The 57,671-nt window shown below is 67.7% G+C and carries 44 protein-coding genes and 1 pseudogene (1 of these 45 running past the window's edge); 22 read left to right on the forward strand and 23 right to left on the reverse strand.

What is annotated here, in order from left to right:
• The 3 genes from WT53_RS10735 to WT53_RS10745 form a co-directional block, all read left to right on the forward strand.
• Window positions 1–3,624 (forward strand): YadA family autotransporter adhesin (locus WT53_RS10735; protein ID WP_179949008.1); only part of this gene is annotated, 3,624 nt, incomplete at its 5' end.
• A gap of 108 nt (window positions 3,625–3,732) precedes the next feature.
• Complete coding sequence (locus WT53_RS10740; RefSeq protein WP_059831312.1) at window positions 3,733–4,455, forward strand: OmpA family protein; 723 nt, start codon at window positions 3,733–3,735, stop codon at window positions 4,453–4,455.
• A 316-nt stretch (window positions 4,456–4,771) separates the two neighbouring features.
• On the forward strand, window positions 4,772–5,515 hold the full coding sequence (locus WT53_RS10745) for a response regulator transcription factor (RefSeq protein WP_060259661.1): 744 nt from the start codon (window positions 4,772–4,774) through the stop codon (window positions 5,513–5,515).
• A gap of 103 nt (window positions 5,516–5,618) precedes the next feature.
• Here WT53_RS10745 and WT53_RS10750 read toward each other — a convergent pair whose 3' ends face one another.
• From WT53_RS10750 to WT53_RS10765, 4 genes are all read right to left on the reverse strand, one after another.
• Window positions 5,619–6,305, reverse strand: a complete 687-nt coding sequence (locus WT53_RS10750) for a response regulator (RefSeq protein ID WP_060259746.1) — start codon at window positions 6,303–6,305, stop codon at window positions 5,619–5,621.
• A gap of 254 nt (window positions 6,306–6,559) precedes the next feature.
• Window positions 6,560–10,042: a YadA family autotransporter adhesin gene (locus WT53_RS10755; RefSeq protein WP_060259664.1), complete on the reverse strand. Its 3,483-nt coding sequence runs from the start codon at window positions 10,040–10,042 to the stop codon at window positions 6,560–6,562.
• Window positions 10,043–10,935: 893 nt separating this feature from the next.
• Entirely contained in the window at window positions 10,936–13,842 is a 2,907-nt protein-coding gene (locus WT53_RS10760; protein WP_257127829.1) for an ATP-binding protein, read from the reverse strand.
• A gap of 198 nt (window positions 13,843–14,040) precedes the next feature.
• Window positions 14,041–14,820, reverse strand: a complete 780-nt coding sequence (locus WT53_RS10765) for a response regulator transcription factor (RefSeq protein WP_060259672.1) — start codon at window positions 14,818–14,820, stop codon at window positions 14,041–14,043.
• Window positions 14,821–15,481: 661 nt separating this feature from the next.
• Between WT53_RS10765 and WT53_RS10770 the strand changes: the two genes are divergently transcribed.
• The 3 genes from WT53_RS10770 (at window position 15,482) to WT53_RS10785 (ending at window position 18,932) form a co-directional block, all read left to right on the forward strand.
• Complete coding sequence (locus tag WT53_RS10770) at window positions 15,482–16,261, forward strand: carbonic anhydrase (protein ID WP_059823673.1); 780 nt, start codon at window positions 15,482–15,484, stop codon at window positions 16,259–16,261.
• Between the two features lie 147 nt (window positions 16,262–16,408).
• Window positions 16,409–17,236, forward strand: a complete 828-nt coding sequence (locus WT53_RS10775; RefSeq protein WP_257127830.1) for a hypothetical protein — start codon at window positions 16,409–16,411, stop codon at window positions 17,234–17,236.
• 394 nt (window positions 17,237–17,630) lie between these two features.
• Window positions 17,631–18,932 carry an MFS transporter gene (locus WT53_RS10785; protein WP_060259749.1) on the forward strand — a complete coding sequence of 434 codons (1,302 nt, stop codon included), beginning with the start codon at window positions 17,631–17,633 and terminating at the stop codon, window positions 18,930–18,932.
• Window positions 18,933–19,347: 415 nt separating this feature from the next.
• On the opposite strand, the gene WT53_RS10790 is transcribed toward WT53_RS10785, so the two are convergent.
• From WT53_RS10790 to WT53_RS10805, 4 genes are all read right to left on the reverse strand, one after another.
• Window positions 19,348–20,058, reverse strand: coding sequence for an outer membrane protein (locus tag WT53_RS10790; protein WP_034205658.1), 711 nt, complete (start codon window positions 20,056–20,058; stop codon window positions 19,348–19,350).
• Window positions 20,059–20,156: 98 nt separating this feature from the next.
• The gene (locus tag WT53_RS10795; protein ID WP_060259682.1) at window positions 20,157–20,780 is read right to left on the reverse strand and encodes a response regulator transcription factor; all 624 of its coding nucleotides are present in this window, start codon (window positions 20,778–20,780) and stop codon (window positions 20,157–20,159) included.
• The gene (locus WT53_RS10800) at window positions 20,777–22,210 is read right to left on the reverse strand and encodes a sensor histidine kinase (protein ID WP_060259686.1); all 1,434 of its coding nucleotides are present in this window, start codon (window positions 22,208–22,210) and stop codon (window positions 20,777–20,779) included. Before WT53_RS10800 ends, WT53_RS10795 begins: the two co-directional genes overlap by 4 nt.
• Window positions 22,211–22,222: 12 nt before the next feature.
• A complete protein-coding gene (locus WT53_RS10805) occupies window positions 22,223–23,077 on the reverse strand; it encodes an ion transporter (protein WP_060259689.1) in 855 nt (284 codons plus the stop codon).
• Window positions 23,078–23,267: 190 nt separating this feature from the next.
• On the opposite strand from WT53_RS10805, the gene WT53_RS10810 reads away from it, so the two are divergent.
• Together WT53_RS10810 and WT53_RS10815 are read left to right on the forward strand one after the other, a co-directional pair.
• Window positions 23,268–27,527, forward strand: a complete 4,260-nt coding sequence (locus tag WT53_RS10810) for an ESPR-type extended signal peptide-containing protein (protein ID WP_060259692.1) — start codon at window positions 23,268–23,270, stop codon at window positions 27,525–27,527.
• Between the two features lie 715 nt (window positions 27,528–28,242).
• Window positions 28,243–29,253 (forward strand): hypothetical protein, encoded by a 1,011-nt coding sequence (locus WT53_RS10815; protein ID WP_156447872.1) that lies wholly within the window; start codon window positions 28,243–28,245, stop codon window positions 29,251–29,253.
• Between the two features lie 265 nt (window positions 29,254–29,518).
• On the opposite strand, the gene WT53_RS10820 is transcribed toward WT53_RS10815, so the two are convergent.
• Both WT53_RS10820 and WT53_RS10825 read right to left on the reverse strand, forming a co-directional pair.
• Window positions 29,519–30,328 carry a TlpA disulfide reductase family protein gene (locus tag WT53_RS10820; protein WP_060259697.1) on the reverse strand — a complete coding sequence of 270 codons (810 nt, stop codon included), beginning with the start codon at window positions 30,326–30,328 and terminating at the stop codon, window positions 29,519–29,521.
• 605 nt (window positions 30,329–30,933) lie between these two features.
• Window positions 30,934–31,938: a hypothetical protein gene (locus WT53_RS10825; RefSeq protein WP_060259701.1), complete on the reverse strand. Its 1,005-nt coding sequence runs from the start codon at window positions 31,936–31,938 to the stop codon at window positions 30,934–30,936.
• A gap of 194 nt (window positions 31,939–32,132) precedes the next feature.
• Between WT53_RS10825 and WT53_RS10830 the strand changes: the two genes are divergently transcribed.
• Together WT53_RS10830 and WT53_RS10835 are read left to right on the forward strand one after the other, a co-directional pair.
• On the forward strand, window positions 32,133–32,858 hold the full coding sequence (locus WT53_RS10830; protein WP_060259705.1) for a bifunctional 2-polyprenyl-6-hydroxyphenol methylase/3-demethylubiquinol 3-O-methyltransferase UbiG: 726 nt from the start codon (window positions 32,133–32,135) through the stop codon (window positions 32,856–32,858).
• 149 nt (window positions 32,859–33,007) lie between these two features.
• On the forward strand, window positions 33,008–34,729 hold the full coding sequence (locus WT53_RS10835) for an ABC transporter ATP-binding protein (RefSeq protein WP_060259708.1): 1,722 nt from the start codon (window positions 33,008–33,010) through the stop codon (window positions 34,727–34,729).
• Here the strand turns inward: WT53_RS10835 and WT53_RS10840 are convergent.
• Window positions 34,707–35,744, reverse strand: a complete 1,038-nt coding sequence (locus WT53_RS10840) for an aldo/keto reductase (RefSeq protein WP_060259711.1) — start codon at window positions 35,742–35,744, stop codon at window positions 34,707–34,709. The genes WT53_RS10835 and WT53_RS10840 overlap by 23 nt on opposite strands.
• A 127-nt stretch (window positions 35,745–35,871) precedes the next feature.
• Here WT53_RS10840 and WT53_RS10845 point away from each other — a divergent pair, with 127 nt between their 5' ends.
• From WT53_RS10845 to WT53_RS10870, 6 genes are all read left to right on the forward strand, one after another.
• Entirely contained in the window at window positions 35,872–36,753 is an 882-nt protein-coding gene (locus WT53_RS10845; protein WP_060259714.1) for a LysR family transcriptional regulator, read from the forward strand.
• 177 nt (window positions 36,754–36,930) lie between these two features.
• Window positions 36,931–37,230 (forward strand): helix-turn-helix transcriptional regulator, encoded by a 300-nt coding sequence (locus WT53_RS10850; protein ID WP_034205648.1) that lies wholly within the window; start codon window positions 36,931–36,933, stop codon window positions 37,228–37,230.
• A 20-nt stretch (window positions 37,231–37,250) separates the two neighbouring features.
• Window positions 37,251–38,603, forward strand: coding sequence for an aminotransferase class V-fold PLP-dependent enzyme (locus WT53_RS10855; protein WP_060259717.1), 1,353 nt, complete (start codon window positions 37,251–37,253; stop codon window positions 38,601–38,603).
• A gap of 187 nt (window positions 38,604–38,790) precedes the next feature.
• The gene (locus WT53_RS10860) at window positions 38,791–39,258 is read left to right on the forward strand and encodes a cupin domain-containing protein (RefSeq protein WP_034205646.1); all 468 of its coding nucleotides are present in this window, start codon (window positions 38,791–38,793) and stop codon (window positions 39,256–39,258) included.
• Window positions 39,255–39,683, forward strand: a complete 429-nt coding sequence (locus WT53_RS10865; protein WP_230624838.1) for a hypothetical protein — start codon at window positions 39,255–39,257, stop codon at window positions 39,681–39,683. The genes WT53_RS10860 and WT53_RS10865 overlap by 4 nt, the downstream gene beginning before the upstream one ends.
• 74 nt (window positions 39,684–39,757) lie before the next feature.
• Window positions 39,758–40,579: an SDR family NAD(P)-dependent oxidoreductase gene (locus WT53_RS10870; protein ID WP_060259720.1), complete on the forward strand. Its 822-nt coding sequence runs from the start codon at window positions 39,758–39,760 to the stop codon at window positions 40,577–40,579.
• Window positions 40,580–40,647: 68 nt separating this feature from the next.
• Here WT53_RS10870 and surE read toward each other — a convergent pair whose 3' ends face one another.
• The 3 genes from surE to WT53_RS10885 form a co-directional block, all read right to left on the reverse strand.
• Window positions 40,648–41,427, reverse strand: coding sequence for a 5'/3'-nucleotidase SurE (surE, locus tag WT53_RS10875; RefSeq protein ID WP_060259724.1), 780 nt, complete (start codon window positions 41,425–41,427; stop codon window positions 40,648–40,650).
• A 187-nt stretch (window positions 41,428–41,614) separates the two neighbouring features.
• Window positions 41,615–41,923, reverse strand: a complete 309-nt coding sequence (locus tag WT53_RS10880; RefSeq protein ID WP_060259727.1) for an AzlD family protein — start codon at window positions 41,921–41,923, stop codon at window positions 41,615–41,617.
• Window positions 41,916–42,650, reverse strand: a complete 735-nt coding sequence (locus tag WT53_RS10885) for an AzlC family ABC transporter permease (protein ID WP_060259730.1) — start codon at window positions 42,648–42,650, stop codon at window positions 41,916–41,918. The genes WT53_RS10880 and WT53_RS10885 overlap by 8 nt, the downstream gene beginning before the upstream one ends.
• Window positions 42,651–42,775: 125 nt before the next feature.
• On the opposite strand from WT53_RS10885, the gene WT53_RS10890 reads away from it, so the two are divergent.
• The gene (locus tag WT53_RS10890; protein ID WP_006486309.1) at window positions 42,776–43,234 is read left to right on the forward strand and encodes an Lrp/AsnC family transcriptional regulator; all 459 of its coding nucleotides are present in this window, start codon (window positions 42,776–42,778) and stop codon (window positions 43,232–43,234) included.
• A 218-nt stretch (window positions 43,235–43,452) separates the two neighbouring features.
• Window positions 43,453–44,022 (forward strand): hypothetical protein, encoded by a 570-nt coding sequence (locus WT53_RS10895; RefSeq protein WP_034205640.1) that lies wholly within the window; start codon window positions 43,453–43,455, stop codon window positions 44,020–44,022.
• Window positions 44,023–44,068: 46 nt separating this feature from the next.
• Here the strand turns inward: WT53_RS10895 and WT53_RS10900 are convergent, their stop codons facing one another.
• From WT53_RS10900 to WT53_RS10915, 5 genes and pseudogenes are all read right to left on the reverse strand, one after another.
• On the reverse strand, window positions 44,069–44,356 hold the full coding sequence (locus WT53_RS10900) for a helix-turn-helix domain-containing protein (protein ID WP_034205639.1): 288 nt from the start codon (window positions 44,354–44,356) through the stop codon (window positions 44,069–44,071).
• Entirely contained in the window at window positions 44,343–44,621 is a 279-nt protein-coding gene (locus tag WT53_RS10905; protein WP_306453927.1) for a type II toxin-antitoxin system RelE/ParE family toxin, read from the reverse strand. The genes WT53_RS10900 and WT53_RS10905 overlap by 14 nt, the downstream gene beginning before the upstream one ends.
• Window positions 44,622–44,896: 275 nt before the next feature.
• The gene (locus tag WT53_RS10910; RefSeq protein WP_060259734.1) at window positions 44,897–45,529 is read right to left on the reverse strand and encodes a LysE family translocator; all 633 of its coding nucleotides are present in this window, start codon (window positions 45,527–45,529) and stop codon (window positions 44,897–44,899) included.
• 109 nt (window positions 45,530–45,638) lie between these two features.
• Window positions 45,639–45,794: pseudogene (locus tag WT53_RS34300) on the reverse strand (bacterioferritin-associated ferredoxin); the annotation flags it as partial.
• Window positions 45,795–45,833: 39 nt separating this feature from the next.
• Window positions 45,834–46,166, reverse strand: coding sequence for a DUF2322 family protein (locus WT53_RS10915; RefSeq protein WP_060259737.1), 333 nt, complete (start codon window positions 46,164–46,166; stop codon window positions 45,834–45,836).
• A gap of 363 nt (window positions 46,167–46,529) precedes the next feature.
• Here WT53_RS10915 and WT53_RS10920 point away from each other — a divergent pair, with 363 nt between their 5' ends.
• From WT53_RS10920 to WT53_RS10935, 4 genes are all read left to right on the forward strand, one after another.
• Complete coding sequence (locus tag WT53_RS10920; protein WP_060259740.1) at window positions 46,530–49,607, forward strand: ATP-binding protein; 3,078 nt, start codon at window positions 46,530–46,532, stop codon at window positions 49,605–49,607.
• Window positions 49,608–49,726: 119 nt separating this feature from the next.
• Window positions 49,727–49,915, forward strand: coding sequence for a hypothetical protein (locus WT53_RS10925; RefSeq protein WP_179949009.1), 189 nt, complete (start codon window positions 49,727–49,729; stop codon window positions 49,913–49,915).
• Window positions 49,916–50,274: 359 nt separating this feature from the next.
• On the forward strand, window positions 50,275–50,919 hold the full coding sequence (locus tag WT53_RS10930; protein ID WP_034205633.1) for a response regulator: 645 nt from the start codon (window positions 50,275–50,277) through the stop codon (window positions 50,917–50,919).
• A gap of 99 nt (window positions 50,920–51,018) precedes the next feature.
• On the forward strand, window positions 51,019–54,075 hold the full coding sequence (locus WT53_RS10935; protein WP_060259743.1) for a hybrid sensor histidine kinase/response regulator: 3,057 nt from the start codon (window positions 51,019–51,021) through the stop codon (window positions 54,073–54,075).
• Between the two features lie 73 nt (window positions 54,076–54,148).
• Here the strand turns inward: WT53_RS10935 and WT53_RS10940 are convergent, their stop codons facing one another.
• The 4 genes in view from WT53_RS10940 to WT53_RS10955 are tightly spaced (at most 16 nt apart) and all read right to left on the reverse strand, a layout consistent with a single transcriptional unit that may run on beyond the window.
• Window positions 54,149–55,159 carry an acyltransferase gene (locus tag WT53_RS10940; RefSeq protein ID WP_052100154.1) on the reverse strand — a complete coding sequence of 337 codons (1,011 nt, stop codon included), beginning with the start codon at window positions 55,157–55,159 and terminating at the stop codon, window positions 54,149–54,151.
• Window positions 55,156–56,310, reverse strand: a complete 1,155-nt coding sequence (locus WT53_RS10945; RefSeq protein WP_230624837.1) for a hypothetical protein — start codon at window positions 56,308–56,310, stop codon at window positions 55,156–55,158. Before WT53_RS10945 ends, WT53_RS10940 begins: the two co-directional genes overlap by 4 nt.
• Window positions 56,300–57,577, reverse strand: coding sequence for a polysaccharide biosynthesis protein (locus WT53_RS10950; RefSeq protein ID WP_034206268.1), 1,278 nt, complete (start codon window positions 57,575–57,577; stop codon window positions 56,300–56,302). Before WT53_RS10950 ends, WT53_RS10945 begins: the two co-directional genes overlap by 11 nt.
• Before the next feature lie 16 nt (window positions 57,578–57,593).
• Window positions 57,594–57,671, reverse strand: partial view of a polysaccharide pyruvyl transferase family protein gene (locus WT53_RS10955; protein ID WP_034205631.1) — the 3' end only. It continues 1,080 nt past the right edge of the window; the window shows 78 of its 1,158 coding nt (coding positions 1,081–1,158); the start codon falls outside the window, past its right edge; it ends in the stop codon at window positions 57,594–57,596.

Below are 57,671 nucleotides of genomic sequence, written 5' to 3' on the forward strand. Positions count from 1 at the left end.
CTGTTCGCGACGAACCAGAGCATCGGCGACCTGAGCGACTCGCTGAAGAACGGCGGCGTGATCGACCCGACGACGGGTCAATCGCTGGCGGTCGTGTACGACAGCGCGGCGAAGGACACGGTGACGCTGGGCGGCGCGGGCGCAACGACGCCGGTTCAGGTGAAGAACGTGGCGGCCGGTACGGACGACACGGACGCCGTGAACGTGGCGCAGTTGAAGGACGCGGGCCTGGTTGCGCCGATCGATCCGACGAACCCGGGTTCCGGCCTGGCTTCGCTGGCGGTGACGTACGACAAGAACGCCGACGGTTCGGCGAACTTCGACCAGATCGCGCTGAAGGGTGGCGCGAACGGCACGAAGATCACGAACGTGGCGGCGGGTGATCTGTCGGCGACGAGCACGGACGCGGTCAACGGTTCGCAGCTGTACGCGACGAACACGCGTGTCGGCTCGCTGGAAGACTCGCTGAACAACAGCGGCCTGATCGATCCGGTCACGGGTCAATCGCTGGCAGTCGTGTACGACAGCGCGGCGAAGGATCGTGTGACGCTGGGCAACGCCGGCACGCCGGTGGTGCTGTCGAACGTGGCGGCCGGTGTGGTCGACACGGACGCAGTGAACGTGGGCCAGCTGAAGGACACGGGTCTGGTCGGCGAAGACGGTCAGGGCAACCTGACGTCGCTGGCGGTGACGTACGACGACGCGACGAAGGCTGGTATCACGCTGGGCAACGCCGGTACGCCGGTGGCGATCCACAACGTGGCGGCGGGCGACCTGTCGGCGACGAGCACGGATGCGGTCAACGGTTCGCAGCTGTTCGCGACGAACCAGAGCATCGGCGACCTGAGCGACTCGCTGAAGAACGGCGGCGTGATCGACCCGACGACGGGTCAATCGCTGGCGGTCGTGTACGACAGCGCGGCGAAGGACACGGTGACGCTGGGCGGCGCGGGCGCAACGACGCCGGTTCAACTGAAGAACGTGGCGGCCGGTACGGACGACACGGATGCGGTGAACGTGGCGCAGTTGAAGGACACGGGTCTGGTCGGTGAAGACGGTCAGGGCAACCTGACGTCGCTGGCGGTGACGTACGACGACGCGACGAAGGCCGGTATCACGCTGGGCAACGCCGGTACGCCGGTGGCGATCCACAACGTGGCTGAAGGCAACCTGTCGGCGACGAGCACGGACGCGGTGAACGGTTCGCAGCTGTACGCGACGAACACGCGTGTCGGTTCGCTGGAAGACTCGCTGAACAACAGCGGCCTGATCGATCCGGTCACGGGTCAATCGCTGGCGGTGACGTATGACAGCGCAGCGAAGGACACCGTGACGCTGGGCGGCGCGGGCGCAACGACGCCGGTTCAGGTGAAGAACGTGGCGGCCGGTACGGACGACACGGACGCAGTGAACGTGGCGCAGTTGAAGGACGCGGGCCTGGTCGCACCGATCGATCCGACGAACCCGGGTTCCGGCCTGGCTTCGCTGGCGGTGACGTACGACAAGAACGCCGACGGTTCGGCGAACTTCGACCAGATCGCGCTGAAGGGTGGCGCGAACGGCACGAAGATCACGAACGTGGCGGCGGGCGCGGTGAGCGCGACGAGCACGGACGCGATCAACGGTTCGCAACTGCACGGCACGGCACAGAGCGTGGCCGATTCGCTGGGCGGCGGCTCGACCGTCGGCGCGGACGGCACCGTGACGAGCCCGACGTACTCGCTGGCCGATCCGGCGGACGCCTCGCAGAAGCAGGACTACCACAACGTGGGCGACGCGCTGGCGAACCTCGATGGCCGAGTCGTGGACAACACGACGAACATCACGGTCATCAAGAACCAGCTGGCCGACTCGGGGCTGGTGGATCCGGTGACGGGGCAGTCGATCGCCGCGGTGACGTACGACCGTAACGCAGACGGTACGCCGAACTACGGTTCGGTGACGCTGGGTAACGGAAACGGTCCGGTGCGCGTGTCGAACGTCGCGGACGGTGTGGCGCGTAACGACGCGGTGAACCTCGGCCAGTTGCAGGACGCAGGTCTTGTCGCGCCGGTCGATCCGACCAACCCGGGTACGGGTCTGGCGTCGCTCGCCGTGACGTACGACAAGCACGCGGACGGTTCTGCCAACTTCGACCGCATCACGCTCGCCGGCGCGAACGGCACGACCATCACGAACGTGAAGGCCGGCGCGGTGAACGCCACCAGCACGGACGCGGTGAACGGTGCGCAGTTGCACGGCGTGGCGCAAAGTGTGGCCGACTCGCTCGGCGGCGGTTCGACCGTCGATCCGGACGGCAAGGTGACGAGCCCGACGTACGTGGTCAACAACCAGACGTTCAACAACGTCGGCGACGCGATCACGAACATCTCGAACAGTCTGGCGGACGGCTCGATCGGCCTGGTCCAGCAGGACGAGACGTCGCGCGACATCACGGTCGCGAAGGACACGGACGGCACGGTCGTGGACTTCGCGGGCACGGCGGGCGACCGCGTGCTGACCGGCGTGGCCGCGGGCGCGGTGAACGCGACGAGCAAGGACGCGATCAACGGTTCGCAGCTGTACGGCACGGCGCAGAGCGTCGCTGACGTGATCGGCGGCGGTACCACGGTCGATCCGGACGGCACGCTCGCGAACACCGCGATCGAGGTGAACGGCAATAAGTACAAGACCGTTGCCGAGGCAGTGCAGGCAGCGGCCGCGTACGGCGCGACCGATTCGCTCGCGGTGCGTTACGACCTGAACGCGGACGGCACGCCGAACTACGGTTCGGTGACGCTGGGCGGGACGGGCGCGGCGCCGGTGGTGCTGACCAACGTTGCCGACGGCGTGAACAAGTACGACGCGGTGAACTACGGCCAGTTGAGCGACCTGCGCGACCAGTTCAGCGGTCTCGACGATCGTGTCGGCGCCCTCGAGCAGAATCCGGGCAACGGCGGCGGTGGTGGCGGCGGTGGCGGTTCGGGCGACAACCCGTACTTCGCCGGCACCGGCGACGCAAGCTCGGCCGCGGCCAATGCCGGCACCGGCACGGGCAACACGGCGGCCGGTTCGGGTTCGACGATCGGTTCGGGCGCGAACAACGGCACCGTGATCGGTTCGGGTTCGAACGTGTCGAAGGACAACGGCACGGCGATCGGCTCGGGTGCGTCGAGCACCGGCGAAGGCGCGACCGCGATCGGCTCCGGCGCGAACGCGTCGGGCAACCAGTCGGTCGCGATCGGCCAGGGCTCGGTGGCGAACGAAGCCAACACGGTCTCGTTCGGCAACGGCACCGACGACGGCAACCGCCGGATCGTCAACATCGCGGACGGTATCAACGCGAACGACGCGACGACGAAGGGCCAGCTCGACCGCGCGGTCGGCGGTCTGCAAGGGCAGATCAACGACGTGTCGAGGAACGCGTACTCGGGTATCGCGGCAGCCACGGCGCTGACGATGATTCCGGGCGTGGATCCGGGCAAGACGTTGTCGTTCGGCGTCGGCGGCGCGACCTACAAGGGCTATCAGGCAGTGGCGTTCGGCGGCGAAGCCCGCATCACGCAGAACCTGAAGATGAAGGCCGGCGTGGGTCTGTCGAGCGGCGGCAATACCGTCGGCGTGGGTGCGTCGTACCAGTGGTAATCGCATGAGGCGGGGCGGCTCGCGCCGCTTCGCCCGTGCGCTACCGCGTCACGCATTCCGTTCATTCCAATTCAAATCGGGCGTCCGCCTTCGGGCGGACGTTTCATCATGACCATGAAAACTCTGTTGTTGCGCGCCGCGTCGGTCGGCGCGATCGCGATGGCGCTCGGCGCCTGTACGACCCAATCGGGACTGACTTACGACATCCGCGCCGTATCGGTGCCGGGCCAGCCGGACCGCGCGTTCCGCGTGAGCTGCGACGGGCTGCTCGGCAGCGCCAATTCGTGCGCCCGCGCGGCGGAAGAATTCTGCCAGGGCAAGGGCTTCACGCCGCTCGAGATGATCGACCGCGTATACAGCCGCGCGCCGATGAAGGATCCGCGCGAGATCACGTTCATGTGCGGCAAGCCGCAACCGGTCGCGCAGCCCGCGCCGCAGGCTCAGCCGCAACCGCAACCGCAACCCGCGCCGCAGCCGGTGCAGCAGCGCCAGGTGCTGCTGCAGGGCGACGCGAACTTCGCGACCGACAGCGCGGTGCTGACGTCGCGGGCCCGCAGCGATCTCGACCGCTTCCTCGCGGTCAATCGCGGCGTGACGTTCGCGCGCGTCGCCGTGACCGGTTTCACCGATTCGACGGGTAGCGCGGCGCACAACCGCACGCTGTCGGAAGCGCGTGCGCGCACCGTGGTGAACTACCTGCGCGCGAACGGGCTGCAGGCACGCTCGTTCGTGGCCGAAGGTCTCGGCGCGTCGGACCCGGTCGCGTCGAACGCGACCGAAGAAGGCCGCGCGCAGAACCGTCGCGTCGAGATTCGCCTCGACGTGCAGTAACGCATCGCGGGGCGCCGGCTATCCGGCGCCCGTCATGCCGGCGCCGGCCACGAACCGGCGCACGAGCGGCACGCGACCGGACCGTCGCGTGCAGGCTTCCTCCGGCAGGCTTCAGGCCGCCCGCTCCACGAGAGCCGGCGGCCTGTTTCTTTTGGGGGACACGGCGGGCGGCGGTGGGCCGCCCGCGATCCGTGGATCACGCCCCGGTTTCGTGCGAAGATAGCGCCGAATCAGGATCCGGCCACGCGCAGTCGCGCCGGCGCCGGCAACCGGGCGGCCGTTCGCCGCCTCGACAGCGGTGATCCCCGGAACGACTATGGGAAGCTATCAGATACGCGTGGTACTGGCCGACGACCACCCGGCAATGCTCGTCGGCGTCGAGCACGGCCTGTCGTCGGTGCCGACGATCCGTCTCGCGGGCAAGGCAGGCAATTCGACCGAGCTGATCCGCCTGCTCGACGATGGCGCGTGCGACGTGCTCGTGTCCGATTACGCGATGCCCGCGAACGAGCACGGCGACGGCACGACGCTCTTTTCCTACCTTCAGCGCCGCTATCCGGACGTCAAGCTGGTCGTGCTGACGATGCTCGACAACGCGGCCGTCGTCGGCGCGCTGGTGCGGCTCGGCATCGGCTGCATCGTCAGCAAATCCGATACGGTCGATCACCTGATTCCCGCGATTCACGCAGCCGCGACGGGCGGCACCTACTATTCGCCGTCGGTCGAAAAGGTCGTGCGCACGCTGTCCGCACATTCGAGCGCGCGCTTCGTCGATCAGGCGCCCGCGCTGAGCACGCGCGAGATCGAGGTCGTGCGGCTGTATGCGTCGGGGATGACGATCAACGAGATCGCGGACAAGCTCAGCCGCAGCAAGAAGACGATCAGCACGCAGAAGTCGCGCGCGATGCAGAAGCTCGGGATCGACAAGGACATGGACCTGCTGCGCTACGCGATCGAGAACGGCATCGTGGCCGCGTCGGGTAGCGAAGGGAAAGGCGGGGAAGGCGGGGAACAGGCGGACGGAGAAGCCACCGGCGGGAATCCGGGCGCGGGCGCGTGAGCGCCCGCCGGTGCCGGCATGCGGCCGCGCGACCTGCCGCCGCCGCTGTCGGCGCAGTGGCCGGGGGAGCGGCAGCGGGAGGGCGGTGAAGGATGCAGCGCCGTCAGGACGTCGTGTCGACCGGCGTCGCCGCGCTGCCCGGATCGGCCACCAGGCCGCAGGCGATCGCATAGCGGACCACGTCGACGTCGCGCTCGAGGCCGAGCTTCTGCATCGCCGAGCTTTTCTGCGTGCTGATCGTTTTCTTGCTGCGGTTCAGCTTGTCCGCGATCTCGTTCACCGACAGCCCCGATGCAAACAGCCGCACGACTTCCGCCTCGCGCACCGACAGCGTGGGCGTCTTGCCGCCGCCTGCGCCGAGCTGGCGCAGCGCGCGATCCATCGACGGCGACAGATACCGGCCGTTCGTATAAGCCGCGTGAATCGCCATCGTCAGATGATTGGTCATGTCCGACTTGCTGACGAGGCAATGGATCCCGAGATCGATGAGCGCGCGCAGCGCGACCGCGTTCTCCAGCATCGTCATCACGACGATCTTCAGGTTCGGGTAGCGCTTCAGGATCGCGCTGAACAGCGTGATTCCGTCGCCGTATTCGTTGCCGGGCATCGCGTAGTCCGATACGAGCACGTCGCACGGATGGGCGGCGAGCGCTTCCATCAGCGCCGTCGAGTCGTGCGCGGTCGTGACGACCGACACGGTGCTCGACGTCGACAGTTCGTACTGGGAGCCGATGACGACGGCCGGATGGTCGTCGGCAATGATCACGCGTATGGGGAAGCTCTTCATCATGTTGGTCTCGATGGTCGCGCCGCACCATGCGGGGCGCGTTTCGTCGTTCTGCACAAATGCCTGCCGAGCGCCGGCGCGAGGGCGCGATCGCAGCCGGCCCTGCGGCCGCGCAATGACGCCCTCGCGCCGACGGCCGATGGCGGCTCGCAAGGAACCGCCATCGGCCGTCGGGCGAAAAGGCGGAGGGATCGCTCCCCCCGCTTGCCGCTCCGTTGCTCCGCGAATCGAATCGGTCGACCCGCGGAGCCGGTCGGTCAGAACTCGTAGCCGACCTGGGCGCGCACGCCTGCATCGCCCGTCGACGTGACGGACAGCGCGCCGTTCATCAGCCACTTGCCGTCGCGCGTCCGGTAGGTCGCGCCCGCCGCGACCGCCGAGCCGCTCTTGTAGTTCGCGGCGCCGACTGCGACGACGGTCTTGCCCGGCTGCGACGGCGTCAGGTTCGGCATCGCCATGGCCGCGGCCACACCGGCGTACGCGTTCTTCGCGACGTCGTTGATCATGCGGTTGGTTTCGCCGAAGCGCTGGTCCACCGATTCCATCGCGCGGTCGAGCTGGCCCTTCGTCGCCGCGTCCGTCTGATTGACGCCGTCCGCGATGTTGACGAGCCGGCGGTTGCCTTCGTCGGTGCCGTCGCCGAACGAAACGGTCATCGCTTCGTCCGCCTTCGAGCCCGCGCCGATCGCGACCGAACCGTTGCCGTTCGCGCTCGAACCTTGGCCGATGGCCGTGCCGTTTTCACCCGCGCTCGAACCCTGACCGATGGCCGTGCCGTTTTCGCCCGCGCTCGAACCCTGGCCGATGGCCGTGCCGTTGTTGCCCGACGCAACCGAGCCCTGGCCGACGGCCGTACCGTTGTCGCCCGTGGCGACCGAGCCCTGGCCGATGGCCGAACTGTTCTCGCCGGACGCGTTCGAGCCGTCGCCGACCACGAGCGAGCCGTCGCCGCCGGTGCCCGTGCCCGGGCCCATGCCGCCACCCGACCCACCGCCCGAGCCGCCACCCGTTTCAAGGTCGCCGACGCGGTTCGACAGGTCGCCGATCTGGCCGCTCAGTTGGCCGTACTGCAGCGCGAAGTCCTGCTGCATCGCATACAGCTGGCCGCCGTTCACCGCGTCCATGCTGCCCGACGCGATCAAGCCGGGCGCCACGTTGTGCAACGCCGTACCGCCCACGCCGCCGAACGTCACGCTGGCGAGATCGATGCCGTCGTACACCACGGCGCCGAGCTCCTTGCCCGTGTAGTCGATCAGGCCGGTCGCCTTCAGCTGCGCGATCGTGACCGCGTCGTCGTCGTTCACGCCGTTGCCGACGCCGCTCAGCGTGCGCGGGCCCGCCGTGCCGGCGAAGTTCACCGACGTGCCGCCCGTGTTCGCGCCGACCGTGATCGCGCCCGTCGTCGCATCCTGCCGGACGAGGCCGATTTCGCCTGCCGCGAGCTGGTTGTTGATCGTCGTGATCGCACCTTCGTTGTTCGTCACGCGGCCGTCGATGTTCGTCACGACGTCGCCGATGTTGTGAACGACGGTCGTGCCGCCGTTGCCGTCGCCGACGGTGAAGCTCGGCGCGGTGATCGAACCGTCCGGGTTCACCGTCGAGCCGCCGCCGATCGCCGACGCGACGCTGTCCGCCACGCCGTGCAGCTGCGAGCCGTTGACGGCTTCGTTGCTCGTCGCCGAGACTTCGCCCGCCGCCACGCCGGCCAGCTTGCGCTCGCCCGTGGTGCCGGTGAAGTCCACGACCGTGCCGTCGGTGTCCTTCGCGACCGTGATGTTGCGCGTGGTCGCATCCTGCTGGACGAGGCCGACGGTGCCGCTGCCGATCTGGTCGGCGAGCTTCGCGATGTCGCCTTCGTTCGTCGTGACGCGGCCGTCGAGGTTGGTCACGACGTCGCCGACGTTGTGAACGATGGTCGTGCCGCCGTTGCCGTCGCCGACGGTGAAGCTCGGTGCCGTGATCGAGCCATCCGGGTTCACCGTCGAGCCGCCGCCGATCGCCGATGCGACGCTGTCCGCCACGCCGTGCAGCTGCGAGCCGTTGACGGCTTCGTTGCTCGTTGCCGACACTTCGCCTGCCGCCACGCCGGTCAGCTTGCGGTCGCCCGCGGTGCCCGTGAAGTTCACGGCCGCGCCGTCGTTGTTTGCGCCGACCGTGATGTCCGCGCCCGCGCTCGCCTGCTGCACGATGCCGATCGTGCCGCTCGTCAGATCGCCGAGCTGGTTGTTGATGTTCGTGATGTCGGTCGCGTTCTTCGTGATGTCGCCCTTGGCCGTCGTCAGTTCGCCGTCGAGTGCGCCGAGCGCGTCGCCGACGGTGTGCTGCGTGCCGCCGTTTGCGAGCGTGTACGTCGGGCCCGTCACGGCGCCCGTCGTCGGATCGATCGACGCGCCGCCGCCGAGTGCGGTCACGACGGGTTCGAGCTGCGACACGTTCACGGCGTCGGTGGCTTGCGTGCCGGCGGCCATGTTGACGATCTGGCGTTGCTGCGTGGCATTACCGACCGCAACGCTGTTGTCGCGATCGGCACGCGAGTTGACGCCGAGCGCAACCGACTCCGAACCCGATGCGATCGAGCCTACGCCGAGGGCGGTCGAGTGATAGCCGGCGGCCGACGCATACGCGCCGACTGCGGTGGCCGCACCCGTGGTGGTGCCGGTGCCGCCGATCGCCTCCGCGCCGAAACCGAACGCTGAGCTGTTCCGGCTGTTCGCGACCGTGTTGTTGCCGACGGCCGTCGCGGCCACGCCGGTGCCTTGCGCATTCGCGCCGACGGCGAGTGCGCTGCCGGCTGCCTGTGCGGCGGCGGCACCCGACGAAGGGTCGACCTTGAAGTAATCGTCGGTCACGGCCGTGGCGAGCTTGTTGTTGATGGTCGTGATGTTGCCGTCGAGCGCGCCGAGTGCACCGCCGATGGTGGTCTGCGTGCCGCCGTTCGCGAGGGTGTACGTCGGGCCCGTCACGGCGCCGGTCGTTGCGTCGATCGAGGCGCCACCGCCGAGGGCGGTCACGACAGGCGAGAGCTGCGACACGTTCACGGCGTCAGTGGACTTCGTGCCGGCGGCCATGTAGGTGATTTGGCGTTGCAATGTCGCGCTGCCGACCGATACGCTATTGTCGCGGTCCGCGCGCGAGCCTGCACCGAGCGCAAGCGATTGTACGTTGAGTGCTTTGGCTCCGTAACCGACGGCGGTCGCACTGTCTTCCGATGCGCTGGCCAGGTAACCAACCGAGGTCGCGCCGTTGACTTCCGCATGGGCGTTACCGCCAATCGCGACCGCACGGCTTACTGCCTTTGCGCTGGCCCCTACCGCGAGGCTATTGCCTGTCGCGGATGCATTCGCACCGACTGCAACTGCTTGATATGTGGCCCCACTGGCGTCGGCGGTTGCATTGCTGCCGATTGCAATGGCCCCGCCTGCGGTGGCCGTGGCGGCCGTACCACCGTTCACCTTGATGTATGCATCATCGAGGGCCGCGTTGGTACCAATGGAGCGCGAGCTCATCGTGCTGCCGACCTTGCACACGCCAGCTTGATCGAGTGCACCATTCTCGCCGTCCGCCGTCGTGCACGCATCGGCGGCGAACGCGCCACCGATACCCGCGCCGCTCAGCGCGAGCGCGACCACGGCGCTGCGCGCGACGCGCGCCGAGCCCTTCGAATGCGATTTCGCCGTTTCGGCGACAGCCGTCCACGTGCCCGTCGCGGCGTTCCAGATATTGCGGTACGTCTTGTTCATGTCCCTACTCCTTTCAGTGTGTTGGGTAACTGAAAGCATGGTAGGGATCGGGCGCGTCCGAATCTGTCGTCCGGGGCTGAATCGCTGCGTGATCGCCGTGGGGCCAGTCCTACACGCGGGCGGCCGCTTTACATGGCATGTGCCTGAACGGCGCTCGAGGGGCGGGCGTGAGCACGGGCAGGCATTGGGATCGAGCCGGTACGCGGCCTTGCCGCAAACCGTTGCGCCTGCCGGCAGGTAACACGGCGTCGAAGCGCACGCATCGCGGGTCTGCTGGAAGAAAGAAACACGTACGCGGCTCGCATGCAGCGATACCGGAGACCATCGTGGGGACGGAGGTCGCAAGGCCGCGATCCGATGGAAATTCGCGCCGCTGCGGCTCGAGGATGCACTGCATGCGCAGTTGCGTGACGCGGTCGCGACGCCGAGCATGCCGCCTCCGCGGCAACGGGAACGACGGACTGAGGGGCGAGCGTTCAGTGTTCGCATCTGGCAGCGTGTAAGTTTCAACACCATCACCCATCTCTGTCGTGGCCGCGCCCACCGGCCACCACCAAACGCCCGCGCCTCAGCCGGCTCCCGGCCGGAACGCAACGACCGTCGCCGGCATCATGTCAGGACAGCTTACCTTCACCGTCCGTGTCGTCCAATCGGACCAGGCTGAAAGTGATCGGAATCCATGTGTGGCGAGGGCCGACGCGGCAAGGCGCTGGCGCGCGAATGGTCACTGCCTTCTCGGCCATGCGTACCGTGAGTCATGGAAACCGTGCGCGGTTCGGTGCCATACCGACGGCGCATTGCCATCCTAGCGGCAGAAAGTGCGTGTGACGATCAGCCCAGTCCGATTCCGGCCGCAAGAGTGAGCGACGGAGAGCGTGAAAGATGCGCGCCGGTCAGGCCGTCGGCGCGGGCGCCGCACGCCGTCGCAGCGCTTCGCGCGCCAGGCGCTCGGTGTCGGCGAACAACGCGGCGAGCGACGCGGTATTGCCGGCGCGCACGGCATCCTGCATGTCGCGCACGGCGTCCGCCACCGCATGTTCGTGAATCGTCGCGAATGCGCCGCGCAGCGCATGCAGCTCGTCGCGCAACGCACGATGGTCGTCGTGCGCGAGCGCCGTGCGGATCGCCGCGAGCGAGCGCTCGACGCTGTCGGTCAGCAGCACCTGCACGTCCGGCGGCAACGGGCCTTCCGCGAGTTCGACGAGCGCCGACGCACGCGGGCCCGTGATGGCGACGTTCGCGAAACGCCGCACCGTACGGTCGATCGTATCCAGCAGCACGGGCTTCACGAGCACCGCGACGATGCCGGCTTCCGCACAGCGCGCACGCTCGTCGGCGCTCGCATGCGCGGTGCTCGCGACCACGGGCAGGTCGGGATACTGCGCGCGCAGCACGCGCGCGAGCGTATAGCCGTCCATGCCCGGCATGTTGAGATCGGTCAGTACGAGGTCGTAGCGCGTGTCCGCGCAGCGGCGCAGCGCGGCCGCGCCGCCGTCGGCCGCGTCGGCCGCGTAGCCGAGCGCGACGAGCTGGCTCTGCTGCAGCGTGCGGTTCACCGGATGATCGTCGACCACGAGCACGCGCGCGGCGAGCGCGGGCAGCGCCGCCGCATCGTCGGCCTCGTCTTTGGGCGCGGCATCTGCATGGGTCGACCCGCGCAGCGGCAACGTGACGACGAAGGTGCTGCCGAGGCCGGCTTCGCTCTTGACGTCGATCGTGCCGTTCATCAGCGTCGCGAGCCGCTTCGTCAGCGCAAGCCCGAGCCCCGTGCCGCCGAAGCGGCGCGAGATCGACGTATCGGCCTGCGTGAACGGCTTGAACAGCGACGCGCGCTGCGCATCGGTCATCCCGATGCCCGTGTCGCTGACGCCGATCGCGACGGGCGACGCGGGATCGGTGTCGTCGCGCAGATAGACTTCGAGCGTGACCTCGCCGTGGCTCGTGAACTTGATCGCATTGCCCACGAGGTTCGCGGCGATCTGCCGGATGCGGGTCGGGTCGCCGACGTAGCGCGGCGCGAGCGCGTCGTCGACGACGATGTCGAACTGCAGGCCCTTGGCCGCCGCGAGCGGCTCGAACATCGCGCCGGTCTGGCGGATCGTCTCCGCGAGATCGAATGGAATCGCCTCGATCGTCATCTGGCCGGCTTCGATCTTCGACAGATCGAGGATGTCGTTGATCAGGTCGAGCAGCGTCGACGATGCGCCTTCGACCGTATGCAGGCGCTCGCTTTGCGTGTCGCTCAGCGGCTCGCGGCCGATCAGCTCGAGGTTGCCGAGGATTGCGTTCAGCGGCGTGCGGATCTCGTGGCTCATCGTCGCGAGGAACGCGGACTTCGCATCGTTCGCCGCGTCGGCCGCGCGCCGCGCGTCGTCGAGGTGGCGCTCGATGGCTTTCTGCGACGTGATGTCGGACACGTTGCAGAGCAGCACGTCCGCGTCGCGAAAGCGCGTGCGCACGAGCGTCGCGAGCAGGTCGACCGTGTCGCCCTGCGTGGTCGGCAGCGGCACGTGCAGATCGGGCTGCCACGCGTTCGCGTCGGGCGATCGGTCGACGCGCGCGAACAGGCGCGCGGCGAGCGAGGTATCGCCTGCCGCGCGCGCGTCGTACGCGCGCATCGTGTCGTTCTGCATCAGCACGGCGCCGTCGTCGAGCGACAGCAACGCGATGCCCGAAGGCGCAGCTTCGACGATGGTCCGGTTCAGGTTCTCGCTTTCGACGATGCGCCGCGTGCGCGCGTCGTCGGGTTTCAGAACCTTGCGGTCGAACAGCACGAGCATCGCCCATGCGAAGCCGAGCGCGATCGTCATCAGCACCGCATACCAGCCGATGCGTCGCGCGAGCGCGCTCAGTACCGAGCGCATCGAGAACGACTGGACGAGCGTCCAGTCGGTGCCGCCGATACGCTGGCTCAACGTGAAGTCGCCCGCCCGATGTGCGGGCTGCGGGCCGTCGGCGCGCACTGCGCGCGCGGCGGCGATCAGCCGCTCGACGACAGCCTCGGCCGCATCGCCGTATTCCGCGGCGCCGACGCGCAGCACGGGGCGCCCGGCCGAGTCGACGATGATCGCGGCATCGCCGTCGTCCCGCCCTGCGAGCCGTTCGCGCAGCAGGCCGGTCGGGAGTGTCGACACGAACACCATGCGCGGCTGGCCGGCCTCGTACGCGGTGCCGACGAGCCGGAACACGTCGCGCCGCTGGATCGGATCGTAGGCGGGCGCATGCCAGACGTAGCGGCCGGCCGGCGCGAGTTCGAGATCGGGCGCGAGCTTGTCGAGCAAGGCGGCGACGTCGGCGGCGCCGGTCGTGGCCAGCGGGTCGGCAGGCTCGGGCTGCGGGATGACGAGCGCGAAATGGCGATTCGGGGCGTACGCGTAGCCGGCGATCGCCCGGTCGGCCTCCTGCGTCGCGACGTACGCGCCGACCCGATAACTCATGTCGCTGGCCATCTCGAGATCGGGGCCGTACGACGCGGCGGGCTGCCCGGGAGACAGGTCGGCGAGGGCGAGCACGGGCGGAAACCGCGGGCTGCCCTGCAGCACGAGGCGGCCATGCCCGTCGGCGAGCTGCGCGGTCAGCACCGGATCCGTCGCGCGCGTGCTCCAGACCGCTTCTTCGTGCGTGACCAGCGTGTCCATGCCGGTCGTGCGCAGGTTGAACTCGAACCGGACGAAGAACTGGCGCACCGCGAACTGCGTATAGCGCTCCTGCACGTAGTCGCGGCCCATCGCATACAGCAGCGATCCGCTCGCGACGAGCGCCGCGAGCGTCACGCCGATGCCGCCCATATACAGCAGCATGCGCTGGCGGCGTCCGACGGGCGTGCGGGAAGCGGGACGGCGGCGGTCTGCGGCGGCGCGAGGATCCATCGTGGCACGGGGCGGGCGGATGAGGTTTCGCCATGATAAGCGAGACCGATCGCGGTGCGGGCGTGCCGCGCGGGGGCGCGCCGGTTGCCGATCGCGCGACGAAGGCGTGAAAAAGGGGGCGCGGGGCCGCTAACGCCGTTCGGCGTGGTCCTCTTCGGGCCCGGATTCGACGAGTCGATAGCCGAATCCGTAGACGGTGAGCAGCCGCAGGCCGTGCCGTCCGTCCAGTTTGAGGCGGTCGCGCAGGTTCACGATGTGCGTGTCCAGGCGGCGGCTGGTCACCGCGACGAGCGACCCCCAGACGAGTTGGCTCAGGTGGGCGCGCGACAGCGGCCGGCCCAGGTTCATGAACAGCGCCGTCGCGATCTGGAAGTGTTTCTCGGTCAGCACGTGCTCGCGGCCGGCGACGCGGATCGTGCGACTGCCGGTGTCGAACTCGAAGTCGCCCATGCGCCAGCGCCGGTGGCTGGTCGTCCGGTAGTGGGCCCAGCGCAGCCACATCGCGACGCTCGACACGAGCGTTTCGGCGGGAGACGTGTACGGCAGGTACTCGTTCGCACCGGCTTCGAACGCGAGCACTTGCGCCGTTGCGCCGTCGGTCTGGCTGGTCGCGAGGATCGGCATCGAATCCGAGAAGCGCGCACGCAGCGTGCGGATCGCGTCGCTGGCCCGGTAGCACGGCGCTTCGCATTGCACGACGAGCAGGTCGAACGGCCGCAGGTCGCAGGCCGCCAGCAGGTCGGGCAGGTATTCGAAGCGAACGGGACGATAGCCGGCCCGCCGGAGGATGTCGTCGATCCGCAGGCGGTCGTAGCCGTGGCCGGCCCGTCGCAGCCGATCGTCGAATGCATGCCGGGATGGATGGTCGATCGTCAGGATGCCGATCAAGAGCGTCGAGTCGGCGGTCATGTCCGGCGCGTACAGGAAGCCGGCCTGCCGCGCACGCGCGAGTCGGGCGCGGCGGGCCGACGGGCCTGCATGCGTCGCCGGCTCGCGGCGGCTCGTCCGAAAACGGGGGCGGCGCTGTCGCGGCGCTCGTCCGGCGAGAGGAGTGCGGCTTCGATGCGCCCGCGCCGCGCGAAGGGAAGAGTGCTCATGGACGGACTCGATGCGCGCGTGAAAGGCGAATCTCGCGCGAAAAAGATCCCGCCGCGAAGGCGGGATGAATATCGACTATCTATCTCTGGAATGCGCGGCACGCCCGGATTCGGGGGAACGGGCATGCCGGCGGAATGATTGTGATGGCGTTGGCGCGTGGCGTGAATCGGCCCGGTCCGAAAATGGCGGGCAGGATGCGTGCGAAGTGCGCATCGAATGCGGCGTACCGGTTTTTCCTGGCGGCATGCGTTCGGCCCCCTCGTCGTCGCCTGTGCGAACGCCGTTGTACGCCGCGTTCGCGACCGCATGTATCGGACTGGGCTGACGGATACCGCGCACAGTATCGGACCACCGGAAGCGGCATCGTGCGGACAATGCGTGCTGCGCCGCATCGGAACGGTGCGCCACGGAACCGCGAGCAGGCATTCGGCCGCATCGCGTGCTTTTGATCGAAGAACCCCCGGAACTCGACATGAACGTGACACGAACCGCGATTACCCGGCTCGTCACCGCGACGCTATGTGCGGTGACGGCGCCGATGCTGCCCGCCCATGCGGCCGATGCCTCTGCGCCGGCGAGCGCTGCGCCGACCGATCATGCATTCGATTACGACCACCAGCGCGACTGGCATCTGGAATCCGGCGACGCGCAGTCGCCGGTGGCGATCGACGCGAGCACGGCCAGGCAGGCGACCCGCTATGCCGACGAGAACAACGCGATCGGCATGCATATCGCCGACACGCGCGCGAAGGTGATCGACAACGGCCATACGATCCAGATCGTGCCGGCCGTCGGCAGCGCCACGATCCGCGGGCGCCATTTCACGCTTCAGCAGATTCACTTCCATTCGCCGTCGGAGCACACGATCGACGGTCGCAACTATCCGATCGAGGGACATTTCGTGTTTCGCGCGCAGGACGGGCGTCTGGCGGTCGTTGCCGTGCTTTATCGCACCGGCGCGGAGAATGCGCAGTTCGCGGCCGCGATGGACGCGCTCAAGGCAGGCGATACGGCGAGCCTCTCGTCGTTCCGCGCGGCCGCACTGATGCCGGGCAACATGAATATCTACTATCACTACCTCGGGTCGCTGACGACGCCGCCGTTGACCGAAAACGTCGAATGGTACGTGCTGGACGAGCCGGTCGAGCTGTCCGCGGAAGACATCACCGCGTTCCGGATGCGCTATTCGCACAACGCGCGGGTGGTGCAGCCGCTGAACGGGCGGCCGTTGCTGCGTTACGACGCGCGATAGGCGGTCCGCGTGCCGCAGCCGCTCGAATAGGCCCAGTCCGATTTACTCGGACCGTGTGCGCGGCGATACTCGGGACCATTCATTGACATTACGGGAGAGCGGATCGGCGCGGCACACGCGGGACGATTCGTCGTCGACATCATGAGCATGCAGGACATCACCGGACATTTCGCGTTACCGCTCGCGCGTCCTTACACGGACGTGCCGCCGCCGTATGGACGGCGTCGCAGGCCGTTCGTGAAGAGCAAGCGGCCGATGCCGGGCGTGTTCGATCTGCGTGCGGTGCGCGAGGCGCCCGAGGCGGTACGCGCCCCGTCGGTTCGCGCGACGGATTTCGGTTCGGACAACCGACCGTGGGTGAAGCCGAAGGCGCCGCGCCGTTGGCGGCCGACGCTGCTGGCGCTGATCGCCGGCCTCGCGTTCGGTTCCGTGGGCTTTGCGGCCACCCGGCTGTTCGACGTCGGCAAGTCAGCGCCGTCGCCGCATACCGTCTACGAGGCGGCAATTGCCGTTCAGCCGGCGGAGGCGCTCGTCACGACTCCCGCTGCGGCGATCGTGGCGCCGGACGTTCCGCCGCCCGCCGCGGACGATGCGGCGGCAGTCGCGGTGCAATCCGCGGGCGCGACGCAGCCTGACGGTCGTGCGGCGGATGCATTGCCGACGTCGGCGCCCGCATCGAAGCCGGCCGTTGCACGACGCAAGAAGGCAACGGTCGCGGTGCCCGATCGCGCGGCTGCGTTCGGCGGCATCCCGGCGCGCGCGACGGCAACGAAGCCCGCTGCGCCGCGCCAGCAACAGGCGTCGGTCGAACCGGTGCCGAGCGCGGCCGAAGCGGTCGGCATGACGGCTGCAGAGTTTTCGCGCTGGCTCGACGCGACGCGCGAGTCGTCGCGCGCGGCGGCTGCGCCCGCGCCGTCGAATCCCGACGCGTTGCGCGTCGGCCTGACGAATCAGACTCGCTTGACGGATCGCTGAGGGGCGCATCGCGGCGTCGCGATCGGAGGTCCCGCACCGAGCCGCGCGTCGCGACAATCACGGAGCGATATGACCGGCACTTGCACACACGATGCATGGCGGTGAGGAAGCGTGCGAATAAAAAATTCGTATTCCAGATGAATTAGAAGACCATCGTCAGAATCGGACCAAACCGATTCTCGGCCGATGCACCGTCGTCGACAATGGGCATGCCGGTGGGCGTGGTGGCCTGTCGGTGTCTCCTCGACGCGGAGACCTCTCCTTGACGGCCGCTCTTCCCGGAGCGGCCTTTTTTGTCCGTATCGGCGGACGACCGCGAATGTCCTGCGGCGACGCGGCGAGCGTATCGCATGCACATCGTCATAAAACTTCGAATACTCGAATGGAGGAGCACATGTCGGATCGAGACGCGACATCGAACATCGGAATACCCGACGAATCGGCCACCTCGGCCGCGGCGAGCCGCTATTTCCAGCTCGCGCTTCTCGTGTGCGCGGCGGGCGCGATCTATCCGATGCTGTATCTGCGCCAGTTCTACCAGGACACGATGCTGGATCTGTTCCAGATCTCGCGCGCGCAGCTCGGCTATCTGTATTCGGCACTCGGCACGACGTTCCTCATCTGTTATCTGCCGAGCGGCTGGCTCGCCGATCGCCTGCCGCCGCGCTATCTGATCAGTTTCTCGCTGGTGGCGACCGGTGCACTCGGCGTCGCTTACGCGAGCGCACCGTCGTATCCGGTGCTGATGGTCATCTTCTGCGGCTGGGGCGTGACGACCGGGTTGACGTTCTGGGCCTCGGTCATCAAGCGCGTGAACACGATCGCCTTGCCTCGAGAGCAGGGCCGCTTCTTCGGCTTCCTCGACGGCGGGCGCGGGTTGATCGAGGCGTTGCTCGCCACCGCGTCGCTCGCGCTGTTCGCCTGGCTCGTCGATGCACGCGGCACGTCGCATGGCGGCGCGTTCCAGCAGGTCGTGTTCTGCTACGCGATCGTCTGCGTCGCGCTCGGTATCGTGCTGCTGACCGTCAAGGACGCGGGCACCTCGTCCGCCGCGCCGGCGGACCGGCGTGCGCGGGGCAACCTGCTGCGGGATCTGGCGACGCTCGCGCGCAATCGCTTGCTGTGGGTGTTCGCCGTCATCGTGTTCTGCGGCTATCACCTGTCGTGGGCCACGTACAGCATTTCTCCGTACCTGCAGCAGAAGGGTGTCGGCATGTCGATCGTCGCGGCCGGCTTCATCGCGTCGCTGAAGCTGTGGATGCGCCCGATCGGCGGCATCGGCGGCGGTTTCGTCGGCGATCGCGTCGGCACGCTGAACGTGCTGTGCGCCGCGCTGTTGCTTGCCGCGCTCGCGTTCGTCGCGCTGATCGTGTTTCCGTCGTTCAACCAGGTCGTGCTGCTCGCCGGCGTCGTGATCTTCATCGGTTTGCTGACTTATGCGGTGCGCGGCCTGTACTGGAGCGTACTCGAGCGCTGCGACGTGCCGGCGCCGATCAAGGGGCTCGCGATCGGCGTGATCTCGCTGCTCGGCTATTCGCCGGACGTATTCCTGCCGCTGCTGAACGGCTGGCTGACCACCGAGTATCCGGGCATGCACGGTTACCAGCTGTATTTCGGCTACGTCGCGTGCATGAGCGCGATCGGCGGCGGTGCGTGCCTGCTGCTCAAGCACATGCTCGGAAAGCGCGCCGCGTAGTGGCGAGCGCTGGTCGTGCATCGTGCCGAGGCACGATGCACGTGCGGATATTGATCATGAAAGGGGGAGGAGACGGCTTGGATGCGGGCGCTCGATGCTCGCATGAGGCAGCGTTTCTCTAGAGGTACGGAACATAGCGTCGGACTACATGTGGCCGCGCCCACCGGCCACCATCGAGCACCCGCGTTCAAGCCGTCGCCGGCAGGCGGGGCGCGGCAGGCGGAGCGGTTCGCTCCTCCCGACATGCAGCGTCCAGACTGCCATCGACGAACCGTTCCGGTACCGCGCATCGAAAGCATACAAGCCGGCAGGCTGCCGGCCAATCGGACTGGGCTGAAACGATGCGGCAGCGGCTGGCTGCCGCCATTCGATTCGGAATCCGGAGCGACAGGATCGCGCGGTGCTCGCGGGCCGGTCAGAAGCGGCCGCGCAGGCCGATGAACACTTCGTTGGAACGGAGCGACGCCTTCAGTTGCTCGTCGCGCGCCGACACGCGGTTCACGAACGTGTTGTAGCCGGATTCGACGTTGCCCATGTCGACGAAGCGATAGCCGACGTCGAGCGTGAAGCGCTTGTTGATCGCATAGCTGATACCCGCGCCGGCCGAATAAGCGAAATTGGTTTGCGTGCGCGACGCGAACTGGCGCGTATCGTTGGTCTGCCAGCCGTCCGCCGACACGATCGCCACGCCGACGCCGGCCGTGCCGTAGACCGAGAAGCCGCGGCCCAGGTCGAAATCGCGATAGCCGTTCAGCATCAGCCGCTGCGACGACACCTGGAACTGGTTCGCGTTGGCGTCGAACGGCGCCCAGTAGCTGACGAAGTTGCCGCTGCGCTTGAACGTGTATTCGCCTTCCGCGCGCCAGCCGTTGCCGAACTGGTAGCCGAGGCCGACCGCGCCGGTCACGCGCGACTGGCCGTCCGGGCCGCCGATGCGGCTCGTCACGCGCGGGCTGGTGAGTTCCATGTTGGCGGCGTTGTCGAACGCGCCGACGACGCGGGCCGTCGCGTAGTAGCCGGCGTCGCCGTTGGTCGACGTGCGGGGCGTCGGCTCCGCGGCGTCGGCCAGGGCGGCACCGGAGAACAGCATCGCGAGCGACGACGGAATGACGAAGAGTCGGGACATGAAAGCGTTTCCTTGTAGACGATCGATGAAAACCGTCATCGTAGGAATTGCGCCGGCCGCGCTGTACCCGCTCGCGTACGGATGGCGCCTCCGTAGCGTTACGGAGGCGCCGCGCCGAGCAGCGCCGCGTAGTCGCGCACCAGCTCGACGAGCGAGGCCGCGCCCAGCTTGTCGAGCGCGATCGCGCGATAGGTTTCGACGGTGCGCGGCGACAGCGCGAGCTCGCGCGCGATCTCCTTGTTGCTCAGCCCGCGCACGATGCCTTCGAGCACCTGACGTTCGCGGCCGCTCAATGCGGCGATGCGCTGCGCGCGATGCCGTTCGGCGTCGGCGCGCGCGCGGCGCTCCGCATGACGGCGGAGCGTCTGTTGCACGACGTCGATCAGTTCGTCGTCGTCGGTCGGCTTGCGCAGGAAGTCGACGGCGCCGCGCTTGAACGCGCGGCGGCATGCGTCGACGTTGCCATGCCCGGTAAGGACGATGACCGGCAAGTCGCGCTGCTCGCGCAGACGGTCGAGCGCGTCGAGCCCGCTCATGCCCGGCATGCGGATGTCGAGCAGCACGCAGCCGAGCGCAGCGTCGAGCGCGTCGTCGAGGAACGTGTGTGCGTCCGCGTAGCAGCGGCTCGATAGGCCGACGGTGCGCAGCAGCAGCGCGAGGCCGTCGCGCACGGCTTCGTCGTCGTCGACGATCGCGACGACGGTCGGGGCGGGCGTCGTCATGGCCGGACCTCCGCGAGCGGCAGCGACAAGGTGGCCTCGACGCCGCCCGACGGCCGGTTGCGAATTTCCAGTGCGCCGTTCTGGCGCTGGGCGAGCGTGTCGCAGAGCGGCAGCCCGAGGCCGAGCCCGTGGCCGCGTGTGGTGAAGAACGGCTCGAAGAGGCGCGGCAGCGTATCGGGCGATATGCCGGGGCCGTTGTCGATCACGCTGAAACGGTAGTGCCGTCCGGTTCGCTCGCCGCTCACGCGGATCGTGCCGTGCGGCGCACCCGACAGCGCGTCGCGCGCGTTCTGGATCAGGTTGTGCAGGATCTGTTCCACGGCGACGGGATCGGCAAGCGGCTGCGCGCCGGGTGTCGCGTTGTGCCAGCCGAGCGATATCTGCGCACGCGCCAGTTCGTCGCGGTACAGGAGCTGCAGCGCGGACACGATCGCGTCCGGATCGAGCGCACGGCGCTCGCCGCCGTGCGCCGACGTCGCGGCGACGCGCAGCCGGTCGAGAATCGACGCAGCGCGCTTGGCTTGCGCGACGCTCGTCTGCAGCGCACGCCGGACGTTGTTGCGTTCGGCCGGGAGATCGAGCAACCGCTCGGCGGCGCGCGTGTGCGTGACGATGGCCATCAGCGGCTGGTTCAGTTCGTGCGCGATGCCGGCCGCCATTTCGCCGAGCGTATCGAGGCGGCCGAAGCGGTCGAGCCGCGCGCGCGCATGTTCGCGGCGCTGCGCATCGCGCAGCCGCCACGCGCCGAGCACGCCGGCAACGAGCAGGATCGCGACGGTGTTCCACAGCGCGATCGGCAGCCACGGCAGATCGTCGACGGTCAGTGTGCGCGTCGCGTGCAGTGTCAGCGCCTGGGGCTGGGTCGGCAGGCGCTTGTCGAGCATCATCGGCCAGCCGAGCGGCGGGGCGGCTGGCGGCCGGTTCAGCACCTCGAACCGGCGCCCCTGCAATTGCAGCGTGACGGACGTCAGCGACGCGGGCCAGTCGCCGGGCTGGAGCATCGTGCGCGGGTCGATGCGCACGGCCCACCCTGTCGCGGCGACGAGCCAGTAGCGACCGTCGGCCTCGAATTCGAGCGCATAGGGCTTAGCCGTCGTGTTCAGCGGCGGCGGCACACCGGGCGCCGCGCCGTTGGCCGAGTGCCAGCCGCTGCCGGGCCGCCAGCGCGCGAGCCCGGTGAGTTGCGGCATGCGTTCGCGCAGGTCATCGAGCATGTGCGGCGGCACGGCGCGCAACGGCGTGGCGCCGAGCGTGGCCAGGATCGCCTCTTGCTGGGCCGCTTTCTGGCCGAGCGCGCGGATCGCGATGCTGGTGTCCTGGAAAAAACGGTCGTGCGCGTCGGACACCGAGCGCGACAGCACGAGCGCGGTACCGGAGAGGCTCAACGCAAGCCAGCCCGACAGCGCCACGACGCGAGTGGAAATTCTCATGATGCGGCGCGATTACCGGTTCGACGTACGATGCGTCGCCGAGGCGATCGTATCGCCGGGTGTCGACACGCATGCGCCGCAGTGCGGGCAGGTCGCCGTGTCGGTGCCGCCGGACGCGGCCCGTTGGGCACGACCGCGCTCGAGTGCCGTCGCCACGAGTTCGGCGCCCATGATGCCGGTCGGGAACGCGATGATGCCGTAACCGAGCAGGATCGCGCACGACGTGATCAGCCGGCCGAGCGGCGTGTGCGGCGTCAGGTCGCCGTAGCCCGTGGTGCTCATCGTCACGGCGGCCCAGTACACGCCGACGGGAATGCTCGTGATGCCGTTCTCGGGACCTTCGACGAGGAAGATCACCGTGCCGAGGATCACGACGATCACGAACATGCCGCCGATGAACACGAAGATCTTGCGCCGCGCACGCGCGAGCGCGCGGATCAGCATCTGGCCTTCTTCCAGGTAGATTGCCAGCCCGAGAATGCGGAACACGCGCAGCAGCCTGAGCAGGCGCACGTCGATCAGCGCATGCAGGCCCGGAAAGAAGAAGGCGAGATAGGTCGGCAGGATCGACACGAGATCGACGATGCCGAAGAAGCTGCGCGCGTAGGCGGCAGGCTTCGGCGCGGTGAGGAGCCGCACCGCGTATTCGACGGTGAACAGCAGCGTGAACGCCCACTCGGCCGCGTACAGCGCTTTTCCGTAAGACGCATGCAGCTCCTGGACGCTGTCGGCCATCACGACGAACACGCTCGCGACGATCAGCGCGAGCACGGCGATGTCGAGTCCGCGAACGAAGCGGGGATGACGGGCGGCGTCGCGGATCGCGGCGCGCACCGTCCGGCGAAGGGGGGCGGTCGAAAGGTTCACGCGTCGGAGTCTACGAGCCGTATGACCTCAATCCAATCGGACCAGTCTGATTCGATCCGACCGGCGCTGCGCAGGCGCCGAGCCGGTATCCGACCATGGGGCCATATTGCTTTAGGACTGGTCTGATCGAACCGAAAGCACCGAAAAAATACAGTGATTTCCAACGGATCAAACCATCTTTGGAGTCACCATGAACAAAGCACATCGCACTCTCTTCAATACGGCCACGGGCACTTACGTCGCCGTCTCCGAGCTTGCAACGGGCCGGAAGAAGTCCGGCGGTCAGCGCACGCTGGTGCGCAGCGCGATCGCACTGGCGGCCGTCGCGCTGAGTCTGGGCGCGTCGCACGTCTTTGCCGCGCCGACGGGCGTGGACGCGTGTACGACGGCTGACGGCCAGCATGGCGTGCTCGGCGAAGCGGGCGTGTGTGCGGTGCCGAACAGCGGATCGATTGGTTCGGTCGGCACCATGGGCTCGATCGGCACCGCGGCCGCGCTGGACGACACGTACATCAAGGTCTTGCCGGCAACGTTGGGCGGAACGGCCGCCACCGCATCGGGAACGGCCGCTGTCGCGATCGGGAATGCAGCAGTAGCGGACGGCACGTCGGTGCTGGCGTTCGGATCTGCCGCGAGCGCAACCGGCACCGGTTCGATGGCATTCGGCCGGTTGGCAAAAGCGATCGGCGGTACTTCCGCGACCGCCATCGGTAACGATTCGACCGCGAGCGGCACGTCGGTACTGGCGATCGGCTCCTCCGCGACCGCGACGGGCACCGGTGTCGTGGCGCTCGGCCGCCTTGCCACCGCAACCAGCGACAACAGCACCGCGTTAGGCAACCAGACGTCGGTACTGGCCGCGGGCGGCGTTGCACTTGGCACGCAAGCCAGCGTCTCGGCGGGCGCCACCAATTCCGTTGCGATCGGCAATCAAGCGACCGTCGACGCGAAAGTCACGAACGCAATGGCGCTCGGTACGAATTCGCACGCGACGCGCAACGACACCATCTCGGTCGGCTCCTCGACGAAGCAGCGACAGATCACCAACATGGCCGCCGGCACGCAGGACACCGACGCCGTGAACGTGTTCCAGCTTGCACCAGTCGTGACCGCACTCGGCGGCGGCGCGGCAATCGATCCGGCAACGGGCGCCGTGACCGGCCCGACGTACGATCTCGCGAACGGCGGCACGCAGTACACCGTCGGTGATGCGCTCGGCGCACTCGACGGCGAGCTGACGAGCGCAAAGAGCGATATCGCGACGCACGCGGCCGACATCACGAACATCAACAGCAAGCTGAATGCAGCCGTCACCGACGACTACGTGAAGATCAACACGGTGGCGGCGCCCGCGCAGGCCGTGGTGGACTCCATTGCGATCGGCGGTGCCGCGACGGCAAACGGTACGTACTCGGTCGTGGTCGGCCACCGTGCGGCGGCGACCGGCAACAACGCCACCGCGCTGGGCGTGGACGCGGAAGCATCCGGCGAATCCAGCCTGGCACTGGGCAAGGGCGCAACGGCAGCGGCGCATTTCTCGTCGGCTATCGGAGTCGGTGCGACCGCGTCGGGCAACCAGTCGGTCGCCCTCGGTATCCGCTCGGTCGCGGATCGCGACGCTACGGTGTCCGTCGGTTCCGCGACGCTGCAGCGCCAGATCGTCAACATGGCCGCGGGCACGGAAGATACCGATGCCGTCAACGTCGGCCAGCTGAAGGGCGTCGCCGATGCGATCGGCGCGGGCGCGGGCGTCAACGCAGACGGCTCGATTTCGGCGCCGAGCTTCACGGTAGGCGACGGCAATGGCGGCAGGCAGACGTTCGACAACGTCGGCGACGTGGTGACGAATCTCGACGGCCGCGTGACGACCAACGAAAGCGATATCGCGAAGCTCGCGGACCAGATCGGCAGCGGGACGACGGGGCTCGTCCAGCAGGCCGCAGCCGGTGCGGACATCACGGTCGGCGCGAACACGGACGGCGCGGCGGTGAACTTCGCCGGCACGACGGGCGAACGCAAGCTGACGGGTGTCGCGAACGGCGATATCACGGCAGGCAGCACCGACGCCGTCACGGGCGGCCAGTTGTTCGCCACGAATCGCGACGTCGCGAAGAACGCGTCCGACATTGCCGACCTGGGCAGCGACGTGTCGAACCTCGGCACGCAGGTGACGAACATCGACGGTCGCGTGGCGCAGAACGAGACGCATATCGCGAAGAACACATCCGACATCGCCGATCTGGGCAGCGACGTGTCGAATCTCGGCACGCAGGTGACGAACATCGACGGTCGCGTGACACAGAACGAAACGCATATCGCGAAGAACACGACCGACATCGCCGATCTGGGCAGCGACGTGTCGAACCTCGGCACACAGGTGACGAGCATCGATGGTCGTGTCACGCAGAACGAGACGCACATCTCGAAGAACACATCCGACATCGCCGATCTGGGCAGCGACGTGTCGAACCTCGGCACGCAGGTGACGAACATCGACGGTCGTGTCACGCAGAACGAAACGCATATCGCGAAGAACACGTCGGACATCACGTTGATCAACGATCAGCTCGCCGAGCTGTCGGGCGGCACGATCGGCCTGGTGCAGCAAGCGGCGGCAGGCGCGGATCTGACGGTCGGCGCGAACACGGACGGCGCGGCGGTGAACTTCGCGGGCACGGCCGGCGAGCGCAAGCTGACGGGCCTCGCGAACGGCGACGTCGCGGCAGGCAGCACCGATGCCGTCACCGGCGATCAACTGCATGCGGTCGCCGTCGACGTGACGCATCTCGATCAGCGCGTGACGAACAACGAAACGTCGATCACGCAGATTCGCAGCGAGATGAACAACGGTTCGATCGGTCTGGTCAAGCAGGCGGCGGCAGGCGCGGACCTGACGGTCGGCGAGGGCACGGACGGCGCGGCGGTGAACTTCGCGGGCACGGCCGGCGAGCGCAAGCTCACGGGGCTCGCGAACGGCGACGTCGCGGCAGGCAGCACCGATGCCGTCACCGGCGATCAGCTGCATGCGGTCGCCGTCGACGTGACCCATCTCGATCAGCGCGTGACGAACAACGAAACGTCGATCACGCAGATTCGCAGCGAGATGAACAACGGCTCGATCGGTCTGGTCAAGCAGGCGGCGGCAGGCGCGGACTTGACGGTCGGCGCGAACACGGACGGCGCGGCAGTGAACTTCGCGGGCACGGCCGGCGAGCGCAAGCTCACGGGTCTCGCGAACGGCGACGTCGCGGCAGGCAGCCGCGACGCCGTTACGGGCGATCAGCTCCACGCGACCAACGAGGCCATCGCGCAGAACGCGTCGGACATCGCGGACAACCGCACGGAGATCACCAATATCAACAACCAGCTCGCGACGGGCCAGCTCGGCCTCGTTCGTCAGGACCAGACGACCGGCGCGATCTCGGTCGCCGCGAACACGGGCGGCGCATCGGTGAACTTCGCCGGCACGAACGGTGCGCGCACGCTGGCGGGCGTCGCGAACGGCGTGAACGACGACGACGCCGTGACGCTCGCCCAGTTGAAGGCATCCGGGCTGGTCGACAAGGACGGCAAGGAACTCGGCGCGGTGGTGTACGACGATCTGTCGCTTGCCAGCGCAACGCTTGGCGGCACGAACGGCACGGTTCTGCGCAACGTCGCGCCGGGCCTGATCGCGTCGGGCAGCATGGACGCGGTGAACGGCGGCCAGTTGTACGACATGCGGCAGGATTTCGAGAACCGGTTCGCGGGTCTCGGCGACCGCGTGTCCGACCTGGAAGCCGGTGGGGTGCCCGGCGGCCCGGGCAACGGTTCGGGCGATTTCGATCCGTCCGGCAGCGGTGCGGGCAGCGTTCAGCTCGGCGCGGGCGCCGACGCGGCGGGCAGCAACAGCACGGCGATCGGCAACAGCGCGAGCGCGACGGCTGGTGGCAGCACGGCGATCGGGCAAGGCTCGATGGCATCGGGCGAAAACAGCACGTCGCTGGGGCAGGGCTCGAACGCATCGGGTAGCGGCAGCACGGCCATCGGCCAGAACGCGAACGCGGCGGGGAACAATTCGGTCGCGCTTGGCGCGGGCTCGACCGCGGATCGCGACAACGCGGTATCGGTCGGCAGCGCAGGGGCGGAGCGGCAGATCACGAACGTCGCGGCCGGTACCGCACCGACCGATGCGGTGAACGTGCAGCAGATGAACAACGCCGCGCACAGCGCGCGCCAGGATGCGATGGGCGGCGTAGCGGCGGCGATGGCCGTCGCCGGCCTGCCGCAGTCGACGCAGCCCGGCCGGACCTTCGTTGCAGTGGCCGGCAGCACGTACGGCGGCGAATACGGCTCGGCGCTCGGTGTGTCGTACATGACGCGCGACGGCAAGTGGACGATCAAGGCCTCGGCGAACACGAGCAGCCGCGGGACGGTAGGCGCGGTCGTGGGTGGCGGGTTCTACTGGTAAGCGACACGCATCTGACGGGCGGCGGCGCCGTGCCGCTGTCCGTCAGCCGACCTGCGCCACGGGCGATGCGTTGTCCCGGTGTTTTCGGCTACGAAGCGTCCGGCTCGGCCATGTGCGATGCGACGAATTCGCGATTTCGATTCGCAGGTTCAAATCGCTTCGCTTGGCGACGCACGTATGTGACGACTGCCATCAACGGCTGATTCGGGGCGTGTGCGATGCCGGCCGCCGGGACTCCGAGCATGCCAAGCCGGCCAAAGCTGCCGCAGGCTCGCGGCGATCGGCTTCGTGGCAGCGCGGTTGAAGGTCCGAATGGCGTACTCGGCGAAACGAACGTATGCGCGGTGCCGGACCGCGGCTCGACAGGGCGCGATGGCCCGATCGACACGAGCGACACATGTGTCGAGGGACGGCCGGCAGCGGTGAGCGGAGTGGCTGCCACCGCATCCGGGAAGCGGCGGTCGTGATCGCGAATGCGGCGGCAAACAGGGGCGTCGCGCCTGGAATCGGATCAGGCCTACATCCGCGGCGAATTGTCGTCATGCAGTCCGATGTCCGTACGAGCACCCAATCTTCAATATTGATGTTTCGCGACCGGCACGAGACGAGCTCGCTCCGCAGGCGCCGGTCGCCCGGTACGTATCCCACCATTGTTTTGTGCGTTGTCCGCAGGATGCCGGAAGGAACGCCTCACCACGACAGAACGAGAACCGACATGACTCTTGAAAAAATCCGGCCTGCAACATTGGGCTTCCTGCTGGTACCGCTGATTGCCGCTATTCCTCTTTCGGCGCACGGCCACGTCAAGTGGTTCAGCGAGTACGACGTAACAGCCTCGCCGCTCGCTTTGAGCGAGCTTGCAACCTCCACGTTGTTCTTGACGTTGTTTGCGGCAAGCTTGGCCGCCGTACTGATCGTGATCGCAATCGATCGCAGGCTCACGATGCCGTCGAGCATCGCGCGGCTCGAGCATGCCGGCGAACGCTACGCGAGCCGTTTCATGCGCGCGGCGGCGGCGGTGTTCTTCGTCTCGTTGCAACTGGCGGGTCTCGATGTGCTCCTGACGCCTGAGCTCGCATCCGCTTCCCCGCTCGTTCCCGTACTGCACTACGCCATCGCCGCGTTGGTGCTGTTCGAAGCGTCGGCCTGGCTCGGGGGCGTGGGAATCATCGTGCTGTATGCAATGGGCGTGAGTCAGTACGGCATGTTCCATATGCTCGACTACGTGATCTTCATCGGAATCGCCGCTTTCCTGATTCTTGTGTCGTTGTCTCGCGGTGAGCGCGTCAATCGGGCGTTGGCGGTACTGCGACTCGCGACGGCATTTTCGCTGCTCTGGGGCGCCATCGAGAAATTCGCGTATCCGAGCGGTTTTCACCAACTGTTCGACGAATACCCGTATTTGAGCTTCGGGCTCGATCAGACCTTCTTCCTTTGGAGCGCTGGCTTTGTCGAGTTCGTCTGTGCCTATCTGCTCATCGCGGGGCGTCTGTCGGCAAAAGGCAGTTGCGCGGTGCTGCTGTTCTTTTTCGGGATTGCCGTCATTCCGTTCGGCATGGTCGATGCAATTGGCCATTGCATGTTCGCGGCCTCGCTGATCGTATTGCTGTCTAGCCGTAACGAAACCGGCGCGACCTTCCGCCGATTCGGAAACATCGGTCGCTTTGTGGGCAGTATGGCACTCATGTTCGGGACGTATTACACATTGCAGACTGCGTTGGCATAAGTCGGCGCCAGCATGTGGATGGCATACCGGGGCAGCATGCCAGTAGGATGCATGGCCTGGTGATCCGATCGCGGTTCATCGCGCATTCCGACACGCAATAGGCGTACGTCGAGCACTTGACGAGGGCGTCGCAGCCGGTTTTCAGCGGCTGTTCAGGCGTGCATTGCTCGCGGCTTCGGTGCGGGAAGGCCGCCAGATATTGTCCGTGATCGCATCTGGGGCCACCCGGTTCGCACGGTGCAATGCGCTCGTCTGCGGGCGCTCGTCAAGGGCCGAAACGTTGCGCGACGACGTCCTTCAGCCGCGCAGCGGTCAGCTCGCCCATGTGCGATTCGACGAGTTCGCCTTTCGCGTCGAAGAACAACGTGGTCGGCAACCCGCGCGAGCCATACGCGTGCATCGCGTGCAGCGAAGGATCGAGCAGCACGTGATCGAAGCGCAGGCCCTGCTGCTCGAGGAACGTGCGCACGGCTTGCGCGTTTTCGCCCTGGTTGAGCATCAACACCGTGATGCCCTGGTGGTCGCGCTGTGCCTGTTCGAGGATCGGCATCTCGCGGCGGCAAGGCGCGCACCACGTCGCCCACAAGTTCACGACGACCGGCTTGCCGACGAAGCCCGCCGGCAACACGGGCGTCGAATCGAGTGCCTGGAGCGGCATCGAGGCAAGCGGCGGCGCGCTGCGCTGCAACGTCGCCAGCGTGCCTTGCGCGATGCCCCACGCGCCGAGGCCCGCGACGATGCCGGCCAGCACGGGCCGACGCAGCGCGGGCAAGCGGCGCAGGCGCCAGCCAGCGAACGCCAACGCGGCTGCGATACCGATGCGCGCGTCGAAGCCGCCATCGCCGAGCGCGACGATCGCACGCGGCGACGTCGCATAGTCCGGCCACCATTGCGCGACATAGCCGACTCGCGCGGCAATCAACCCGAACAGCAACACATCGAGGATCAGACTCGGTGCGCTCTTGTGATGCCCGTCGGGAGGACGGTGCTGGATGAAGCGCGCGACGAGCCACGCCAGCAGCGCGGCGACGGCTACCGCGACGACGCGGATCGAGAACGGACCGATGCTCAGCATGAGAGAGGAAAAATGGACGTGATCGAGCGGGGCAGGAGACGGGATCGTCCGTCGCGGCGACGAAGCCGTCGACGGTCGTGCGGCGTTTCGACCGGTTGCCGGGGCCAGGGGTTCCCTTCGAGAACGTAACGGCGTGTTGCCGCTCGTGATACGCGCGCGGGTCGCTCGGGACTGCGTGACGTTCGCGCCACCATGCAGCGAATCGGACCGGTCCGATGGTCAGCGGCATACCGTTGATCGACAATACGCAGGCCGGTCTGGTGTGGTGTCCGCCGGTATCCCGTTTAGGGATCTCTCCTTGACGGCCGCTCCGCTCGCGAGCGGCCGCTTTTTCATCGTCATGCGCGCGCGCGTGAATGCCTTGTGGCGGTCGGTGGGCGCGGCCGCGCTCCGGTGCATATCGGCTGATTCAACGGAATAGGAACGCTGCCAGATGCGAGCACAGGGCATTCACTCGCGCGCGACGCGAACGATGCGGAAGATGGCCGCAGTACGCAGTACGCAGTACGCAGTACGCAGTACGCAGTACGCCGCACGCCGCACGCCGCACGCCGCACGCTCGCAGCTCGTTCGCCGTTCGTTTCGTTCGCGCGCGAGGTCCGTCGTTACCGGACGTTGCTCGAACGCGCCCCACCAAGCCGATACGCGGTAAAGAATTCGTACCACGGCGTCCCCTGCGCGACCGGCACACCGAGTGCCGCCGTCCGCTGTTTCAGCGCACCGAATACGTCGTCGATGAGCATATCGAGCGTCCTGTCGCGGAATGGAACCGGTTGCGTCCGCCCAGCGGCGAACGCGCCATACGCGATCGCCAGCAGGCGTGCGCGGTCGTCGGTTGCCGCGATCGTCGCGTTGATCGTTTCGACGAAGCGCGGCCGGTCTTCATCGCGCGCCGCGGACAGGCACAGGAACACGAGCGCCGAGAGTTCATGCCGGTCCTGCACCCGTAGCAGTGCAGGCAACCGTGCGACGATCCGTTCGACCGGCTCCTCGCGCAGCGCGTCGCCGAAATCGAGCACGGCGGTCATCGGGTTCGTTTCCGCTTTCACGCGATCGAGCGCCGGTGGCGGGGGCGGCGACGCACCGTCCTGCACCGCGGCAGGCGCGGACCGCAACGCGTCGGCCACCTGCTGCGTCCACTCGGGAAAGATCATCCGCACGTTGCCGAACTGCTCGCCGCCTTCCGCGGCCGGGTTCCACCGATAGACGATCGTGCCGCCGCGAATGAACGGCGAATACAAATGCTCGGGCGTTTGCGGCAGCGGCCGCCGGTTGATCGGCAACCACGCGAGCGTGAGCCAGTCGTAGCGGCCGGTGGCGGGCACCGATGGGCTCGAACTCGCGACGACCTGCCACGTGCCGCGATTCGCATAGCGGCGGCGCGCGTCGGGTACCGCCACGGTCCGGCCTTTCGCGGTGTCGAAATACGTCGTGCCCGTGACGCTCGCGCCGCTGTCCGAGGCCGGCGTGATGGTCGAGATGACCCACGACGCGCCGTCCGCCGAGCGGTAATCGGACAGCTTCAGCGTCGCGACGTCGTGCACCATGCGCGTTTCTGCCGCAACGGGGCTTGGCGGGGCATCGGCAGGCGCGGCGAAGATACTCGGCATGGGTTTTCCTCGGAATCGGGTGCGCATCGTCGAGCGTGGGCGAGGCGCGGCGGCGCGGGTGGTGTTCTCGCCACTGTAGAACGTCGCGACCGGAAACGGAAACTGGCCAAACGGGGTAATCGGTGCACGTTGTGCGCCGCTTCGGCTTACCATGCGCATCCTGAGCCAACGACGGATACCGGGCGGGAGCACGCATGACCGACACGAAACCCATCACCGCGCACTGGACGCGCGTCGCCGCCCAATGGATCGACTGGGCCGGCAAGCCGGGCCACGATGCGTTCTGGAAGTACCGCGAGGGGCTGGCCGCGTACATCGGCCGCGGCACCGGCCGAGCGCTGGAGATCGGTTGCGGCGAAGGCCGCGTGAGCCGCGAACTGAAAGCGCTCGGCTACGACGTGACCGCGAGCGACGCGGTGCCCGCGATGCTCGACGCCGCGCGTCGCGCCGATTCGGCGCATCGGTACACGCTCGCCGACGCGGCGTCGCTGCCGTTCGATCCGGCGCGCTTCGATCTCGTGATGGCGTACAACGTGCTGATGGATCTCGACGACATGCAGCGCGCGCTGAACGAGGCGCGCCGCGTGCTGAAGCCCGGCGGCACGCTGTTCATCTCGCTCGTGCATCCGTTCCGCGATCGCGGCGGCTTCGCCGGGCCGCAGCCCGGTGCGCCGTTCGTGCTGACGGGCAGCTATTTCGGGCGCGAGCATTTCGACGGCGTGGAAACGCGCGACGGGCTGTCGATGCACTTCGCGGGCTGGTCGCTGCCGCTGCAGGCGTACATGGAGGCGCTGGAAGCGGCCGGGTTCGCGATCGTGTCGCTGCGCGAGCCGCCGCCCGATCGCGCGGATACGGATCAACTGAAGCAGTGGGCGCGCGTGCCGCTGTTTCTGTGGATCAAGGCGCGGCCGGTGGGGTGATACGTTGAAATTGTAGCCCCAGAGACACAGAAATTAGCCAAAACGAAAAATGTGTATCTCTGGGGCTACCGCGGAGGCCAGCACGATTCTGTTAGACTTTTTGCCCACCTGTCGCCATCCGGGCCGCACCGCGCCCGGTTCTTCGCGCCATGAACGCACACCACGCGCCGAATCCGATCACCGAGGTCCTGCAGGCCTACTGGAAAGCCGATCGCTGGATGTTGCTGGCGGTGGCGGTGGTCGTCGTGCTGTCGAGTACGAGCGCCGTTGCCGCGCCCTATCTGTTCTCGCGCCTGATCGATGCGCTGTCGCATCCCGGCGCGCTCGGCGCGCTGCTCCCCGGCTTCCTGCTCTATGCCGTCCTGCTGGGCGTCTCGAGCGCGTTGCAACGCGTGGTGCAGTACCTGGCGTTCATGAGCGCGGAAAATCTGGGTTTCGTCCTGAGCACGCGCTTCTTCGCGCGCATCCTGAAGAAGACCACGGCCTTCTTCGTCGAACACAATCCGGCGGAAATACAGAACGCGAACGCGCGCGGGCGTTCGTCGCTGGCGGTGCTCGTGCAACTCGGGCTCATGGGCCTGATTCCCGGCGTGCTGCAGATCGTGCTGACGCTCGTGACGCTCGGCGCGCTGATCGATCTCGAGGTGGTGGCGATCGCCGCCGCGTACGGCGTGGTCGCGGTGGCGATCGCAATCGTGTCCGCGCGCCGCTCGCGTGCGTTCCTCGATCGTGCGGTCGAGGCCGGACAGGAGAACGCGCGGTTCGTCGGCGGCGCGATCAACGCGATGGAAACGCTCCGGCATTTTGGCAGCCACCGCTGGATGAACGAGCGTTTCGCGGACAAGGCGCGGATCGTGCGGGACAACTGGCGTGCCTACGTGGCGCGGCACGTCGGCTATCTCGCGCTGCTGGGCCTCGGCCTCGCCATCCAGTTCGCCGTGACGTTCTGGCTGCTTCTGCCGCGTCACGCGGCCGGCATGCTGTCGATCGGCGACATCGTGCTGTTCAACACGCTGCTGTTGCAGCTCAACCAGCCGTTCGACATGATCGCGCGGGCCATCGACGAAATCGCGCGCGCCCGGGCGACGCTCGTGCCGTTCGCGGCGATGTGGGCGGCACCCGAGGAGCGGCAGGTGTCGCATGCGTCGGCGTTCGTGCCGCGCGAAGGGCGCGTGGTGTTCGACCGCGTCGGCTATGCGTACGGCAACGGCCGCGGCGTGACCGATGTCGACTTCGTCGCCGAGCGCGGCGCGATCACGTTCGTCGTCGGCGAAACGGGCGCGGGGAAATCCACGGTGTTCAAGCTGGCGCTGAAGTCGATCGAGCCGACCGCCGGGCGCATTCTGGTCGACGGCGTCGATCTCGCGGCGATCGACCGCGCCGACTGGTACGGCGCGGTCGCCGTCGTGCCGCAGGATGTCGTGCTGCTGAACGAAAGCCTGGAGGACAACATCCTGCTCGGCCGGCCGCGCGACGAGCGGCGCTTGCGCGAGGCGGCCGCGAAAGCGACGATCCTGCCGTTCATCGAAGGGTTGCCGGACGGTTTTCGGACCACGGTGGGCGAACGCGGGCTGAAGCTGTCGGGCGGCGAGCGCCAGCGCATCGCGATCGCGCGTGCGCTGTACGGCGAGCCGACCGTGCTGTTTCTCGACGAAGCGAGTTCCGCGCTCGACGAAGCGACGGAGCGCGACATCATGGAGCACGTGCGGCTGCTGGCTCGTGACGTGACCGTGATCGCGATCACGCACCGGCACTCGGTCATCGGCGCGACCGACACGGTCGTGCGGCTCGGCGGGGCGGAGGTGCCGGCGTCGCGCGACGCGGCTATCTCGATCGCGCCGTCACCACTTACCCCCGCATCGGCGGATTGAGCCGCGCGAACGCTTCCTGCCGGCGATACGGAAAGTACGGATAAGGCGCTTCCACCGCGCTCGCCGCGTCGAGCGTCGCGACCTGCGCATCGGTCAGCGCCCAGCCGACCGCGCCGAGATTCTGGCGCAACTGTTCCTCGTTGCGCGCACCGACGATCACCGACGACACGGTCGGGCGCTGCAGCAGCCAGTTCAGCGCGATCTGCGGCACCGTCTTGCCGGTTTCCTCCGCGATCGCGTCGAGCGCATCGACCACGTCGTACAGCCGTTCGTCGTCGACTGGCGGCCCGTAGCCGGCCGTTTCATGCAAGCGGCTGCCTTCGGGCAGCGGCGCATTGCGCCGGATCTTGCCGGTGAGCCGGCCCCAGCCGAGCGGGCTCCACACGAGTGCCCCGAGGCCCTGATCGGCGCCGAGCGGCATCAGATCCCACTCGTAGTCGCGACCGACGAGCGAGTAGTAGACCTGGTTCGCCACGTAGCGCGACCAGCCGTGCCGGTCGGCCGCCGCGAGCGACTTCATGATCTGCCAGCCGGCGAAGTTCGACACGCCGATATAGCGGAGCTTGCCTGCACGCACCAGATCGTCGAGCGTCGCCATCACTTCCTCGACCGGCGTGCCGGCGTCGAACGCGTGCAGTTGCAGCAGGTCGATGTAGTCGGTGTCGAGACGGCGCAGCGCGTCGTCGACGGCGCGCACCAGCCGCGCGCGCGACGTGCCCGCGTCGTTCGGGCCGTCGCCGGTCGGCAGGCCGGTCTTGGTCGAGATCAGCACCTGGTCGCGGCGCCCCTTGAGCGCGGCGCCGAGCACGCGCTCGGACGCACCGTCGGAGTACACGTCGGCCGTGTCGAACAGGTTGACGCCGGCTTCGAGGCAGATGTCTATCAGGCGGCGCGCTTCGTCGACGCCGGTATTGCCCCATGCACCGAACAGCGGGCCGGTGCCGCCGAACGTGCCGGCGCCGAAGCTCAGGACGGGGACCTTGAGGCCGGAGCGGCCGAGCGTACGGTATTCCATGGGCGTTTTCTCTCGTCGTGTGAGCGCGGGGCGGCCGCGCGTCGATCGTCAGGCGACCAATGTATCGTTTGCGCCTTTTCCCGATAATCCCGAAGATGACGAAAATATCCTTCGGAAGGAGCGAACAATGCTGCTCGACAACCTCGCGCTGTTCCTGCGCATCGTGGAAAAGGGCGGGCTGGCCGCGGCCGGCCGCGAGGTCGGCCTGTCGCCGGCCACGGTGTCCGAGCGGCTGACGGCGCTCGAGCGCCACTACGGCGCGGCGCTGCTCACGCGCACGACGCGCGCGATCAGCCTGACCGACGAGGGGCGCACGCTGGTGGAGGGCGCGCGGCGCCTGCTGGCCGAGGCCGACGAGCTCGAAAGCCGTGTGCGGCTGGGCGTGCAGACGCTGTCGGGGCCGGTGCGGCTGAGCGCGCCGGCCGATCTCGGGCGCGAGCGCGTCGTGCCCGTCGTCGACGCGTTCCTGGCCGAACATCCGGGCGTGACGGTCGACCTGCATCTCGGCGACGGGTATGTCGACCTCGTCGGGCAGGGGCTCGATTTCGCGATCCGCCGCGGCACGCTGGCGGACAGTTCGCTGCGCAGCCGTTCGCTCGGCCGGGCGCGGCGCGTGGTGTGTGCGTCGCCTGCGTATCTCGCCGCGCATGGCAGGCCGATGCATCCGGACGAGCTCGGCCAGCACGACTGCATCGTGATGCGCTTCGGCCAGGAGCTGTATGCCGAATGGCCGTTCAATATCGATGGCGCGTTGAAGCGCGTGGCGGTGCGCGGGCGGCGTGTCGCCAACGACGGGGCGCTCGTGCGCGCGTGGTGCATCGCGGGGCACGGCGTCGCGCTGAAGTCGCTGGTCGACGTCGAGCGGGATCTGGCGTCGGGTGCGCTCGTCGAGGTGCTCGATGCGTTCTCGCCGGGCGACGTGGATCTGCAGATCGTCTATCCGGGGAGCGTCGCGCAGCCGCGGCGCGTGCGGGCGTTGATCGATCGACTCGCGCAGGCGCTGGCGTAAAGGCACGTGGCCCGCGCGGCCTGCGAGCCGTTGCGGCGCCGGTCTCGCTGCGATCGCATCGAATGCGCGAGGGGGCGCAACGGCGCGCGGCATCGCGGGCCGAAACCACCGTTCAGACCCGTTGCCCATATTTCGTCATTTAGCTAATATTCAAAACGTAAAACGAAACCGCACCTCATGGACGACGTCACCCGCATCAGCGCCTTGGCCAACGAAAGCCGTCTCGCCGTGCTGCGCTGGCTCAAGCAGCCGCGCAAGCATTTCCCGCCGCAACCGCATGGCGACGTCGACGAACTCGGCGTGTGCTGCACGTACATCACCGAGAAGCTCGGCATCGCGCCGGCCACGACCACGCGCCACATGCGCATCCTCGCGGATGCCGGGCTCGTGCAGGCGACCCGCGTCGGCAAGTTCACGTACTACAAGCGGATCGACGGCGCGCTGCAGCGGCTCGGCCGCGATCTCTCGAAACTCTGACCCTGCCCGAGGCAACCGACATGGACGAACTTGCATTGCTGGCCGACGCCGATCGGCGCGCGCACGCGTATCTGGCCGCCACGAACGAGCGGCGCGCGTTTCCCGACGCGGCCGCGCTGGCCGGTCTCGCCGCGTTCGACGAACCGCTGCCCGACGCGGGCCGCCCGGCCGACGACGTGCTGCGCCTGCTGGACGAGTGCGGCACGCCCGCGACCGTCGCATCGAACGGCCCGAACTACTTCGGCTTCGTGATCGGCGCGACGCTGCCGGCCGCGGCGGCGGCCGAGCGGCTGATGCTCGCGTGGGACCAATGCGCGTCGTCGTATGCGAATTCGCCGGTGGCGGCGACGCTCGAGCGCCAGGCCGCGCGTTGGGTCGTCGATGCACTCGGCTTGCCCGAGGGCAGCGCGGTCGGCTTCGGCACGAGCGCGACGGCGTGTACGCTCGTCGCGCTGGTGGCCGCGCGGCGCGCGCTGCTCGCGCGCAAGGGCTGGGATATCGACGAGGACGGGCTGATCGGCGCGCCGGAAGTGAAAGTCGTGATCTCCGCGCTCGCGCACATCACGGTGAAGAAGGCGCTGCGCGTACTTGGCTTCGGGATGAAGCGCATCGTCGTCGCGCCGGTCGATGCGCATGGCCGGATCGACCCGGCGCAGTTGCCGCCGCTCGATGACATGACCATTCTCTGCGTGCAGGCCGGCGAAGTGAACACCGGCGAATTCGATCCGTTCGCGGCATTGATTCCGCCCGCGAAGGCGGCCGGCGCGTGGGTGCACGTGGACGGCGCGTTCGGCCTGTGGGCGCGGGCGTCGTCCAAGCGCGCGCTGACGGACGGCATCGACGGCGCCGACAGCTGGACGACCGACGGCCACAAATGGCTCAACACGCCGTACGACGGCGCGATGGTGATCTGCCGCGATGCGGCCGCGCTCGCCACCGCGATGAACAGCGACGCCGTCTACCTGAGCGGCGCGCAGGATGCGCAGAAGAACCTGAACCTCGAATTCTCGCGGCGCGCGCGCGGCATTCCCGTGTGGGCCGCGCTGCGGTCGCTCGGCCGCGCCGGCGTGGCGACGATGGTCGAACGGCATTGCGCACAGGCGGCACGCGTCGCGGACGGCCTGCGTGCGGCCGGCTACGACGTGCTGAATCGTGTCGTGCTGAACCAGGTGCTCGCGCGCGCCGGCACCGACGAGGAAACGGCGGCGATCGTCGAAGCCGCGCAGGCGTCGGGCGACGCGTGGTTCGGCACGACCGTGTGGCAGGGGCGGCCGGCGTTTCGGATCAGCGTGTCGTCGTGGCGCACCGAGGATGCGCACGTCGATCGTCTCGTCGCGTTGCTGACGAAGCTGCGCGGCGTACACGTGGGTTGAGCGTCGCGCGTCGTCCGCTGTCGAAATGGTTGCGTACGCAACTTCATCGCATGCGATGAAGTGCGACGCGGCCTGCGGGGCTTGCGATACGTCTGCAAGCGCGAAAATGTCGGACAATAGCCGCTGCACCGGGCCGCAGCCGGCACCGTGCGTTCAACCGAAGCATTCACGCTTGCGAGAGATCCCCATGTCGACTCCCTTTCCCCGGGAACTGCTGAAGGCCGCCGATATCGCGAAGATGGAACCGACGCGCGAGGTGCATTCGCTCAATCCCAATGCCGTTCGTCTGAAGCGACGACTCAGCGACTTGACCGGCCTGACGCAATTCGGCGTTCATCTGCTCACGCTGATGCCCGGTCACGAATCGGCCGAATATCATCGCCACCTGTACGAAGAGGAATTCGTGTACGTGCTGTCCGGCACCGGCACGGTGACGATCGGCGAGCGCGCCAGTGAAATCGGTCCCGGCGATTTTCTGGGATTTCCGCGCGGCGGCGAAGCGCATACGGTGCAGAACACCGGCGATGCGCCGCTTGAATTGCTCGTCGGCGGGCAGCGGCTCGAGCACGACGTGTGCGAATACCCGCGCATCGGCAAGCGGCTGTATATCGCGGGCGAGCTCGAGGGGTATGTCGAGCTGCCGAAACAGCGGTGACGGCCGATGGCACGTCATCTCCAGAGCATGGTTGCAGCAGCGGGCCGCTTACCTCGATGAGTCAGGTCCCTTTTGTTGCGTTTGCGCTCGCGGCGCTCGTGCCCGGCCTGGTGTGGTCGCGTTTGACCCACGATCGCGGGTCGCTCGAATATTCCGTTCCAATCGCGTACCTCGGTACCGCAGCGTTCGGGATCCCGCAATATCTGCTGGTCATGAAATACTGGCGCGTGTCCGTGTTTTCATCGTGCCTGTGCGGCAGCGTCACGGGGTTGTTGACGTGGATTGCCGTCTATTTCATTTACACCGCCCTCCGGGATGACGATGTTTTCAAAGGCGGCCTGGCGGTCGTTTTCGGGTTTCTTGCGTTCGTGGGGCTGGGGGCCGTGGCGGGCTTCGTGTTCTGGCTCATGTACCGGTGGCAGTGATCCAAAGGACGAATTTGCTTCTCGCGGCCGCGTCGCGCTTATGATGCGGGATCGCCACTGACAGGGTTCACGCCATGGACGCGCCGCTCCCGCCGATGTCTTCCCCGATTGCCGAAACGGCCGCCGAAACCGAAGCCGCCGCCGAGCCGCGCGCGTCGCGCGTGCACCGGCCGGTCGCGCTCGTCACCGGCTCGACGTCGGGAATCGGCGCGGCCATCGCCCGCCGCCTGGCAGCCGACGGCTACGCCGTGATCCTGCATTCGCGCCGCTCGGCCGACGCCGGGCATGCGATGGCGCGCGAACTCGGCGCGGTCTACGTGCAGGCCGATCTCGCGGACGATGCGGAGCGCGTGCGGCTGATCCGCGACGCGCTCGCCGTGCACGGGCGGCTCGACGTGCTCGTCAACAATGCGGGCATCAGCCGCGTGATTCCGCATGACGACCTCGCGGCCGCCACGCCCGACGTGTGGCGCGAGATGCACGAAATCAACGTGATCGCGCCGTTTCGGCTGGTGGCCGAAGCGGAGGCTGCATTGCGCGAGGCGGCGTCGCACGGGCGGGCCGGGTGCGTCGTGAACGTCAGTTCGCATGCGGGGGGGCGGCCGAAGGGCGCGTCGATTCCGTATGCGGCCGCGAAGGCCGCGCTCAATCACACGACGCGGCTGCTCGCGCGTACGCTCGCGCCGGCGATTCGCGTCAATGCGGTCGCGCCGGGGCTCGTCGATACGCCGCTGACCGCCGACTGGACGGACGCGCAGCAGCTCTGGCGCGAGCGCGCGCCGATGCGCCGCGCGGCGACGCCGGACGATATCGCCCAGACGGTCGCGATGCTCGTCGCATCCGATTACGTGACGGGCGAGATCGTGATGCTCGACGGCGGGTTGAATCTGACGTGATACGGCGATACGGCGGCGCGCAGGCAACGCATGTCGCGCGACCGCCCACCATTCGAAGGCGCGTGCGCTCAGCCGAGGTTCGAGCGCAGCCGCGCGAGCGCTTGCTCATGCGTGCGCTCGAACTTCAGCGGCGTGACCGCGATATATCCTTCGCCGAGTGCGACCGTTTCCGAATTCGCGTCGTCGTCGCGCGGTGCGCGCGCGAGCTTCAGCCAGTGATATTCGATGTCGCGCGGATCGCGTCCCGACACGATCTCGACGCCCTGCAGCGTGCCGGCGCCCTGGCTCGTCACCTTCAGGCCGCGCACGTCCTCGGCCGGTCGCGCCGGGAAATTCACGTTGACGCACGCGTCGCTGTCCCAGCCGGCGGCGGCGAGCCGGCGGATGACGTCCGGCGCATGCGCGAGCGCCGTGTTCCACGGCACGGCGTGGCGATCGGCGAACGCCTGGCTCAGCGCGATGGCCGGCACGCCGACCAGCATGCTCGTCATCGCCGCGCCGACCGTGCCGGAAAACACCGTTTCGGTGCCGAGGTTCGCGCCGCGATTCACGCCGGACAGCACGACGTCGGGCCGCGCCCCCTTCATCAGGTGGCTGACCGCGATCGCGACGCAATCGCCGGGCGTGCCGCGCACCGCGAAGCGGCGCTCGCCCTTGCGATGCACGCGCAGCGGTTCGTGCAGGCTCAGCGAGTGCGACGTGCCGCTCTGGTCTTCGGCCGGCGCGACGATCCACACTTCGCGCGCGAGTTGCGTGGCGACTTGTTCGAGTATTTCAAGGCCGGGGGCGTCGAATCCGTCGTCGTTGGTGAGCAGGACACGGTCGAACAGCGGGCGGGTTTCTGGCATCGGGACGATCCTCGCGAAGGACGATGAGAGGGGAGTGCGGCGTGGCGCAAGCCACAAGGCTAGCACTCCGGCGCGAGGATCGTCGTGTCACCACCGGGTGGCGGTCGGCGCGGACGTGAAACGGGCGCATCGCGCGCCCGTTCGTCGTGTCGTGGAATGGATTGCCGGCGTGGCCGGCGGGAAGCGCTCAACCGAGCAGATGGCGCAGCAGGCCGGCCGACACGACGCCGACGATGACGGTCGGCAGGATCGACAGGCGCGTCGCCGCGACGAGCGTGATCGCGAGCGCGAGCAGGTCGGCCGGGCGCGTCGACACGAACGCCGGCGCGATCACCGAGATCAGCACGCAGCCCGGCACGTTCTCCATGACCGACGCCATCCGCGGGCTCAGCGTGCGGTTGCGCAGCAGCACGTAGCCGAGGATGCGCGACAGGTAGGTGGTCGACGCCATCAGCACGATCGTCGCGACCGTGCCGAAATCCGGAAGCTCAGGCATCGCGCGGCTCCCACAGCAGCGCGGCGATCAGCCCCGCGCATGCGCCGGCCGCGACGTACCACGCGCCGGGCAGCGCGAGATGGGTGGCCGCGGCGACGACGAGGCTCACGAACCACGGGCGGCTCGCGCGCACGCCTTTCCACATGCCGCGCAGCAGCACCAGAAACACGGCCGTGAACGCCATGTCGAAGCCGTATTGTTCGACGTTGCCGATCGTCGGGCCGACCGCCGCGCCGAGCGTGGTCATCGAGATCCACGTCAGGTAGAGCCCCGAGCACACGCCCGCGTAGTAGGGGACGCTGATGTGCGCGGCCGAGCGCGAGCGCGCGTCGGCGAGCGACATCGCCCAGCTCTCGTCGCACATGAAGAACAGCGCGAGGAAGGCGCGGCGGCGCGGCAGGCGCCTGATATACGGCGCGAACGCGGCGCCCATCAGGATGTGGCGCGAATTCACGAGGAACGACATCGCGACGATCAGCGCGATGTGCGGCGGCGACGTCCACAGATGGATCGCCGCGAACTCGGAGCCGCCGCCGAAGTTCAGGCCCGTCATCATCGGCACCTCGAACAGGCTCAGCCCTTTTTGCGCCGCCTGTGCGCCCAGCACGAGCGCGAACGGTACGAAACCCAGCATGACGGGCAGCGCCGCGCGCAATCCGCGACCCATCTCGGCAAGATACGCGGGCTTGTCGCGAAGCCCGGACGACGTTGAAACGCTACTGCTCATCACTCCTCCTTCGGGGGAGGGATTGTCTGCTTTTTTGACTCGAATCGGATTGCGTTGTCGCCAGATATTTCGCAGAATTTGGCATCGAACGCTGGATGTGTGAATTTTTTGGAATCGGATGCCAAATGAAACTGGATGCCATCGACCGCCGGATCCTGAGCGCGCTGCAGCGCGACGGCCGCATGCAGAACGTGGAGCTGGCGCACGAGGTCGGGTTGTCGCCGTCGCCGTGCCTGCGGCGCGTGCGGCTTCTCGAGGAAGCCGGCGTGATCGAGAAATACGTGGCCGTGCTGAACCCGGCGAAGGTCGGCAAGGGGCTGACGATCTTCACACGCGTGTGGCTGAAGGGGCAGGACGCGGAATCGGTGAACCGTTTTGCCGAGGCGGTCCAGCAGATGCCGGAGGTCGTCGAATGCCACCTGATGGCCGGCGACTGCGATTTCCTGCTGCGCGTCGTCGCGGCCGACATCGACGATTACCGACGCTTCCAGATGGAATACCTGACGCGCATTCCCGGCGTGCTCAGCGTGAAGACCGACATTCCGATGCAAAAGGTCAAACTCACGTCGGCGCTACCGACCTGAAGCGGGGCGGCCGCGCGGCGGCGCGTCGACGAGCCGTCATCGCGCGGTGACGATCGCCGGATAAACTGATGGCGTGCGTCGCGTCGCACGGATGGCCCGTGTGCCGCTCATCGTTCGATGTGCAAGCAACTAACGGTCAATGCCGACGCGATCGGCCAGACGGCGCGGCGCGCCGGTCATGCGTCGGAGCGAATGCGTTTCTTCCTGTCGGGCCTTACATGCAGCCATTCAATACGCCGTGGAATTCGCTGGAAATCGTCAAGCTCGTGCTCGGCGTGCTGACGCCGTTGTCGGTCGCGTGTCTCGGCTGGCTCGTCGCGCGCCGGCTGAAGCGGCTCGAACTCGTGCAGTGGACCAACCAGCGGCTGATCGAGAAGCGGCTCGCGCTGTACGACACGGTCGCACCGCAGCTCAATGCGCTGCTGTGCTTCTACACGTGGATCGGCTACTGGAAGGACATCTCGCCGGACGACGTGATCCGCGCGAAGCGCGACCTCGACCGCACGTTCCACATCTACCGCTACCTGTTCGACGACGACGTGTACGACGCGTATCACACGTTCATCCACGCGCTGTTCGAGATGCATACGGGGCCCGGCCGCGACGCGCGGATCCGCTCGCTGATCCACGCGCCCGACGGCGACCGCAGCGTGCACGGTTCGTATGAATGGAAGCCGGCGTGGTCCGAGCGTTTCTCGACCGCGAATGTCGTGCCCAGGGACGACGTGCTGCGGCATTACACGCAGTTGATGGAGCGGCTGCGCGTCGCGCTGGGGGCGACGCGCTGAAGTGCTGCTGGAGGCCGGCCGATGCGTGTCCGGGTGTCGGGGCGATTCAGGCGAAAGAGATCACGAGTTTTTTGCCGCAAGCGGCGGCGTACTTGCGCAGCGTTTCGATCGACGGGGAGTGCTGGCCGGTGGCGAGAGAACGTTCGAGCCGCGTGATGGCAGGTGCTTTCGTTCCCATGCGCGCTGCAATATCGGCTTGCGAAAGACCGGCGGCTCGCCGGGCGGCAAGCATCGCATCGAGCAGCGCGAATTCTTCCCGGTTCAACCGTTCGTACTCGGCGCGTACCTCCGGATCGGCCAATGCGCGTTCGCGCAGTGCCTTATAGGTTGCCATCTCGAACCTCCCTTAATCGGCGGTGCGCGGTATCCAGCTCTTTCTGCGGCGTTTGCCGGGCCTTCTTCACGAAGCAGTGAAGCATGACGATCTGCCGGTTGACGACCGCGCAGTAAAACACGCGGGCGATACCTTCCGCGCCCTTCAGGCGCATTTCAAACAAACCGTCGCCCATCGCCTTGGTGTGAGGCTCACCCAGATTCGGGCCGTACTGCTCCATACGGTCGGCGAGTGCGAAGAACCTGGCGATCAGTGTCTTCGGCAACGCAAAAATGCCTGCCTCGACACGCTCGTTGAAGAACCGGATTTCATAGCGCTGGTTTGAATAGTAACAAATATGTTATCCCCATGCAAGAAGCGGTGTCGTCGCGCAGGTGGCGAGGGCAGCGTGGTAGATGGACGGGATGCACCGGAATGCGGGACGTTGCGCCGGTGCTTCGTTGATCGTGTACGAGCCTGATTGTTTTTCCGTCGACCCTGATTCGACCAGTCGTCCGAATGGGTATCAGGCGTGTCCGTGCACGTCGGAAGGGGAGACGATCAGTTGCGCCCCGCCACCGCGAGCCGCGCGGCGAGACCGACGAACACCGTGCCGAGCAGATATTGCGGCACCTTCGATGGCCGGCGGCGCGCGCCGATCCGCCGGTTCAGCCGGCTCGCGGAGAGAATCACCGCGCCGTTCACGACGATCCCGATCAGGTTGAGCACGGTCGCCAGCACGAGAATCTGCACGGCGATCGAGCCGTGTTCGGGCCGCACGAACTGCGGAAACAGCGCGAGGACGAACAGCGCCATCTTCGGGTTCAGCAGGTTGGTCGTCAGCCCTTGGCGGAAGATCGCCGCGGTCGAACGGCGACGTTGCGACGCGACGGGCGACAGCGCGGTCGCATCCGAACGGAAGGTTTTCCACGCGAGATACAGCAGATATGCGGCGCCCGCGAAACGCACGACGTCATACGCGAGCGGCACCGCGACGAAGAGCTGCGACAGCCCGAGCGCCGCCGCGAGTGCATGGCAGTAGGTGCCGGCCTGAATGCCCGCGAGCGTCGCGAAGCCGGCGCGGCGGCCCTGGCTCACGCTGCGGGACGCGATCAGCAGCATGTCGGGGCCGGGCGTGGCGGTCAGCGCGAGACACGCGCCGGAGAACAGCACGAGCGTGGAGAGATCGATCACGGGAACCCCTTTCGCCGACGAGGCGTGAAAGGGAGATCAGTTTAGGAACGCCGTCGCGGGCAGTCAATCGCGATGCGAGAGACGGCCGGCGCCTCACCGGAGCCGCCCGCTACGACGATGCGGTCTCGGCGATCGTCCGCCGCAGTTCGGGCACGCACGACCCGCACTGCGTGCCGTACTTCAGTTGCGCCTGCAACCCTGCCGACCGTTCTGCCGACGTCGCATCGGCGAGACGGGCCGACAGCGTCGCCCGGATCTCGCGCTCTCGCGGCAGGAAGCGGCGGCGTGCCGGCCGCCGCGTCGCTCAGCCTTTCGCGACGACGTCGATGCGCAGCGCTTCGCCGCCGGCGGCGATCGCCAGCAGACGATCGACGTTCGGGTGCGCGCCCGGACGATTGCGCGCGTCGGCCGTATGTTCGGCGAACACCGCGAGGCCGTGTTCGGCCGCTTTCGCGTCGAGGGATCCGAACGCCTGCTTCAGATAGTGGTACACCGCGAGCGAGCCCTGCTTGCCCGGCTGGTTCTCGATGGTCGCGACCACGTCGCCGTTCGCGCCGACGAGATCGATGTGCGCGATGCCGTCGATGGCCGGCAGTTGCGCGAGGTTGTCCTTGAATACTGGGGTCGGTCGAATCACTTGAAGCACTCGGTTGGGGTTGGATCATGGGTCGGGTTGACCGACCGGTATGTTATCCGATCAGCGAGGGTCCACCTGACCTGCAGCGGGATGTCGGAGCCAGTCGGGCATACGACCATCGGCTGCCGTCGGCGGCCCGGCCGGCCGACGCTTGCAACGAAGATCGCAACACGATGATTCGTTCGAGTTCAAAACAAGTTTTAAAACAAATCAGACGTGTACTAAAAGGATAATACAAGACTGATTTTCGCAGAGTCGTTTGGCATGATCGGGATATCACTATCCCGAATGTTTCCATCGTGACGCCCGGTCCGGCGGCGAATTCGCCGCCGGGCCGCCTTGCCGGAGACGTCACGCCGACCCATGCCAGACACCACGCTTCAGTCCATTCGCCGCTACCAGAGCATTTCGGTGTTCGGGGGCGGCATCGTCGTCACGATCCTGATCCTGATCGCCTGCGGGCTCGGGATCACGTCGATCGTCTACGGCTATCTGGACGGCGAGCGGCGCAATTTCCTGAACGGCGTGGAGGAGGCCGTCGACGAGGTGCAGGTGGCCGAGACGTCGTTCCGCAACGGCGTCACGAACACGCAACTCATCTGGCGCGAGATCGGCGCGGCGCCTGCCGACGTCGTGAATACGTTTTTCGCGAACGACCAGCAGTTCGCGATCAAGCCGTATCCGTCGCTCGTGGTCGGCGTGCCGGGGCAAACCGCGCAGCGCGACGAGGTCGCGCGCTACCTCGCGCTGTCGTTCATGCTGTCGCGCATCTGCGCGGCGAGCTCGATCAATCGCGGGCGCACGCTCGAGGGCTACCACTACAGCACGCGCACGGGCATGTTCGGCCTGGTGCCGCATCTGTCGCGCGACAATCCCGCGCTCGCGTCGGCCGATGCGCGAGCGCACGTGCTCGCGGCGCTGCGCGTCGATTTCGACGGGCAGCCGGCGGCGGCGAACGACGGTCGGCCGAACGTCCGCTGGCTGCCGCCCTACGAGAATCCCGTCACCGGGCAGGTGCGCGTGCGGATCGCCGCCGAAGCGCGCGCCGGCGGCCAGCCGTTCGCGGTGCTGGTCACCGAATACGCACCGGACTACCTGCTGTCGTGGCTGCCCGGCCGCGCGTTGGCCGGTGCGTTCTTCATCGCGTCGCAGGACAACCGGCTGATCGCGGTCGATCCCGGCGTCCAGCGCACCGGCGCGCTGACCGAGCGCCTGCTGAAGCTCGACGTCGCGCAGGGTAGCCAGGCGTCCGGCGAGCCGCTCTTCCGCGACGGCGCGATCGTGTTCCGCAGCCGGCTCGCGACAACCGGCTGGACCATTGCCTACGTGCTCTCGTGGGCGGACGTCGCGGCCGGCATCGGTGTGCAGGCCGGCGCGCTGATGGCGGCGACGCTCGTCGCGATTGCGGTGATGTGGGTGCTGCTCGTGCGATTTCACCGGCGTGTGCTGGTGCCGGTCTACGCGCGTTCGGCGCGCGTGTTCGACAGCGAGGCGCTGTGCCGCAGCGTGATCGCGATGGCGCCCGTCGGCATCGCGCTGGTGTCGCTGTCCGACCGGCGCGTGATGCTCGCGAGCGACACGCTGACGCACATGCTGCGCCCGCACGGCGGCGATCACCATGAGCTGTGCGCGCAACTGCTCGACCGGTACGACACGTTCGTCGCGAACGGCGGCGCCGGCGGGACGATGATGAACGAGCTCGTGCTCGACGAGCACGGCGACGCGCCGCTGCATCTGGAGATCATCGCGCACGGCGCGCGTTACCAGGGCGAGGACGTGCTGATCGCGGCCTTCGCCGATACGACCGCGCAGCGCCGGCTCGTGCATCAGCTCGAGGAGGCCGTGCGCGCGGCCGATTCGGCGAATGCGGCCAAGTCGTCGTTTCTCGCCGCGACGAGCCATGAAATTCGCACGCCGCTGAACGTGATTCTCGGCAACCTCGAGTTGCTCGAGCGCACGGCGCTCGATGCATCGCAGCAGAGCCGTGTGCAGACGCTGCGCGCGTCGGCTCGGGGCTTGCTTGCGATCGTCAGCGACATTCTCGATTTCTCGAAGATCGAAGCCGGCGCGATGTCGGTCGAATCGATCGAGTTCGACGTGATCGCGGTGATCGAGCGCGAGCTGGCGGCATTCGCGTCGGTTGCAAAGGCGAAAGGATTGCCGTTGTTCGCCGATATCGACGCGAGCGGGAATCAGCGGATGCGCGGCGACCCGACGCGGCTCGCACAGGTGGTCGACAACCTGTTGAGCAACGCGATCAAGTTCACGAGCGAGGGCCGCATCGTCGCGCGCGTCGCAGCCGGGCGGAACGGGCGCGGCGTGCCCGAACTCTCGATCGGTATCGAGGATACGGGCATCGGCATCGAGCGCGCGCAGCAAGCCAGGCTGTTCAAGCCGTTCTCGCAGGTCGACGCATCGATCACGCGGCGCTACGGCGGCACCGGCCTCGGCCTTGCGCTTTGCGATCGGCTGGTCGCGGCGATGGGCGGGACGATTTCCGTCGACAGCGCGCCGGGTGTCGGCAGCCTGTTTACCGTGCGCTTGCCGCTGCGCATGGGCATCGCGCCCCCCTGCGGGGCCGGCTTCGGCGCGGGCCGGACGCTGATCGTCGTGTCACCGGAGGATGCGTGGCGCGCATTCGCCTTTCCGCATCTGCGTGCGTGGGGTTTCGACGTCGCGATGCATCCGAGTCCGATCGGAATTGCCGCCGGGTGCCTCGCGCGTGCTCACGCGATCGTGCTCTTCGGCGATTCCGACCGATGGCGGCGGGAGGAGCTCGACAGCCTGGGCGGCGGCACGCCGGTCGTGCTGGCGACCCCGGACGGCCCGCTGCAGCCGGCCGTCGCGGGCCGTACGATCCGCGTGTCGAGCTATTCGCTGAACGGGCTGCGTACGGCGATCGCACAGGCGCGTACCGCCATCGCCGAGTCGACGCGCGAGCCGCACCGCGCCACCGATGCGCGCGCGCCGGCGGCGCCCGGCACCGGCATACGAGCGCCGCGGGTGCTGATCGCCGACGATGCATCCGTCAACGGGTCGCTTTTCCGCGAGCAACTGGACGTGCTCGGCTGCGTGGTCCGGTGCGTGGTGTCCGGTGGCACCGCGATCGATGCGCTCGCGGACGGTTCGTGGGACGTGCTGCTGCTCGGCGCCGACCTGCCCGACATGCCGGCCCGCGAACTGGCGGAAGCCGTCCGTGCGCGCGGGCTCGCGTGCGACATGATCGTCGTGGCATCGCACCTCGCGCCCGACGATGCGCGGCGTTACGCGGCATCGAACGTCGAATGCGTGTTGACCAAGCCGGTGACGCTGGCCGATCTGCGTCGCGGTCTCGCACGCATCGCACGACGGCGCGGGATCGACTTTCCTGCCGGCGCGGCGGACGAGCGGCAGGCATCGGGTGCGATGGCCGCAGCAGCGGCGCATTGGCCGGGAAGATAAGAGAACGGGACGTCACGGCGGCGCAGACCGCCGGCGTCGAACGGGGAAGGCAGACACGCCGCATCGCACCGGTGCCGCGTGATTTCGACTGAAGAAGGAAGGGTAAGGCCGTGCGCTATATGGGAAAGGTGTTCGGACTGCTGCTTGGATTCGCGACGCTGCCGGAGAAATCCCGACGGGATTTCCTCACGAGGCTGAACGAATTCATGATGATGTCGCCGTCGCAGAGACGGCGGGCCATCACCGAATGGCAGCACGTCGCGGACGACGGGTCGGGCGAACCGGACAAATCCGTGGTCAAACGTTAGGCAGCGACCCGGGCCGCGTTGCAGGACGGGATGGATCGGTGGCGTTTGGGGACGCCGCCGATCGGGTGGGCATGCGCGTCGGATCGAGGTAGTGCCCGTCGTCGCAATGCCATGCCAGATCGGGATGGAGAGCCGGCGCGCCCGCGGTTGTATCGACCCTGGGCGCGGATGGGGTGGGGCAGGTGGTCACACCCGATTGCATCGAGGCGATGCGGACTCCGGCTATTATCTTAAAATTACGCTGCGCACCGCCCGGTTCGCCGAACCTCGCGATGCGACCGTGTTGCGACATCGATTCGAATTCCGGCGCGTCGCACAACATGGCACGTCGGACCGCGTGTATCGGGAGAAGAATAAAGATGGATGAATTTTTTGTGCGAGTGATGGTGGCGGACGATCATCCTTCGTCCGCACTCGGGATGTCGCAGGCGCTCGCGGGCAGCAGCACGATCAAGCTGCTTGGCACGGTCTCGAATTCGACCGACCTGGTGGCGATGCTCGACGAACAGCAGGCCGACGTGCTCGTCGTCGACTACGTGATGCCGGGCGGCAAGTACGGCGACGGTCTCGCGTTGTTGTCGTTTCTGCAGCGCCGCTATCCGGCGCTTCATCTGGTGACGATCACGATGATCGACAATCCGAGCGTGCTGCATGCGATTCAGCGGCAGGGTGTCGGATGCATCCTCAGCAAATCCGACGCGATTTCGCATCTGGTCGGGGCGGTTCACGCCGCTTATGTCGGTGCGAATTATCTGTCGCCGTTCTTCAAGCAATTGCTCGAGGGCACCGAGACGTCGGTGGGCACGCGCGCGTTGACGGCCCGGGAAATCGAGGTCGTGCGGCTGTACGGCGCCGGCCTGACGGTCGGCGAGATCGCCGTTCAGCTTCACCGGAGCAAGCAGACGATCAGTTCGCAGAAGTCCAGCGCGATGAAGAAGCTCGGTATCGTCCGCGATGCGGACCTGATCCGCTATGCCAGTGAGGGCAAGATCGTGGATGCGTAGAACGGCGACGGGCCGCCGCAGGCCGGGTAGCGCACGTGTCGCGGCGAGCGGCCATCGATCGCGCATCGCCCCGTGCGGGGCAGACGAGATTCCGACAACATGCCTGAAAAACTGAAAAGACTCGTCGCTCATGCCACCGCGCCGAGTCGCAAGCCGTTCGACCCTGAACGGGTTCGGCGCCAGCAGCAGTCGTTGCTGTACGGCAGCGGCGCGGCGATCACCGTGTTCATCCTGGTGTGCGCGGCGCTCGTCGTGCGGCTCGAAGTGCTGGACTATTTCACGCAGATGCGCGGGACGTTTCTGAAACGCGAGGCCGAACTGCATGCCGAGTTGCGTTCGACGAAACTGCTGCTCGGTCAATACGTGAATCAATCCCAGGCCCTGTGGCGCGCCGACACGCAGGCATCGCCGGACGTGATGCGGGAATTCGTCGCCGGGGGAGGCAAGATCGTCCGCTACCGGTTCGGTCAGCCGGCGGCCGTCGGGCTGGCCAATCTGTCGCCGGAAAACCCGGCGCGCCTGTATTCGCCGTACCTTGCCCTGATCGTGCAGCAATTCGATGCGATTGCGTCGCAGGTTCCCGTCGATGTCGGCCTGTCCGGTTACCTGGTCAGCCTGTACGGCGACCTGCTCGGCGTGTTCGACCCGATTCTCGTCGAACGGGCGCTCGCATTGCCGGCAGGCCATTCGCTGGAACTTCTGATCGGCGAACTGCTGCCTTCGCGCGCGCGTATCGTGCCGGCGACGCCGGGCATGACGGCCCAGGACGGCATCGTGCTCGAGAGCCGGGTCGATCCGCTGTTGGGGCGCCGGGTGCTGCGCTTCGTCCGGCTGCTGTACGACGCCGACGGGAAGCCGGTTGCATGGGTCATCATCAACGGCCGGGCGCGGATCGACGACATGCTGGCGACGCGGGCCGTCGACGAGGGATATGCGCTGGTCGGGGGCGGCGGCAACGTGCTGGCCGGTACGCAGCCCGATCCCGCGCTGATCCGGCAGGCGCTCGACCACGCGAGCGAGCCGTTCGGCGATCATGTGACGGCGCATCGCGTCGGTGCCCGCTTCGTGGTCAGCGATCGCATGCCGGAATCCGATCTGGTGCTGATGGGCACATTCTCGTGGCGCAGCATCGTCGCGGCGATCGCCGTGCCGGCGGCCACCACGGTCGGCGCCGCGCTGGTTGCCATCGTGCTGATGTGGTGCGCGATCGTGCTGTTCGACCATCGTGCGTTGCGTCCCGCGAACCGTCGTGCCATCCGGCTGATCGAGAGCGAGGCGCTGAACCGCACGCTGATTCGCACGGCGCCGGCCGGCATCGTGCTGCTGTCGCTCGCCAACGGCGACACGATGGCGCGCAACGACGCCGCCCAGGCATACGGCGACACCCGCGTCGCGCCGTCGCTCGGCAAGCGTATCTGGCAGGCTTATCGAGACGGTATCGCGGCCGGCCGGGCGCCGCGCGTTCTGACGCACGAGCTGTCGGTCGAGCTTGCCGGCGGCACGACCTACCTCGCCGCACATATCGTCCGTACCCGCTATCGCGGCGTCGACGTGCTGCTCTGCACGCTCACCGACATCACCGCGGGCAAGCAGGTCGAGCACAAGCTGCGCGAGGCGCGCGAGGCGGCGGACGATGCGAACAAGGCGAAGTCGACTTTTCTCGCGACGATGAGCCACGAGATCCGCACGCCGCTGAACGCGATCGTCGGCAATCTCGAGCTGATGGAACGCGCGCAACTGCCGGCCGATCAACGGCGACGCCTGCAGACGGTCATGTCGTCGTCGGATGCATTGCTGCGCATGATCAACGACGTGCTCGACCTGTCGAAGGCCGAGTCCAACCAGATGGCGCTCGAAGCCATAGCGTTCGACCTGCGCGTCGTGCTGCGCGATGTCGCGGCGATCTTCCGCCCGCTCGCGGACGCGAAGCGCCTGACGCTCGAATGCCGGATCGCGCCCGAACTGGCCGACGGCTATGTAGGCGACCCGACGCGCGTGCGCCAGCTCGTGTCGAATCTCGTCAGCAACGCAATCAAGTTCACCGAGCATGGCGGCGTGACGATCGAAGCCGGCCCCGGCGCTCGCGCGGGCGATACGCGCTGCATCGAGATCGCCGTGCGCGATACGGGAATCGGCATTCCGGCGGAAAGCCTGCCGACGTTGTTCGACGTGTATATCCAGACCGACCCGTCGATCTATCGCCGCTTCGGCGGCACGGGGTTGGGATTGCCGCTGTGCCGGCGCATCGCGCGCTTGATGCGGGGCGAGCTGGCAGTCGAAAGCCGTCCCGGCGAAGGCACGACATTCACGGCGACGCTGCCGTTGGCGGACGCATTGCCGGGCTGGCGTGCGGCGTTCGATGAGCAGGGCAACACGGCAGCGGCCGGCGTCGAGCGGCCTCGCGACGATGCGGCAGCGCCGCTGCGCGTGCTGGTGGCGGAAGATCATCCGGCGAGTCGCGCACTGTTGCGGGATCAGCTCGACGCGCTGCACTGGAACGCGACGCTCGTCACGAACGGTATCGAGGCGATGCGCGCGTTCTTCACGCAGCCGTTCGACGTCGTGCTGACCGATCTCGGCATGCCGGAACTCGACGGTTTCGCGCTTGCCAACTTCCTGCGCGAGCAGGGCGCGAAGGTGCCGGTGATCGCGATGACCGCACACGCGACCGAAGAGGACCGGCGGCGGTGCGCGCAGGTTGGCGTCGCGGAGGTCGTGCTCAAGCCGTTGTCGATCTCGGCGCTCGACGCGGTGCTGCGCCGGCACACGGCGCTCGATCGTGCAGATGCAGGGGTAAGTGGAGGTGCTGACGCCGACGCTGGCACGGCGGGCGGTGCGCCAGGGGACGCGGACGCGCCACGCGACGCGCGGCCTGTGATATCGGACGAGATTCGCGAGACATTGCGCAACGCAACGCTGCATTCGCTGGCGGTGATTGGCGACGCGCTGTCGAGCGGCGATATCGATCGGGTGAAAGTCGAGCTGCATTCGATGCGTGGCGGTTTTGCGCTCGCAGGCGATGTCGACGCGAGCGATGCGTGCGCGCAGGCTGAACGGGTCGTGGCCGAGGGCGGCATCGATGCGATGAAGGCCGCTTGGCCCGCGCTCGAGGCGGCGATCGGCGATGCGTTGGGGAGACTATCGGGAGCAACTTGAATCGCGAGATCGTCGTCCGATCGTCCCGCGCCCGGTATCGCATGCATCGAGCCGGATTAGACAAACGCTCCGGTTACCGCCACCGTCGATTCAGCGCCACCAGCATCGGTTTTTCGATCCACAGATGACATGCGTAACCCGATATGCTGACCGCGATCAGGATCGCGGTGCTCGCTGCGATACCGCCCGGCGTATCGATCGCCGTGCGCAACCCGACGAGCTTCGCGGCGAAGCCGATCACATACGGATGGATCAGGTAGATCGAATAGCTGGCGGCCCCGAGCGCCGCCAGAGCGCGGCTTTTGATCGTCCAGCCGTGCAGATCGAGCGCGATCAGCGCGACGAGCACCACGCAGGCGGAACCGCCCCACCATGCGGTGCGCGCGAAACCTGACGGCGTGCCGTACCAGGCGGGGAGCAGCGCCATCGTCGCGACGCCGACGACGGCGAGCGCTGTCCAGACGCGCGGCCCGACACGGCTGCCGATTCCGGCATCCAGCAACCAGTAGGCGAGCACGCCAAGGCCGAACTCGAGCGCGAACGGCTGCCCGAGATGATCGACAACGGCGCTCGACGTACCCTTTACGGCGACATACGCGCAAAACAGCGCAAGCAGCGCCGCGGCGAGTGCGGTCGCGTAGCGCGCGCACACCAGTACGAGCGCGCCCGCCACGACAACATAGAACAGCATTTCATATTCGAGCGTCCAGCCGTTCAGGTTCAGCGGACCCCAGTGGCCGTCGTCCTTCACGTACGGAATGAACAGCAGCGACTTGACGAGATAGGCGGCCCCGGCCGTCGTCGAGTTCAGCCACTGCGGCCGCCAGGCCGCGATCGCGAACACGCCGAGCGTCGTCAACCAATAAAGCGGCACGATGCGGATCAGCCGCTTGCGAAAGAATGCGCGGCCTTCGCGCGGCGCGACGCAGGACATGATGAAGCCGCTGATCACGAAGAAGAGATCCACACCGGCCTGTCCGGCCGGCAGGATGCCCATGTGATAGCCGACGACCGCGAGCGCCGCGAACGCTCGCGCGCACTGGATGTTCGGAAAGAAGGAATTGGGCTGAGCGAGCGTGTTCATTTGCGTGTCCAAAGCGGGCGCCGGCGCTCGACGACGGCGGGGCGGGCGGGACTCGGCCGATAGGCGGGTCCCGCTGCACGGGTATAGGGGATGTGCGACGTGCGCTTGCGGTTCACCGTGCGACGTGCTTCCCGGCCCCGCCCCGCGCGCCCCGCGAACTGCATCGCACAGAACAGCGCCACGCTCGACAGATGGCGCGTGTAGCTGCCGAGATCGGGCTCGAACAGCATCGACACGGCGACGTGCCCGATCGCGAGGCAAGCGAGCAGTTCATACGAGCGGCTCACGCCGCGCGTGCGGCACCATACCGACGCGAGCGCGATCCAGACGAACACCTGCATCGCGATCTCCTTCGGCCCCGGCATGAACAGCGCCGGCAGGTTCAGCCGGAACATCCCGTACAGATAGTTCGCGCAGAAGGCCGCGAACGAGACCGGCTCCATCGGATTGCGGAAGCTGGTGCGCGCGCCGAACGGCGAACCGTACGCGAGGTAGTCGGCCGCCATGTCGCGCGGGTGCTGCAGCAGGTAGTACGCATCGTTCGGCAGCACGAACAGTGCGGCAGGGACCGCGAGCGCCAGCCAGACCTTGCCGCGCCATGACACATGCCTGAACACCAGCGCGACGAGCGCGATCGCGACGATCAGCGCGAAATAGCTGCGCACGAGCGCCGCATAGCCGGCGTAGAGCATCACGGCGGCGGCGAGCGTCACGGCGAACTGCCGCCGCTGCGCGATGCCGGCCAGTGCGATCGCCATCAGGACGACGATCGTGTCCTTGCTCGCGACGAACAGGTTGAAGAATACGCAGGGCGCGAGCAGCACGAGACAGGCGAGCATCGACCCGACGCGCGTGCCGTGGCCGATCACGCGCCAGATGCACAACGCGCCGATCGTCGCGACGAACAGGTGCGTGCCGGTTTCGCCGAGCATCGCGTACCACCGCGCGACCGCGTCGAACGACGTGCCGTCGTAAGTGCCCGAGCCACCGATCTGGCTCTGGATCTTTTCCGCGTCGCGAAAGACGAATTCCGGCAGGAAGGCGCCCGCCTTTGCATAAATGCCCCAGTAGACGAGCACGGTCGCGGCGGCGATTGCGCGTATCAGCCCGCGGCTGAGCGGCGGACCTGCGAGGAGAAGACTACGCAGCATCGGACAACCCCTCCGCGGGCGGTACGGCGGCGAACGTTCTCGCGCCGCGCACGACGATCAGCGCGAGTGCCGCAACGATGCCGGCACTGGCTGCCAGATGGGCAAGCGCCGCGCCTGTCGTGCCCGAATACCGGATCAGGAGCCATGCGAGCGGCGCCCACGCGGCGGCGACGGCGGCCATCGACAGCGTGACGACCGACCCCACGCGTAGCGCGATGGCGGCCGTCCACAACACGTCGCCGGCCGAGCGCAGCGCGAACGATGCCAGCAGCACGGCCAATACGGCGACCTCGCGCGCGCCGGCCCGCTCGTGCGCGAACTGGAACAACTGGCCGTGCACGACGAGAATCGCGATGGCAGTCATCGCCGTGACGCCGACGGCCGCCGCTATCGCGCGACGCAATTGCGGGCCGAACGCAGAAGGGTCGACGGCGAGCGTTTTCACGAAACCGGGTCCGGCCGTGACGGCGACCGTCGCGAATGCGATCGTCTGCACGGCGCTCGCGATCGACCATGCGAACACGTAGCGGCCGAGCGCGTCGGCGCTTGCAAGGCCGCCGGCGACGAAGCGTTCCGCGTATTGCAGCGATGCCATGAGCACGCCGGCCAGATAGAACGGCAGGCCGTGCCGCCACACCGCGAACAGCTCGCGTCGCGCCGGCGCGCGATGGGCCCGCGCCGCATGCGGCGCACGTCGCGCGAGCGCAGCGACACCACACCAGCACACGGCGACGACCAGCACGTTGCTGGCGAACCACAGGGCGAAGACCGCGTCGATCGAATGCAGGATGCCGGCGAGCAGCCCGCCGCAGGCGAGGGCGGCCCATGCGCCGGTGCGGCCGAACAGCAGCAGCGAGCCCGCACGGAAGCGGTGCAGCGAGAACAGCCACGCGTTGGCTTCGAATGCGGCGTGTTCGGACAGCGCGACGAGCAGCATGCCCCACAGCAGAGACGTCGGGACGCCGAGCGCGCGCGCGGCGCTGCCGCCCGCCACGCCGAGCGCCAGCATCGCCAATAGATAAAGGCCGGCGAACACGCCGCACAGCCTGCGCGCCGTACCGATCGCGGGAAGCGGATCGCGTGCGCTCAACTGCCGGTTGAGTTCGGCGCTGAAACCGAGCCCGAGCACCTTCGACGCGATCACGGACGCGGCGACCGCGAGCCCGTAGGCGGCCACCGCGTCGAAGCCGAGCGTGCGCGCGACGACGATCGCGAGTCCGAATTTCAGGCCGAGCGAGGAGAAACGGAGCAGAAGTCGAATGAGCATGTGAAATCCGCGGAGGTCAGGCGACGCGGGCCGCGCGCAGCGCATCGATCACGCGTGCGCGACCGGTGCGAATGTGTGCGAATCCGGTTTGCGC

Source organism: Burkholderia sp. MSMB2157WGS (assembly GCF_001532755.1).
GTDB lineage: Bacteria > Pseudomonadota > Gammaproteobacteria > Burkholderiales > Burkholderiaceae > Burkholderia.

Bases quoted from the DNA above. Each gene is read 5' to 3' on its own strand.
- WT53_RS10935 (WP_060259743.1), top strand. From the start codon at position 51,019: ATGCCTGAAAAACTGAAAAGACTCGTCGCTCATGCCACCGCGCCGAGT.
- WT53_RS10795 (WP_060259682.1), bottom strand. From the start codon at position 20,780: ATGACGACGCCCGCCCCGACCGTCGTCGCGATCGTCGACGACGACGAA.
- WT53_RS10820 (WP_060259697.1), bottom strand. From the start codon at position 30,328: ATGCTGAGCATCGGTCCGTTCTCGATCCGCGTCGTCGCGGTAGCCGTC.
- WT53_RS10920 (WP_060259740.1), top strand. From the start codon at position 46,530: ATGCCAGACACCACGCTTCAGTCCATTCGCCGCTACCAGAGCATTTCG.
- WT53_RS10860 (WP_034205646.1), top strand. From the start codon at position 38,791: ATGTCGACTCCCTTTCCCCGGGAACTGCTGAAGGCCGCCGATATCGCG.
- WT53_RS10890 (WP_006486309.1), top strand. From the start codon at position 42,776: ATGAAACTGGATGCCATCGACCGCCGGATCCTGAGCGCGCTGCAGCGC.
- WT53_RS10755 (WP_060259664.1), bottom strand. From the start codon at position 10,042: ATGAACAAGACGTACCGCAATATCTGGAACGCCGCGACGGGCACGTGG.
- WT53_RS10815 (WP_156447872.1), top strand. From the start codon at position 28,243: ATGACTCTTGAAAAAATCCGGCCTGCAACATTGGGCTTCCTGCTGGTA.
- WT53_RS10750 (WP_060259746.1), bottom strand. From the start codon at position 6,305: ATGATGAAGAGCTTCCCCATACGCGTGATCATTGCCGACGACCATCCG.
- WT53_RS10885 (WP_060259730.1), bottom strand. From the start codon at position 42,650: ATGAGCAGTAGCGTTTCAACGTCGTCCGGGCTTCGCGACAAGCCCGCG.
- WT53_RS10855 (WP_060259717.1), top strand. From the start codon at position 37,251: ATGGACGAACTTGCATTGCTGGCCGACGCCGATCGGCGCGCGCACGCG.
- WT53_RS10900 (WP_034205639.1), bottom strand. From the start codon at position 44,356: ATGGCAACCTATAAGGCACTGCGCGAACGCGCATTGGCCGATCCGGAG.
- WT53_RS10760 (WP_257127829.1), bottom strand. From the start codon at position 13,842: ATGCTGCTGTATATGGGCGGCATCGGCGTGACGCTCGCGGCGCTCGTC.
- WT53_RS10925 (WP_179949009.1), top strand. From the start codon at position 49,727: ATGGGAAAGGTGTTCGGACTGCTGCTTGGATTCGCGACGCTGCCGGAG.
- WT53_RS10745 (WP_060259661.1), top strand. From the start codon at position 4,772: ATGGGAAGCTATCAGATACGCGTGGTACTGGCCGACGACCACCCGGCA.
- WT53_RS10895 (WP_034205640.1), top strand. From the start codon at position 43,453: ATGCAGCCATTCAATACGCCGTGGAATTCGCTGGAAATCGTCAAGCTC.
- WT53_RS10850 (WP_034205648.1), top strand. From the start codon at position 36,931: ATGGACGACGTCACCCGCATCAGCGCCTTGGCCAACGAAAGCCGTCTC.
- WT53_RS10840 (WP_060259711.1), bottom strand. From the start codon at position 35,744: ATGGAATACCGTACGCTCGGCCGCTCCGGCCTCAAGGTCCCCGTCCTG.
- WT53_RS10830 (WP_060259705.1), top strand. From the start codon at position 32,133: ATGACCGACACGAAACCCATCACCGCGCACTGGACGCGCGTCGCCGCC.
- WT53_RS10880 (WP_060259727.1), bottom strand. From the start codon at position 41,923: ATGCCTGAGCTTCCGGATTTCGGCACGGTCGCGACGATCGTGCTGATG.
- WT53_RS10835 (WP_060259708.1), top strand. From the start codon at position 33,008: ATGAACGCACACCACGCGCCGAATCCGATCACCGAGGTCCTGCAGGCC.
- WT53_RS10790 (WP_034205658.1), bottom strand. From the start codon at position 20,058: ATGTCCCGACTCTTCGTCATTCCGTCGTCGCTCGCGATGCTGTTCTCC.
- WT53_RS10845 (WP_060259714.1), top strand. From the start codon at position 35,872: ATGCTGCTCGACAACCTCGCGCTGTTCCTGCGCATCGTGGAAAAGGGC.
- surE (WP_060259724.1), bottom strand. From the start codon at position 41,427: ATGCCAGAAACCCGCCCGCTGTTCGACCGTGTCCTGCTCACCAACGAC.
- WT53_RS10940 (WP_052100154.1), bottom strand. From the start codon at position 55,159: ATGAACACGCTCGCTCAGCCCAATTCCTTCTTTCCGAACATCCAGTGC.
- WT53_RS10870 (WP_060259720.1), top strand. From the start codon at position 39,758: ATGGACGCGCCGCTCCCGCCGATGTCTTCCCCGATTGCCGAAACGGCC.
- WT53_RS10740 (WP_059831312.1), top strand. From the start codon at position 3,733: ATGACCATGAAAACTCTGTTGTTGCGCGCCGCGTCGGTCGGCGCGATC.
- WT53_RS10810 (WP_060259692.1), top strand. From the start codon at position 23,268: ATGAACAAAGCACATCGCACTCTCTTCAATACGGCCACGGGCACTTAC.
- WT53_RS10930 (WP_034205633.1), top strand. From the start codon at position 50,275: ATGGATGAATTTTTTGTGCGAGTGATGGTGGCGGACGATCATCCTTCG.
- WT53_RS10950 (WP_034206268.1), bottom strand. From the start codon at position 57,577: ATGCTCATTCGACTTCTGCTCCGTTTCTCCTCGCTCGGCCTGAAATTC.
- WT53_RS10770 (WP_059823673.1), top strand. From the start codon at position 15,482: ATGAACGTGACACGAACCGCGATTACCCGGCTCGTCACCGCGACGCTA.
- WT53_RS10800 (WP_060259686.1), bottom strand. From the start codon at position 22,210: ATGAGAATTTCCACTCGCGTCGTGGCGCTGTCGGGCTGGCTTGCGTTG.
- WT53_RS10825 (WP_060259701.1), bottom strand. From the start codon at position 31,938: ATGCCGAGTATCTTCGCCGCGCCTGCCGATGCCCCGCCAAGCCCCGTT.
- WT53_RS10775 (WP_257127830.1), top strand. From the start codon at position 16,409: ATGCAGGACATCACCGGACATTTCGCGTTACCGCTCGCGCGTCCTTAC.
- WT53_RS10765 (WP_060259672.1), bottom strand. From the start codon at position 14,820: ATGACCGCCGACTCGACGCTCTTGATCGGCATCCTGACGATCGACCAT.
- WT53_RS10785 (WP_060259749.1), top strand. From the start codon at position 17,631: ATGTCGGATCGAGACGCGACATCGAACATCGGAATACCCGACGAATCG.
- WT53_RS10945 (WP_230624837.1), bottom strand. From the start codon at position 56,310: ATGCTGCGTAGTCTTCTCCTCGCAGGTCCGCCGCTCAGCCGCGGGCTG.